A 57,671-nucleotide genomic window follows, 5' to 3' on the forward strand; every position below is an offset into this window, starting at 1 on the left:
TGGTAAAAAAGAACGACACCCCATTGGTGCTTTAAAATCACCTAAAATTTCTACTGTTTTATCATAATTTAATATATCTGGGTACATTCTTTTTGTAGAACACTCTAACGCTAATTTTTTAATATCATAATTAGGGTCATCTTGACTAAAATTCACCCCTTTTTTAATGGAAAAAACGAGTTTAGGAAAGATGGCTGTAATACGATCTTTTCCGAGTCCTTTTATTCGTGTTTTTAATATAGCTTGTTGAATTTTTCTACTATATTCATCTATACCTAGACCAAAACCAAGCGTGACAAATGGCGTTTGTCCATTTGAAGTATAAAGTGTATTTATTTCATATTCTAAACTTTCAATTGCGTCATTAATATCTTGTGTAATTTGATAATCAACATAAGCATCAATATGTGTATCCTCAACAAATTGTTGCGCTAATTTTCGATGTTTTGCTTCATTATATTTTACGTAGTCACTTAATAATTCATCTACTCTATCAATGGTACAACCCCCATACTGACTACTAGAAACGTTAGCGATAATTTGAACTAGCTGAGCTGAAGCTGTTTGAATTGATTTTGGAGATGTTACAGATGCATTGCCAATTCGAAAGCCATGTTTCAACATGTTTTTAGCATCAATCAAACAACAGTTAGTGAGTGGTTGAAAAGGGTGATAATCTAAATCATGGAAATGTATATCACCACTTTTATGTGCCTCTGCTATATGTTTAGGCAATAAGTAATCTAAAGCATATGATTTGGATACAACACCTGCTGTTAAATCTCTCATCGTAGAAAAAGTAGCACTATCTTTATTCGCATTTTCGTTAATAACTGTAGGATCTTTTGTAATGAGTTTCGTCAAATCTTGTTCTAATTTATTCATTTTACCCCTTCTTTTCTATATATTGTATATAAAAATAATTTAAACCACAATATATAGTGTTTCAATATTAAGAAAGGCTGTTAACAAATATGTCATAAACTTGTTACGATTTAAGAAACATTAATTTTCATTCTAAAATTTTTGCTTTTGAGAAATGTAAACGTCCTATTTTATGCTTTTAGCAAAATGCGTATATAATGCATGCGCTTGTGCTTCATCTTCTAACCCATAAACATTCATACGACCATCTTTAAATAAAGTAATATCGGTGTCGTTATAAGCAAGTAATTTAGCAAAACTACTTGCTTTTTTAATTTTTGCAGGGAGATAATGCGCATATTCAAACATTTTTTCATCGAAACGAAGCAAAAATGTATCGCCACATTGAGACTCTACGTTTGTACGCTGAGGTCGATTAAGTAAATCATATTGCTGATGTACGCAAATACTACAATTGTCATTTTTAAGTTGGTTGATATTCACTGTATGATACTGAATTGAAAAAGTATCTATCGTTATTAATTTTTGAGAGAATCCAGCTACTGTTAGCCAACGTAATAATTCTGAGACTTCCATGCTAGCTACTTGATATATGACTGTAGGCAACACACCATTAATAGAACAACTTTCTGCAGATTCAGGTATTTTATCGAGCACACATTTTAAACATGGGCCTTTATAATCAATGCCATAAATGGTGCCTTGGCTTCCAATTGCAGCCCCATAAATCCAAGGTATCGAAAATTTATGGCATGCTTCGTTAATTAAATACCTAATTTTAAAATGATCCATGCCATCCATGACGATAGCAGGATTAAATTTTCTCAAAATGTGTTCAATGTTGGTGCAAGTTATTTCTTGGTATAATGCGTTGATTTTAATATTAGAATTTATATCTAATAAATGCTTTTTTAATGCTTCTACTTTAGGTACCATCATTTGTGCATCATTTTCAGTATAAGTGGCTTGCCTATGTAAATTTGATATTTCTACAATATCCATATCAATTATTGTAAGTTCGCCAACTCCCATACGTGATAATATTTCTGCACAATGACTTCCTAACGCTCCGGCTCCTACGATCATCACATGTGTTTGTTCTAGTTTACGCTGACCATTTCTTCCAAAATTTTTATAACGTATTTGACGAGAATACCTTTCCATCATAAAAATCCGATTCCTTCTGTTGGACTTGAAGCTTGAGCTGTATACTTAACTGGTATTCTTCCTGCCTGATAACTCATTCTTCCTGCTTGAATGCCCAACTTCATAGCTTCTGCCATCTTCCCTGGATCTTTCGCACTTGAAATTGCTGTGTTTAATAGAATGGCATCTGCACCTAATTCCATAGCATGACATGCGTCTTTTGGTGATCCTACACCTGCATCGACTATTACAGGTACATTGGCACGTTCAATAATATAACGTAGATTTAAAGGATTATTTATTCCTCTTCCAGTACCAATAGGTGAAGCTAGTGGCATAATTGCATGCACACCTAATTCTTCTAGACGTTTGGCAAGTACAACATCATTTGAAATGTAAGGACACACTGTATAACCTTTTGCTAGCAAAACTTTGCATGCCTCATATGTTTCTAAAGGATCGGGTAGTAAGGTTTCCTGATCACCTATCACTTCTACTTTAATCATGTCACAAAGATTGGCGTGGTTAGCAATTTCTGCAATTCTTATCGCTTCCTCAGCTGATGTTGCTCCAGCAGTATTAGGAAAAGTAACAAAGTTCGATAAATCAACTTTTGCTAAAGGATTAGGTAATTTTTCATCATATAAGTTCATTCGACGCACTGCAAAAGTTAAAACCTCTGTTTCAGACGCATTTATAGCTTCCTTTTGAATGGCTTCTGTTTCAAATTTACCAGTTCCTAATAACAATCTTGAATTGAATTCAAATTTTCCTATTTTAAACATCTTATCCGCCTCCTACAAATTCTAGTAATTCTAAACAATCTTTATCATTAACGATATAATCTTGAAATTGGTTTTGTTTAATTAATTTTTTATTATGTTCAACAATCACTCTCTTTTCGTCTAAACCGAGTGTTTGTAATATTTCTTGTATATTTAAAGGATTTTCAAATGTGAAATTATCACCATTAATAACGCAATGCATCATGATTCATTCCTTTCTCACTTATTGATAAGTAAATAATTAATCTTATGTTGCTTCATAGTTTAACCATGCTCTGTGTAAGGCTTGTACTGTTTTTATCGAGTGATTAAATATTGATATACCTGCGATACCTTGAAATCCCTTAGGTAAATGAGACATCGTTTTTAAATTAATACCACCTAATGCGACTACAGGAATATCACTTTTCAATGCATCATTGATCTCAATTAATGATTTGGGTGCTAACCCTTTTTTAGACTTTGTTTCAAATACGTGCCCATAAAGTACAAAATCCAAATTTAAATCCTCTGCATATTGAATCGCCTGGCGACTGTGCGTAGACATACTTATTTTTATGTTTGAACAATGTTGTTTTAAAGCACGGATTTGCTCATCATTTTCTCTAAAATGTATACGTGACAAGTCGCAAGATTGGAGTACATGATAATCACTGTGAATAATAATTTTATCTTTCGGAAAATGCCGTTGCTTTAGTTGGTTTATCCATTCTATCGTCTCAGAAGTACACATCGGTGATCTGACGATTAGGTAATCTATATAAGGTTCAATTTCGCAATAATTAATGCTATCTTGCTTGGTTAATTTATGATAACTGGTAATCGCAATAATCACTATAATCACTCCTAAAATAAAAAAAACGTTATTTTTCCAAATAGGAAAAATAACGTTAATGTGAACGGACAAATATGGTTTATAACGCCACTTTTCCTACGCCAGTACAAACTGGATCAGGTTCAAGGAATTCTAGCGTATCACGCTAGTCTCAGCCCTTTTATCATAAAGGCACTTCCAGTGGTTAAACTTAGCTCTATTTAATTAATGTGAATTTTACAATTAATTCATGTTTAATTTAACGTAAAAACTGTATTTTTTCAACCTTATATATTTTCAGCTTATTATTTTCTAGGAAATATCATGACCAATCATGCATGATTGTTGCTATATCATTATTTTAGTGAGAGATTTTTAATAATTCCTTTGTTATTTCTTTAGTCTCATCGTAAATTTTTTGGTATATTGCAAAATATTTCATATATTGCATATGACGTTCTGCACTAGGTTCAAATACTTTATCATATTGAATAAATTGTCGAACCATTTCAGCGACATCATTAAACCACCCTACACCTTTTGCTGCTATCATCGCTGCACCCATACTTGGTCCTTCTTCATGCTTTAATTTATATACTCTAGCGTTAAAGATATCTGCTTGTAACTGAAGCCAAAAATCACTTTTAGCCCCACCACCGATAGAAATCATTTCTTTAATTTTTTTATCATTTTTACGTAAATAATAGATAGATTCATATAATGCAAAAGTGATGCCTTCAATCACAGCACGAGCCATATCTTTATTATTATGCATATGACTTAAGCCAATAAAACTTCCTCTAATTTGACTATCACCATGGGGTGTACGTTCTCCCGATAAATATGGTGCATATATTAAACCACTACTCCCTAGAGAAGATTGTTTAGCTTCATCCAAAATTTGACTATAAGTTAAGCTTGGCGTAATGTTTTTTTGAAACCATTTTAAACTATCGCCTGCAGCTAATATGACACCCATTGCATAAGATTTTTGAGGGAGCACATGATTAAAGTGATGTATATTGTGACCATAAGTCCCTGTATTCTCAGAATCACACGTTAATATGACACCAGAAGTACCAATACTACATAGTGTATCTCCCTCACTAATAACGCCTGCTCCTAATGCGCCACAGGCATTGTCTCCGCCCCCAGCATATACTGCAACATTTTTATCTAAACCTAATTCCTCTGCAATTGAAGTATTAAGGTACCCTACAAAATCTTGTGATTCAATTAATTTTGGACAAAGTTGGTATACACCATAATAGTCACAAATATTTTTATTCCAACACTTATTTGCTATATCCATTAACAATGTGCTTGATCCGTCAGAATATTCCATATTTATCGTATCTGTGAATTTAAATCTCACATAATCTTTAGGCAGTAAAAAGACATTTGCTTTGGACCAAATCAACGGTTCATTTTCTTTAACCCATAACAACTTCGTTAACGTAAAGCCCTCTAAAACAGGGTTATCCATGACATATTCACCAAATTGTTGTTTTATTTGTTCACACTGAAATGTGGATCTTGTATCATTCCATAAAATGGCATTTCTTAGTGGTTGAAATTGATGGTCAAGTAACACTAAACTATGCATTTGACCAGAGAATGATATACCTTTAACCTTCATACCAGTAACTTTTCCGAATTCAATAAGTACTTTATACAATCTTTAGAGGCTTCATACCAATCTTCTGGATTTTGTTCACTAAAACCTGTTTGTTGATTAATAACATGAATTGGTTCACTAGTAACATCTAAAACGTCACCTTTTTTATTAATAGCAATGGCTTTAACAGAACTTGTACCGATATCTATGCCTAATACAATCTCTTTCACATATACCATCCTTTAATTTATAGTTATTTTTTATCTATTTATTTTCAATGTCATTCACGTTATATTTATAGCACAATATATTTAAAAATAAAAATTGTATTTATAAAGAAAATATTTTCAGTTCAATTGTCATACATCAAACAAGTAACAACAATGAATGATATAACATTTTATGTTGAGATATGTAATGATACTGTTTTCAATGTTTTAAAATGCATTAGCTATTTTTAAGTTCATACAAATTTATTACAACTAAAACAAAAAAGCACTGAGATATTTTTTCTCAGTGCATAAAAGTATAAGTAATGATAATGGATGTAACCTTTTAAATTTCTAAAATAGTAATTTAGAAGCGTAAATAACAACCACCACAGTAATTGAACTTAATAAAGTAGATAAAAAGACAAGCTCTGCTGCAAGTTCTGGGTGATTGTCATACTCTTGAGCAATCACAGAACTATTTACTGACGTCGGCATTGCTGAAGCGATAAACAAAGTTTGCGCAATAACGCCTTCAATACCCATGATTTTTATAATTATTAATGCGATGACTGGTCCAATCACTAAGCGTACAAATATAAAAACATATGATAATGACCACTTGAAAGTAAAGTTTATATTGGCAATTTGTGCGCCTAACATAATTAAAGCAATTGCAATCATCGCATCCGCTACATAGTTAGCTGGCGTCCAAATAAATTCTGGTATAGTGATATTAGTATAATTTAATATAATTGCAAACAGCAAAGCGTATAATACTGGCATTTTAAAATAACCTAACATCGCTTTCAATTTTCCAATTTGTGCAGATTGTATTGCGAAAATACCATATGAAAAAGTGAAAATATTTTGTAATGATAAAACGATGACTTGTACTGACATCGCTAATGGATCACCCTTGAACACTAGATCATTGACTGGCACACCATAGTTTCCAGAATTAAAAAATAATACACTATTGGTTAGCGTTGTAGCCTCGCCCTTACCTCTTTTGTTTACTAAAGTTAAAACTTTACCCACTATATATAAAAAAATGATGTATATTATGAAAAACACTACTATATACAATAATAAACGTAGTTCAAAATTTGTTTTATAAAATTTTACAAAAATAAATCCTGGAACAAACACATAGATATTTAATTTAGCTAAAGTCTTTAAATCTAGAGTGAACTTTTTCTGTAAGATAAATCCCAATGCTATCATTATAAAAATAGGTAATAACACACTCTGTAATATATAAACCATTTCACTCATCCTAGAACACTCCCTCGTAAGAAACTTTAACACTAGACATATTCATTTGTATTTAGCTGAATTTAGATATCTGATTTTTAAAACTATGTTGTTTGTATACTTTAAAAATATAAAAATTAGGAGTGAAATAAAAATTGATAAATTAGAAATCAATTTCTTATTTCAACTCCTATATCGTATCAATAAAAATTCTAAATTTTACTAAGATTACACTATTTTAATTTGCACATCATTTAATGGATTTACTTTATTATTTAAAAGGGATTTATAACAATAAAATAATATATCATTCGTCTTTTCGGTTGTCTTCATCGCTATTAGTAGTATTATTAATCTGCTTTTGTTCATCGCTATTATTTTCTTGCTTTCTTTTGTTTCGTTTTTTTTCTTCCAAAATTGACATAACTATAAAACCAACAACTAATAACGGTGTAAGTATACCAATCATCATCATCATTTAGCTCACCTCATTCGTTCATTTCAATTTAATGTCTAAATTAACCTTTACTATCAATTTACATGTTTTTGTTACCTTCCTCAATAGAACAACCTATTTTATTATATTTTAATTTAGTTTAATAATTATCTCTATTCATTTTCCACTTGATATAACACCAATTCGTGTTCGACATTCTACTTTTTGGTCGCTTATCTGTCAGAAATGTTATTTAGTTGCTCATATTACATCTTTAATAAAAGCTAAAAGACTTAACTATATTGCTAAATCATAACGATAATTACCAAATTAATTGCCATAATGAAATGCTGAACATATTTTCAATTATTTAATACTTCAATATTTTCACGAATTGTTCGAATTTATTACTATTTTAGTGCACCATAATAGAATATATTATAAACAGATGCAAAAATTATCCATTTTTTTAGTTTTAGAATTTTATTTTATTATAATTACGCAACATTAATTGACTTATTAATTTTAAAAAGAGTACTATTTAAATAAATGAAATTAAATTTAAGTATATCTACATTTCTTGAACGAATTTATTGTGTACGCTCTTAAGACCTTAATACTTAATCTGATTCTCATTTTACTATAAATCATTGCCTATTTTACTAGCTAGCATTTAAGGAAAGGAGGGGTTTAATGAATTATAACCAAATCATTTATGATGAAGGTGATAAATTAGAACATTTAAATACACCTAACTTTTCTAATATATATTTAGTCATTTCAGGTATGATTCATTTCCAAAAAGTAAAATCAAATTTTATATTTCATCGAGGAGATGTATTTGTAGTATATGATTTTGAAGAAAACCTCATTATTCATCGAGAAGGTATGCTTGCTTGTATTTCAGTAAATAATTTAAGTTATCATCGATTCACCTTAATAAATCAGGAAAACCTTCTAGAAAAATATAAATTAAATAAATTGATTACTGAAACCTATATTACAACTTTAAAAAATATTTTAGAAAACAATTCATTTAATGGAGACATCGGTGTTATTAAATTAATCAATTACCTCAATTCATCTCAAGCAAATATATATGGACAGTTGACTTACTCAAATAAATTAATTAAAAATGTTGTAGAATATATTAACCAACATTACAAACAACCATTAACGCTTAATTTAATTGCCAAAAATTTTTACGTAAATAGTAGTTATTTGTCTAGGGAATTTTCAAAAAAAATGAATATTTCGTTAATCAAATACATTAAAAAAGTTAAAATCTATAGTTTATCTAGAGAGTTATTAACAAATGGCAATAGTGAATCAATTTGGGTAGACTATGGGTTCCGTTCATACAATACTTATTTGAGAGATTTCAAAAATGTGATGCAAATGACACCTAAAGATTTTATAAAACAACATTATTCTAAAAGTACAAATACAAAGATAGAACCACATCAATTATATAACCAGCTCCAATTAATTTTGGATACGATTAAATCTGAATAAAATACAAAAAATCCAAGTTTACCTATCAAAGGCAAACTTGGATTACGAATTAATATTTATATTTATTATCCTCATCATCATCGGAATAATTTTCTTTGATTTTTTGTTGTTCGTTCTCTTTTTGATCTTCGGATAATACAAATGAGTTATTATGTTCATTTACTTGTGATCCATCTTTGATATAGGGATTTGCATCATCTTCTTCATCTCTACTATAAATTGCTTTTTGTGGCTTTCTCACAAGTAACATAATACCTGCTACTAACCACAATATTGCGGTAATCCAATTACCAATTAATGAAATAACACCAACAATGATTAACAGAATACCAGCAGCTTTTGCTTTTTTACCAATTAACACTGCACCGATGATTGCTACTATAAGTAGCACAATAGATAATATAAGACCTGCAGTTACCAATCCACTTAACATATTAATAACCGCTTCTCCATTTTCATATGTGATCGAACTATCGTCTTCCATCATTGCTTGTATCATTGCATTTTTATTGTCACCATTTCCAACTAATGGTAAGAATATCGCAAGTACAATTACACCTAGTAGTTGTATACCAATACCAATCCAGGCAAGTATACGTTCAGCTGTTCTTTTCATTATGTGTCACCCCTAATCAAAAATTTATGTTTTTTAGTTAAGATCTGTTTAGAATTATATCATTTAGTATACGCATCCTGTTGCTACAAGTCCATGTATAACACATTTAATTTCCTAGGTAATTATTTACTTTTTCTAAAAGCTTCATCTATTCGTTCCAATTGATTTACAAAATCTTCTATTTCTTCAAGTGAAAATTGGTCACCTAAGCGATTTTTTACTGATTCTGTCATTGCAGCAGTCGCTTGCTTTAAAAATGTTTCACCTTCTAAGCTTAATTGAACTAATTTTATTCTTTTATTATTTGAGTATGCTCTTTGAACATAGCCCATTTCTTCAAGTTTACCTATTCTTTTTGAAGCAGCTGTTTTAAATATATTTTGCAGCCCAGCCAACTCATTAATCGTAACTTGACCTTTTGTTTGAATAATTCTCATCGCTTCAATTTGTTCTCTTGAAAGTAAGTTTGTGAGAGACGATTCGTTCACCATTTCAATAATTTCTTTGTTTAAATACAACATCATTATTTGAAATTTGGTTATCGCTTTTTCAATCGATGCATCTACATCATTCATAATCTTATCCCCCTTTATAAATTACTTAAATTCGATAGAAAGTGGTAACTTATCACGCTTATTAAACCATAGTAGAACTAAATATTGTAAAATCATCATTACGACTATGATACCGATAAGTAAAGCTACAACAAATCCAAAGTCAAAGTGACCTGCATTAGTAAATATCGCTTCTCTGTATCCTTGAATAGCGTAAGACATTGGTGAAAATGGATGTATCCATCTATAGAACGTTGCAGAAAGTTCTATTGGGAACATACCTTCACTTGCACTTAATTGTAAGATTAAAAGAATCATTGATATAAATAGTCCTATTCTATCTAAGAATAATGTTAGGAACGATGTGATTGTAATTGCTGCAATAGCCCATAACAATCCTACTAATATAAATTTCCAAACATTACCAACTGACATGTTAAACACAAATAATACCCAACTGCTCATAAATAATGCAGACAACGCACCTTGAACGATATATAATGCAAATTTCCCTAAAGCTTGTCTCATTGAAGTTGTAGATTTATCAATCGTTTTTCTCAATGGATAAATAGCACTAAACGATAATGCGCCAACAAACAAACTTACACTTGCCATATAAGGAACAATCGTTGCACCATATTCATCAGCATTCGTCGGATTATTTTCTTTTACTTTTGTAACATCATTGAGTGCTTTTTCATTTTCGGATTCAAATGATACATTATTTTGTTGACTAACTGCATCATCAATTTTTGATTTTAACTCATCGTTATTTGCTTGAAGTTCTTTCAGTCCATCTGTTACCTGTTGATTTCCTGATAATAATTTTTGAGCTGGTTGACCTACCATTGGTGCCATTTGCTGAATACCATCTGTCACTTGTTGATTACCATCAATGAGTTCTGTTTCTGCATCAGACATTTGTCCTAATGCTTCTGATGTATCTTGATAACCTGATTGTGATTTTTTAGCACTAGCGAATAATTCACTCAAATAGTTAGATCTTATATTATCTTTTATAGATTCAGTCACTGTATTAATAGCTGAGTTTGCAGATTGACTACCAGTATAACTAGAACCAGGATTTACCTTAGTTTCAAGATTTATTTTTTTAGGGTTTTCATCTAAAATTGTCGTTGCATTTGATGAGGCATTTTTGGGAACAATAATAGTTCCTACACTTTCACCTCTATTCAATTGTTTATTCGCTTCTTTTTCAGAAACGACTTGAAAATCAAACTTATCATTATCTTTTAATTTATCTACTAAATCATCGCCAATAGTAATATTTTTATTATTAAGCGTTGCTTTTTCATCGTGGTTTACAACAGATATTTTTAGATTTTCTGTCTTATCGTATGGATCCCACATTGAACCAACGAACAAAGCCACGTATAGCAATGAAATAAGTGATATTGCAATCAAAGATACCACTAACATTTTATTTTTAAATATAAATTTAAATTCATTCAACATTTTTCCAACTACCTTCCTTTAATTGTACATCCCATGTACTATAAGTTAAAAAAAGACTAAAACAAAAATATTTGCCTTAGCTTAACACGCATGACCAACTATTTATAAGGGTGAAATTACTTCAGTACACCCCGTGTACCTTTTATATAATACGCTCCTTAAATTTAAATGTCAAACCAATTTCCCAAAAAAATTCATGGTGATTTAGAACAAAAATATATTCTGAAAATTCTGTATTTACTGTTAATTTTATCCTTTATTAATGCTATGATACTTACTATCACTTTAAATTAGGGAGGGAAATTATCATGTGGAGTGAACCTATTATTTCAGCAACTGCTTTATTTGCTTTAATTGCTTTGGGGGAAGTTATTTCAACATTGACAAAAGCACGCGTACCAATGCTTTTGACTGCAATGGTCAGTTTTTTATTACTTAAATGGGCAGGTATATTTCCTGAAAATATTCTTGATTCAGCTATTTTACCTTCACTAGGTGCGCTAGCTATAGCACCTGCCATTATGCATATGGGAACGATGATGCCTTTATCAACGTTAAAAACACAGTGGAAGGCAGTGATTATTTCACTTTTCGGCATTATAGGTTCAACGACTATGATTTTAATCATCGTATCTTTAGTTTATGATTTTCGTATCGCCGCTTCTGGTGTTGGTCCTATCTCAGGTGGTATTGTTGCATTGCTAATTACAATTGATAAGTTAAAGGATTTAGATTTAAGTTATTTAATTGTTTTACCAGCACTTGTGCAAGGTCTACAAGGTGTTATCGGGTTACCATTAAGTTCAGTAATCATGAAACGTTACGGTAAACACTTTTTGCAACAAGAATCTAAAAATTTACAAACTGATACCCGTGAAGAAGCATCAACGACTCGAACATCAACAACACATACTTTACATGATAAATATCCTATTTTACAAAATAATACTTTAAGACTATTTATTATGTTTGTATTAGCTAGTTTAGCTTTTTTAATTGGAGAAGTGACCCCAATTCATTTTACACTTATCAGTTTATTCTTTGGGATTGTCGGGCTAAAACTAGGATTATTTGAACAAGCAGAATTAGAAAAAAACAAGTCGTTCACTTTAATTCTTGTTATTATCATGCTGATTGTCATCGGTTCTATGGGAGATATCACACCACAAGATTTATGGCATCACCTACCAGCTATCTTACTTATTTTATTAATAGGTACAATAGGTATTTTAATCGGAGGAGCAGTTGCTGCAAAATTGATTGGTTGGCGTTATACAAAGGCACTTCCAGTTGCGTTAACTGCATTGTATGGTTTTCCTGGAGATTACATGCTATGTGAAGAAGTGAGTCGTAGTTTAACCAAAAACAAAAAAGAACATGATGCACTTTTCAAAGAATTACTTAGTCCTATGTTGATAGGTGGATTTACTTCCGTTACGGTAGCTTCCGTGATTTTAACAGGTATTATTATGAATTTTATTAATTAGGAGGAATTTTAAATGCTTATAAAAAATATAAACCTTATAGATGGTACTGGTAGCGCTATACAACAAAACGTTGATGTGATTATTCAAGATCATCGATTTAAGACTATTGGACAGAATTTAAACCATGAAAATCATGAAATCATCGAAGGTACCGATAAATATTTATTACCGGGCATGATAGATAGCCATGTTCATATCATGGAAGAAATGAGACCATTGACAGATAAATTAGCTACGCCATTTTCTTATACATTCTATCGCGCTATAGATCATCTTAAACGTACAGTAAATTGCGGTATCACTACCGTGCGTGATGCACTTGGTGCTGACCAAGGGATTAAAGAAGCTGTACAAAATGGTTTGATACTCGGACCACGCATGCAAATTAGTGTCAATGCATTAACGATTACTGGTGGCCATGGTGATAAATTAACGAAATCTGGTATAACTATGCCAAGTTTTATTGAAGATTATCCAGGTTTACCTACAGGAATTTGTGATGGCGTTGAAGAAGTACGTAAAAAAGTAAGAGAGATGTTACGTGCTGGTGCAGATGTAATCAAAGTTCATGCAACCGGAGGTGTAACAAGTCCAACAGATCATCCAGACTTCACACAATTTTCTATTGAAGAACTTAAAGTTATGGTTGAAGAAGCACAATTCAGAGGTAATAGAAAAGTTATGGCACATGCACAAGGCCTACAAGGTGTTAAAAATTGTATCGCAGCAGGTATTCATTCTATAGAGCATGGCATTTACCTAGATGATGAAGCAATAGAAAAAATGAAGGCACAAGGTACCTTTCTCGTACCGACTTTACTAGCACCTGTTTCAGTTATTGAATTTGCAGATGAACTTGGTATGTCTGAAGGTTCTGTTGAAAAGTCAAAAGAAGTTTTAGAGGCACATACAACAAGTTTTACTAAAGCTGTAAACGCAGGTGTAAAAATCGCCATGGGTACAGATGCTGGTGTCTTTAAACACGGTACCAACTTACGTGAATTAGAGTTAATGGTTGAACATGGTATGACACCAATGCAAGCTATAGTAGCATCAACTAAAACTGCAGCAGAATGTCTAGGTTATGACAATGAAATAGGCACAATTGAAACAGACAAAAAAGCTGACTTTATTATCGTAGATGATAATCCATTAGATCGTATTGGGATATTAAAAAACCCTGATAATATTAAAATTGTAGGTATTGATGGTGAAATTGTGAAAAGATAATGCTATCTACTATTTATAAAAACAAAGCCTCATTGTATATCTACAGAATGATTGAAGATATACAACGAGGTTTTAATTTTGAATTCACTTTGCTTTATCATTATTTATATTTATTAACCAGTGCTTTAGGTAAATGACAGTAATCATTTGGAAATCTTGATAATCTGTCTTGATGTGTTCCTGCGCTTTTAACATAATTAGTCAATGGTAATACCTCTGTGGCAATAAGGTGATGGTCTTCAATTGCATCTATGTATGCTTGTGCTTCTTTTAAATGTTTTACGTCTTCACTATATAATCCCGTTCTATATTTCAAACCAATATCTTGGCCCTGTTGGTTTACACTATAAGGGTCAATAATTTCAAAAAGATACCCCATTAAATCAGTAACAGACACTTTTTCAGGATCAAAAGTTGTTTTAATTACTTCTACATAGCCGTCGTATTCTCCATCAAGGGTATGCGTAATACCATTTGCCCTACCACCTTCTGTTTGAATGACACCTGGTAATGTCTTAACAAATGCCTGAACACCCCAGAGACAACCTCCTGCTAAATATACAGTTTCCATTCTATCCCCTCCTTATTTAACACATTATTTAATAAAAGTATAGACACCACAACCATATGATGCAAATGCTCATATATTTATGATTTATTTTTTGTTAATAGGGAAAATTTATATTAGAGAATAAGGAGGTATTATATGCCTAAAGTTAAAGAAAGATTATTAGAAGATATTGAAGAAAAGCCTTCAAGAACCGACAGTGATTTTAATTCTGAGAAAGAAATGCAACAAAATGCTTTTGAACGATTAGGCAAAGATGTAGTGATTATAGAAACACTTTCGATCATGAATATTGTCTTTGCAATCAGTACAATTAGTTTAGTAGTTGCACTTATCTTTACAAATAAAAATAAATAAATTTATATACATGCTCTTTTCATTGATAATAACAAACTTGAAAAGAGCATGTTTTTTATTAATAACCTAATATTCTTCAAAAAAATTTTGACAATATTTAGTTTTACAAAATTTTTAAATTGAATATTGTACCTTTTTTGTTACAATATAGTGAGGAGAATTTCGTCCTTTTATAAAAGCATATAACAAATATGCATTCATCATATCATTATGGATTGTAGCCGCACGATACTATTAAACTATTAATTTTATATAAAACTATTATAAACAGAAAAAAATTTAGAGGAGAATTGAATTATGGATTACAGAGTACTATTGTATTATAAATATACAAATATTGAAGACCCCGAAACATTTGCTACAGAACACTTAGATTTTTGTAAAGATTTAGAGCTTAAAGGACGTATCTTAGTATCAACTGAAGGTATTAATGGTACTGTTTCCGGAACAGTTGAAGCAACAGACAAATATATGAATGCATTACAATCAGATGAAAGATTCAAAGGAATTACTTTCAAAATTGATGAAGCAGATGGTCACGCATTTAAAAAAATGCACGTTCGTCCTAGAAAAGAAATTGTGGCATTAGATTTAGAACAAGATGTTAATCCTAAAGAACTTACTGGTAATTATTTATCACCTAAAGAGTTTAAAGAAGCATTATTTGACGACGACACAATTGTTATCGATGCGCGTAATGATTATGAGTATGATTTAGGACATTTCCGTGGTGCTATACGACCTAATATTACTCGCTTTAGAGATTTACCAGACTGGATTAAAGAAAATAAAGATCAATTTATGGACAAAAAAATCGTTACTTATTGTACTGGTGGTATTCGCTGTGAGAAATTCTCCGGTTATCTACTAAGAGAAGGTTTTGAAGACGTAAGCCAGCTTGAAGGTGGTATCGCCACTTACGGAAAAGATCCAGAAACAAAAGGTCAGTATTGGGACGGTAAAATGTATGTATTTGACGAACGTATCAGTGTAGACGTCAATCAAGTTGAAAAAACAGTTGTAGGTAAAGAATGGTTTGACGGTACGCCTTGTGAACGTTACATCAACTGTTCAAACCCTGAATGTAACCGTCAAATTTTAGTATCTGAAGAAAATGAAGCACGTTATTTAGGTGCATGTTGTCATGAATGTGCTGAACATGAAAGTAATCGTTATGTTAAAAAACATGACATTAGTGATGAAGAAAAGGCAAAACGCCTGGAAAATTTTAAACAACTTGTATAATACAAATATGCGTTGAAATTATGTGTAAATATTTAATAATTTTAATATGTATCAAGCTAACTAAAAAATGGCAATTTCTAATTTTATTTAGAAATTGCCATTTTTCTTTTATTAGGTGCACAACTTGCCAGAATTACGCGCACAAACTGTGTTATTTTCTACATTGTTCAGTATTTTCACAGTGACCATTGTCATCTTTTTATCCCGCATCTTATTTTAAAAATTGATAATAAAACACACTTTCTCCTATAACAAACGAGAATATAAAAAATACCAGCCTCTTTTTTATAAATGAATGACTGGTATTTTCAAATTTTTGTAGTAAATTTGCAATTATTTTCTTATCTATGTTTATTGTAATTTCATAAATCCATTTCCTAGGACATCTCGCACATCATGGATGACTAAAAAGGCGTTTTCATCATGACGGTTTACAATCTTTTTAATTCTAGCTAACTGATTTTGAGGGACGACGACGTAAAGTACATTCGTTTCTTTTTGTTGATATCCTCCTACACCATTTAACAGTGTAGAACCACGCCCCGTTTCTTCATTAATTTGTTTACTAATGTTCGCGTTAAAATCTGAAATAATAGTAATTGCTTTTTTAGGATTAAATCCTTCTATAACAAAAGACATACTTTTTTCAACGATAAATAGCATAACAATTGTATAAAGTACATTTTGAATAGGTAAGACAAGTAAGAAAGATAAAACAATCAATGAATCAAGAATAAATAATGCTTGTGACGTTTTAATTTCACTATATTTGTTTATGATTTTCGCAATAACTGAAGTACCACCCAACGTACTACGGGCAGATATAACAAAGCCTGTACCAATACCAATTAACACTCCAGAAAAAATAGTATTGATAAAATCTGACTCTAAATTCAAATTAAAAGATTCAGTAATTCCCAAGAAAAATGAACTCGCAACCACAGTAATCAACGTATAAAGTGCAGTTGTTTTACTTAAATATTTCCATCCTACACCAATTAATATGATATTAATAATAAGCGTCGTCAATGCTGGAGAAAGGCCTAAAGTATATTTCAGATTTAAGGAAACACCGACTGTGCCGCCTTCTCCTAAATTTGAAGCTAAAACGAATGAATTAACACCTATTGCAATTAAAAAAGTACCTATAAGACAAAAACAAATATTTTTTAGATGAATTTTATATTCCATTAAACTCACACCCTCTCTATAAATGATTTAAATTTTTGAACACCATTTCCTTAACTATACTTCGTTCATTTTCTTTCAATACAAAAAGAAACTTCTTAGCAATAGCTAAAAAGTTTCAGAATTACAATTTTAAACTATAATTTTTTTAATACAGAAGACATAATAATAAAAATACGCAAGTTTTTCAACGTAGGCGGGTTATGATTATTTATTGATATATAATATTTACTTCAATTTATCAAAAGATATTTTGTATTATGTCTTTATTTAATCATTACACATGTTTCTTTAAAAAATAAAAATCCCTAGATTCTATAAAAAGAACCTAGGGATTGATGATTCAATATTTTAAAATTGAATATTATTTTATTATGCAGTAACCCATTGTGAAGCACCTGCAGATTCATATAAATCCATTGCCGCTTGGTCTTGTACTGATTCTGGTGCTTCTGTTGGAGATACACCTTTATATTCAGCTGGTGCTACTGAATCCCAAGTACTTTGTAAGAATTGATATTTACCTGCTGCACCTGATGATGGGTTAACAGCTTTAAGGTCGCCACCTGATTCACGTTGCGCGATTTGTTTCAAGTGGTCATTTACATCTACAGATGAACCACTTGATGCTTCACTTGAAGAACTATCTGTTGATTGTTGTGATGAAGCTGATTCTTGTTGTGGTTGTTGTGTTTGCTCAGTTTGAGGTGCTTGTTCTTGTGCTGGTTGTTCTGATGAAGCTTGTTGTGGTTGTGTTTGTTCTTGAGTTTGTGGTGCTTGTTCTTGTTGTCCTGCATCACTTGTTGATTGTGCTGATGCTTCACTTGATCCGTTTGAACCTTCACCATAGCTCCATGACCAATTTGTGCCATCAGATTCAAAATTATAATTTGTACCGTTTTGACTGAAATTATAATTATATGAACCTTCATGTAATGCTTGTGCATTCAATTGTTGTGGATTATTTTGTGCTTGTTGCGCTAATTGTGCTTGATCGATACCTTGTTCAGACGCATCTGCTGAATTTCCTGCTGCGATTCCTGTTACGCCAAGTCCTACTGCTAATGTTGAAGCTAATACTGTTTTTTTCATTATTAATAAATCCTCCCAAGAGATTATACTTTTAAATTTATGCTTTAATTTGTGTTTTCGTTTTTTGCAAAATTACTTTTATCAAATTTGCTAGTTCCCACTGTAACATCCAAAAAGTACTTGTGGGTTACAGGGAAGTTAAAAAAACAGTTAGATTTTTTACGTCCTCATGACACAAAAGTTTATTATTACACTGTCCAAATAACGTTAGAATGCTATCACCATCGTCTTAAGGCTCATTATTTTTTCTATTTTATTGTAATGGTGTTGTAATAAAAACACTTTTTATTCAAGTATTGTAATATTTGATTTATCATTTAATAAGTAGACAATTTTTGTAAAATTTATATTTTTAATTGTTTATTTAAATAGTTTTTCGCTATCAATTTAATTCTTTCTATTCATTTTTTCTAAAATTATCTCTATTGTTTTTGAAAGTATATGTTTTTTCTCAATATAAAAAGGACTAATCCATGTTCTTCACGGATTAGTCCTTTAATTAAAGAATGAGCTTTAAATCTCATACTTTTTATGCGTATATATTAATGTTTTGAAATTAAACTTTTAATAACTTAAGCAGTTACCCACTGTGAAGCACCTTCAGATTCATATAAATCCATTGCTGCTTGGTCTTGTACTGATTCTGGTGCTTCTGTTGGTGATTGACCTTTATACTCATCTGGTGCTACTGAATCCCAAGTGCTTTGTAAGAATTGGTATTTACCTGCTGCACCTGATGATGGGTTAACAGCTTTAAGGTCGCCACCTGATTCACGTTGTGCAATTTGTTTCAAGTGATCGTTTACTTCTACTGATGAACCACTTGATGCTTCACTTGAAGAACTATCTGTTGATTGTTGTGATGAAGCTGTTTCTTGTTGTGGTTGTTGTGTTTGCTCAGTTTGAGGCGCTTGTTCTTGTGCTGGTTGTTCTGATGAAGCTTGTTGTGGTTGTGTTTGTTCTTGAGTTTGTGGTGCTTGTTCTTGTTGTCCTGCATCACTTGTTGATTGTGCTGATGCATCATTAGATCCGTTTGAACCTTCACCATAACTCCATGACCAATATGTGCCATCAGATTCAAAGTTATAATTTAAATTATCTTGATTAAAGTTATAGTTATAAGCACCTTCATGTATTGGCTCAGCATTCAATTGTTGTGGATTGTTTTGTGCTTGTTGCGCTAATTGTGCTTGATCGATACCTTGTTCAGACGCATCTGCTGAATTTCCTGCTGCAATTCCTGTTACGCCAAGTCCTACTGCTAATGTTGAAGCTAATACTGTTTTTTTCATTATTAATAAATCCTCCTAAGAGATTATACTTTTAAATATTTAAATTTGAGTTTTCTGTTTTGCAAAATTACTTTTATCAAATTTGCTAATCCCTACTGTAACATCTTAAAAAAGCTTGTGGGTTACAGTGAAGTTAAAAAATATCTAGAATTTTTACGCCCTAATTACATTAAATACTTACTTCAATTCCATTCAAAAAACCAGCACATCAACCATGAAATATAATATTGCTTTTACAAACATGTAATAATTATGTAATTAGTGCGAAAATAATATTCACTTATATCATTATAAATGGTTATATTTTATGACTTTTAAATATAAGAAAGATTGAATTTATATCTAACTACTGATAATATCTTAATTTGGTTTAATTTTAATAATTTTACTTTAAAATTTGCGAAAACCTATCAATATATAAAATGTTGGAGGAATTAAATGTTCGACAATATTCTTTATGAAGATAACCATTTATTAATGGTAGAGAAACCAATTAATGTTCCTGTACAAGAAGACAACTCAAGAGATCAAGACTTATTGTCCATTTTAAAAAATTACATAAAAGTTCAATACAATAAACCGGGTAATGTATACCTTGGACTCGTACATCGTCTTGATCGGCCCGTTGGAGGCACAATTGTTTTCGCTAAAACATCCAAAGCAGCCTCTAGGTTATCTAATGAACTTAGAAAACAAAAATTATATAGAACATACCTAGCAATTATCCATGGTATACCTTCAAAAAAAGAAGGTGAACTTCGCGACTATTTATGGAAAAATAGAAATAAAAATATTGTTTATGCAGTTGATGTGAAGAAAAAAGATGCTAAAGAGGCAATTTTGAATTATAAAGTTATCAAAACAATTAACAATAAAACCTTGGTTCAAATCCAATTGAAAACAGGTCGTTCACATCAAATTAGAGTACAATTCGCAAATCAAAACTTACCATTATATGGTGATCAAAAATATGGACAGAAATTTAATAAACCCGGACAACAAATTGCACTTTGGGCATCAAAACTCAGCGTCAAACACCCCACTAAAGATGAAATCATTTCTGTAACTTCGACTCCAAATAAAGGCATTTGGAATGACTTTATATAACATACTTCTTAAATAACCGTAATTTCATCCAATATATTAATATAAAAAAGCTATGAAAGAATCTCTACTAAATGATTCCTTCATAGCTTTTATTGGCGTTTTACACTTATATTTTAATTAAAATTATACTTCAGATTATGCAGTAACCCATTGTGAAGCGCCAACTTCGTTATAAAGTTTTACAGCTGCAGCATCTTGTACTGATTCTGGTGCTTCAGTTGGAGATACACCTTTATATTCAGCTGGTGCTACTGAGTCCCAAGTACTTTGTAAGAATTGGTATTTACCTGCTGCACCTGAAGATGGGTTAACAGCTTTTAAGTCGCCGCCTGATTCACGTTGAGCGATTGCTTGTAAATGTGAATTAACATTTACTGAAGAACCACTTGAAGCTTCATTTGAGCTTGATGATTGAGTTGAAGCTTTTGTAGTTGCTTCTTGTTGTGGTTGTTGTGTTTGTTCAGTTTGTGGAGCAGCTTGTTGAGCTGGTTGCTCAGTTTGAGTTTGTGCTTGTTGTGGTTGTTCAACTGTTGAAGCGTTAGCGCTTGAACCTTCACCATAACTCCAAGACCAAGTTTGTCCATTTGATTCAAAATTATAGTTTAAACCATTGTAATTAAAGTTATAACTATATGAACCTTCTTGTACTGGTGCTGCATTTAATTGTTCTGGGTTAGATTGAGCTAAGTTTGCTAATTCTGCTTTATCTACACCTTGTTCTGCTGCGTCAGCTGAGTTACCTGCTGCGAATCCTGTTACACCTAATCCTACTGCTAATGTTGAAGCTAATACTGTTTTTTTCATTTTTGATTAAATCCTCCTACAAGTTTGTTTTTATATTTTTAAGATTTATTTTTACTGTGATATTGAAACCAACTATTTTTTGTAAAATCCAATGCTGTTTCAACCAATTTCCAGTAAATACTATAACATCCATAAAAACCTTGTAGGTTACAGCGAAATTAAAAAACCCCCATGCATTTTACATAATAATTACATAAAATTGAATGAAAATTAAAAGATATTTTGTAAAAAAATCTATTGCTAAAGTGAATAAAGTACTTTTTAAACTTATTTTTTCTGTAACATAATTGTAATTAGTGTGACAATTATCCTAGTTAGTCAGTTTGCTATTTTATATATTTAAAAAACCGTTCAATGATTAAAATTGAACGGTCTCACCATTATATTCATTATGATAATGCTATTTTAATATGTGCTAAATGATGTTCTTCGTGCCAAGCTAATTTAGCAACTTTAGTTGCAACAGATATTTCTCCGCTTCCTCTTAATGTAAATGTACGATTCAAATCACTTTCTGTTAAATGATTGCCAATAGCTATAATACGTTCATTTATACCCTCTAACATTTTAAGGGAACTTTCTATAGGCAGTTGACTATCAGCAAGTTTTGCCCACTCATCTTGAATAAAAGGATCAACAACTGGATTCGTATCTGTTAGCGCTAATTTTAAGCGTTGAAACATATTTAATTGGGAATCTGCTATATGATGAACGAGTTGTCGCACAGTCCAACTTTTGTCTCGATATTGCTTGTTTAATGCTTCATCATTTAAATGAGCTACAGTTTGCCTCAGTCTATATGCATACGACTCAATTTCACTAAGCCATTTTTGGATATCTTCTAATGTTACTTTATTTGGCACTTCTAATTCACCAATTGGAAATCTAACATCCATATTAATCACCTTTTTTATTTATTAAATGTTTAATAGCATCTTTAATTTTTCCATTAGTAATGCTATTGCCTATTTATGACTATTTAAACTTTCATACTATTTATTGTAGAAGTTAGAATGCAGCTACTCATATTCATAACAAAAGTTTTCTCCCTAGTTATTACCATAAAATTTATAAAATTAATGATATGACAAATACATAATTAGTAAATTTTTATGAACTTTCCTAAATTATAATGATACAACTTAATAAAATTTGTAATATTATTGTGAAGAATTTAACAAGGGGAGTGGAAATTTATGAGTAAAGATTCATCTACCAAGTCTACATCTAATTTCAAGCCATTTTGGTTAATCACAAGTATGATTATCTTAATCACGATTTTGTTATTACCTACACCAGAAAGTTTACCACTTATGGCTAAAAGCGCATTAGCAATATTGCTATTTGCAGTCATATTATGGGTAACTGAAGCAGTGACTTATCCAGTTTCTGCGGTCATGATTGTTGGACTCATTATTCTATTAATAGGTTTCAGTCCGGTACAAAATTTATCTGAATCGCTAGGCTATCCTCAGTCAAATGGTGAAATATTGAAGGGAGATTCACTTTTCGGAACAGGTAATGCTTTAAAACTTGCTTTTAGTGGGTTTTCTACCAGTGCATTAGCTTTAGTTGCAGCTGCTCTTTTTTTTGCAACAGCTATGCAAATTACACAACTTCATAAAAGACTTGCACTAATTGTACTTTCCGTAGCAGGCAATAAGACAAATCGTATCGTTATTGGAACGATATTAGTGGCAATATTTTTAGCATTTTTCGTTCCCTCTGCTACTGCACGAGCAGGTGCTGTTATTCCTATATTATTAGGAATGATAACAGCATTCGGCGTTGCTAAACAAAGTAAATTAGCTGGACTTTTAGTTATCACAGCTGTACAAGCAGTTTCTATTTGGAATATTGGTATTAAAACTGCAGCTGCACAAAACATTGTCGCAATTAACTTTATCAATGACCAGTTAAATACTGATATATCGTGGGGACAGTGGTTCTTATATGCTGGGCCATGGTCCATGTTAATGTCAATTGCGCTTTATTTTATCATGCTTAAAGTCATGCCCCCAGAAGAAAAAGAACTTTCGGGAGGCAAATCATTAATTCAGCAACAGTTAAAAGCTATGGGACCTATAACTTCTAAAGAATGGCGTTTAATTAGCATATCCATCATTTTATTAATACTTTGGTCTACCGAAAAGATATTACATCCTATTGATTCATCTTCAATCATTTTATTAGCATTGGCTATTATGTTAACTCCTAAAATTGGTGTCATGTCCTGGAAAGAAGCTGAAAGTCGTATACCATGGGGAACAATTATTGTATTTGGCGTCGGCATATCTTTAGGAAATGTACTATTAAAAACTACAGCCGCCCAATGGTTGAGTGACCAAACCTTTGGTATCATGGGGTTAAATCACTATCCCCTTTTTGTAACCATTGCATTAATTGCACTTTTCAATATTTTAATACATTTAGGTTTTGCAAGTGCAACAAGTTTAGCATCAGCGTTAATTCCTGTATTTATTTCACTAACTACTACCTTGGATTTAGGCAATCAGTCTATTGGATTTGTACTCATACAGCAATTCGTTATCAGCTTTGGTTTCTTATTACCCGTAAGCTCACCACAATCAATGTTGGCCTATGGTACAGAAACATTTACTGTTAAAGATTTTTTAAAAACAGGGATCCCTATAACAGTTATTGGTTATTTACTTATGATTTTATTTAGCGCCACTTATTGGCATTGGCTCGGATTAATTTAATGTAAAAATTATCATTATCCATAAATTTGAAACAAATGAATCAAATAAATAGTGGTTTACTAACATTAATTACTTAAATTACGGTGATAGTAAAAAGGCTTATACTAGCGCTATTATTAATAGATATGACTTAAGTATTGTAGTCTGCAAATCCAGTAAATATAATTATTTAAAAATAGTACTGGATATATTAAAGATAGCTTTAAATAACATCAGGTATTTAACACTTTATTTTATAGTGATTGTGGTTTCCACATCTAAATCCTATAAAGAGTATCTAGACACTCACAATGTGAAAATTAATATGTCTAAAGTAGGTGGAGGTTTAGATAATCATCCGATAGAAGCTTTTTGAGTCACTTTAAAATCAGAATATTACTATAGAAATAAATTTACAACATATATAGAACTTGAATCAGGCATTATCATTTATATTGATTAATATATGAATAAAAGATATGTTCCAATATTTGATGACCTAACACCGAGTGAATTTCGGATGACCTAACACCGAGTGAATTTCGTATGGTATTAAAGCAATTAAATTTTATTTACTAATATTTTAAAATAATAGATTTAAAACCCAAAAAGTAACTGTCTAGGGTTTTAAATCTATTATTGAGTAATTATTAGTGACTTAACCAATTTGATCCATATCTTATATATTGAATGGGAGCGTCAATAGTAGCATTTAATTCTTCTGCAGCTTGACGTGGCCAAAATGGATTCTTAAGAAATTCACGTCCTATAAAAATTAAGTCTGCTCGATTATTTTTTAGTATTTCTTCAGCTTGTCTTCCTGTTGTAATTAATCCTACAGCCCCTGTTGGAATACCTACTATGTTTTTGATTTTATCAGCAGCCGGAACTTGATAATTAGGATAACTATCTACTTTAACTGGAGCAATACCTCCTGAACTGCAATCTATTAAATCTACACCTTGGTCTTTCATTAGTTTAGCGTATTCAATATATGTTTCATTAGTGTTTCCATCTTTATGATAATCTGTCGCTGAAATACGAACAAATAAAGGACCTTGCCATACCTCTTTAACTGTATCTATAATTTCTTTAACAATTCGATACCTTTTTTCAAAACTCCCTCCATAATCATCATTTCTATGATTCGATAGTGGAGATAAAAATTCATTTAATAAATATCCATGAGCACAATGAATTTCAAGAACATCAAAATTAGATTCTTTTGCACGACGCGCAGCCTCTTTATACTCTATAATAAGGTGATTGATTTCTTCTTTAGTCATCTCTAAAGGGGTTTTTTTCTCCTCATCGAATGGTATTGCAGATGGAGCTATCAAGTCCGCGCCTTCTTTTTTAGCAAGTCTTCCAGCATGTCCTATTTGAGCCCCAACTTTACTGCCAAAGCTTTGTATCTGTTCTACAAGTTCACTCAATCCTTTAACATGTTTATCATCCCATATTCCCAAATCTCCTGGACCAACTAAACCATTTGAATCAACAATTAGAGTTTCAAGGAATATAAGACCAGCTTGACCTAACGCCCTTGATGTATAATGTGTTAAATGAAAGTTTTTAACTTCGCCTTCTTCATCAGAACTATGCATACTCATTGGAGACATAACTATTCTATTTTTAAATTTGGTATCTTTAATCTTAAAAGATGAAAACAACTTATTTGTCAATATAATCTCCTCCTGTAACTATTTGATAAATACATTTTATGATATATAATTTGTTTATGTAAGTACGCACATATCTGTTATATAGTATCAAAAATTATACTATTTATTGGAGGGGTTTAGATTGAAAAAAACTAATTGTCCTAATCCTGATGCATGTCCTGTATCGACCACTGTTAATATAATTGGCGGTAAGTGGAAAGGTCTTATTATTTATCACTTAATTAAAACACGTCGTTTTAATGAACTACGACGTTTAATGCCTGATGTTACACAACGAATGTTAACGTTACAGCTTAGAGAACTGGAAAAAGATGGTATTATTAATCGAAAAGTTTATCATCAAGTTCCCCCAAAAGTTGAATACTCACTAACAGAATTAGGAGAAACTTTGAAACCTATCATAATGATGATGAGAAAGTGGGGAGAAGATTATGAAAAAAATATCAAACGATGATAAAAATATGAACAAGCAGGAGAATCTTTCATAAGTAATGATAATTAAAAAACAAAAGATAATAGACTAACTCATATATATTGAGTCTTTACAAAAATCTTAGAAAAATAGCGCGCAGATGATTTAATTCAAACTATCTGCGTAATTCTTTGTTATTCAATACTGCGGCGAATTGTTGGCTAGCTTTGTTAGGGACAGCTTCAGTTTGTCCTGTTCCTTCAAGTGTCTCGCCAAAATATAACGTATTCATATTTTATTTTTCATTAAAGTACGTTAAAAAAAGCTCTATCTCAACCCAAAATGATGTTAAAAATGATTCTATATTAAGAGATCCAATCTATATTCTTTGATTGTACAATAGAAGAACTACTTAATAATCGTTTTCGAATGATTTGGCTATCACAAAATCAAAAACCTTCTAATAAAACAATGTATCGTTCTAGTGTAAATCCTAAAATAGACGCCCTATCAGAAACTTTATTTCTTTTTATTAATGGTATTTAATAAAAGAAAAGTAGTAACTCAATGAACTAATTATAATTAAAGCAATATTGAAAAAAGGCAATTTCTATATGATTCCAATAGAAATTGCCTTTTTTCACTTGTCCAAGAACTTTATGTCTCAGTCTCTTTTCTACGAATAGTCAAGAGCTTATTTGATAAATTAAGCATACTAAATAAACCTTATATTTAAAGGTGATTATTTTAATGTGGGGACATTTGATAGTCATATTGTTGATTTTTGGTAACTAAGTAATGAATGGTTTTTAATAAACGATTCATACAAGCTACTATAGCAGCCTTATGAGATTTCTCATTGGGTTGCTTTCTTAATTTATACTCTTAGTCTATGAATTTTATAATATCGTTGCCCCAAATGATATTCATAATCACCCAAAATAATAGACTTCGTGCTTTTCCACGTTTGTTAATAGTGTATCTGTATTGAGTTCCTCCAAATTGATATCGTTTGATATCAATACCCAAAAAGCATCTACTTGTTTATTCGACTTGAGTTTCACAATATCCCCTAACTCTCCAAGTATCATAGATGTTGTTAATTCTCCAATACTAGGAATAGAATAAATTGAATCATTTCTTTATCCAATTACTTCATTTATTGAATAGAAGTCTTTAATCGTTGAATTAATAATTTTACTTTTTTCTACTAGAAAAGACTGTTCATCTACATTTGGATATCTTTCATGTGTGAGTTTAACTAATATTTTCACATAGCCTTACGCTTTTTTGTAGATAAACCTTTATCTACAGAATTAAAAACACTAGTAATAAGTGAAGACTTATCTTGATATTTTACAGTATTAGGGTAAGGAAAACGATTTGCGATGTTAAGTGCGATGATGCAATAACAGCTTTTTAACAGTTTTTCTAAACCGAGAAAAGTATGTTGTAACAATTCAACAATTTCTACTTTTAGACGATTTAGCATATTTCCCATTTCAAAGTGAAATCGAGCACGTTCACTTAATCCAAAGAAAATATTTGTGTTCTCATGTTAACATTTAAAGGAATTAAAACTAAGGCTAGGTGCTAATTTATGGACATCTGATTTATCCTCTTTTCGCGCCCTTAAAGTACTCGTCTTAAATTTTGCTTCCAATGGATTTGGTTCAATAAAGTTATTTTGTTTCACTTGGCAAAATCGAACATGGCTCTAGTATATATGCATGTCGATTCAAATACTAACAGTGATTGGCCAATTTGTTTTAAGTATTTAAGTAAATGATTATAACCATTTCTGTTATTTGGAATAATTATAATGGACAATAGTACAATTTCTTTTACTAATATCAACACCTAAAAGATTCATATAAACCTCCTTAATGATTTGGAGGAGCATAAACTTTACTTAACCTTTCTCATTTCACTTTCCTATACACGATTTCAAAAACCCAACATTAGACAATCGAATTTAAAAATCGAGAGTAAAGCTACTCAGGTTTTTACGGATTTAAAATCCAAGAATCCGTGCGATTTGCTTCTCTCTATAACTATAAAAATAGCTATGATATTAAAACGCGCTTTGATTAAGCCATTGACCGCCGTCCATTGTCATACAAGCACCATTAATGTAATTTGCCTCTTCAGAAAATAAAAACTTAGCTAATCCTGCAATTTCTTCTGGTTGCCCCATGCGTCCTAAAGGCACACTGTTCAATGTTTGTTGGCGTGCGTCTTCTGATAAACTAAGTTTTCCAGAGCCCCCTGTATTATCTATAGGGCCTGGAGCAATAGCATTTACGGTAATGCCATACTTTGAACCCCACTCTACAGCGAGCGTTCTTGTCATAGTTAACACACCCGCTTTTGCACTAGCAGAATGTACAACACCCGGCCCTGAACGCCATGCATATGTTGCCACCATATTGATAATACGTCCGTGATGCCCTTGTTCAATCCATTTTTTTCCAACAGCCTGTGTGCAATGCCAAGTTCCATTTAACACAATATCTACCACAGAATGCCAACCATTCGTCGATAGTTCTTCCGCAGCACATATAAAGTTGCCAGCTGCGTTATTCACCAAACCATCTATCTTTCCAAAAGTATTAATGGCTTCATCCACTGTATACTGCACGCGTTCAACATCACGAACATCCATATCAATACATAAAATCTGTCCTTCTCGGTGTTCGATTTCTTTTTTCGTTGCTTCTAAACGTTCTAACGATCTACCTGTTATAACAACATTCGCACCTTCTTCAGCAAAACGTTTCGCCATTGCTTTCCCCATACCACTACTTCCACCTGTGACCATTATCACTTTATCTTTCATTATAGAGTCTCCTTTATCAACCAAAATAGTAAGCGCTTACATTTTATTGATAAGTATAACAAAGTTTCACTGATTTTTCTTATAAAATGATAAAGATCTATGATTGATAAACATCATTTTATATCTATGTTTCATATGAAACATTTTAATGATTAAATAAGTGAAATGTTAAAAGTAAGTGCATAAATGAATATTAAGACCTCTAATTTTTATTTCTAATCTATTTATATTTTATTAAGGCATATTTGATTGAAATTTATAGAAATTATAATGTAATATTACTATGTAACAATTATTATCACTTACTTTTAATGATTTATACTTGAAATATAGGGTAAATTATTAAAAGTATGCTCACATATTCCAAATAGGAATGTGTTATATGATTAATATGTATTTTTACATGTGAGAGTCGCGTAATATAATAGTAAATAAAGACATAAGATGAGTGACAATGTATGACAAATTGTTACTGATGTTATTAAGAATGAAAGGTGAGGAACTATGGCTAAAACTGAGTCAAAAGACGTCATTCTTATTGGCGCCGGTGTATTAAGTACTACTTTTGGTTCTATGCTTAATGAGCTTGAACCAAATTGGAACATTAAACTGTACGAACGTTTAGATCGTCCTGGTGACGAAAGCTCAAACGAACGTCATAACGCAGGTACAGGACATGCTGCACTTTGTGAATTGAACTATACAGTTCAGCAACCTGATGGTTCAATTGATATTGAAAAAGCAAAAGAGATTAATGAACAATTTGAAATCTCTAAACAATTCTGGGGCTATTTAGTTAAAAATAACTATATCGAAAACCCTAGAGAATTCATTCATCCATTACCACACATTAGTTTTGTAAGAGGTAAAAATAACGTTAAATTTTTAAAAGACCGTTATGAAGCAATGAAAAACTTCCCTATGTTTGATAATATCGAATATACTGAAGACATTGAAGAAATGAAAAAATGGATTCCATTAATGATGCAAGGTCATAGCGCAAGCGATATTATGGCTGCCAGCAAAATTAATGAAGGTACTGACGTAAACTTTGGTGAATTAACTCGTAAAATGGCGAGAAACCTTGAAAAAAATCCAAAAGTAGAAGTTCAATACCATCATGAAGTACTTGATTTCAATAGACGTAACGATGGTAAATGGGAAGTTCAAATCCGTAACGCAAATACTGGCGAAACACAAACACAGTTAGCTGATTATGTATTTATCGGTGCTGGTGGTGCTGCTATCCCATTACTACAAAAAACAGGTATCCCTGAAAGTAAAAACTTAGGTGGATTCCCTATCACAGGTCAATTCTTAACATGTACAAATCCAAATGTGATTGAAGAACATGGTGCCAAAGTGTATGGTAAAGAACCACCAGGCACACCACCAATGACAGTGCCACATTTAGACACACGTTTCATTAATGGCCAAAAAACATTATTATTTGGACCGTTCGCAAGTATTGGTCCTAAATTCTTAAAATATGGTTCAAACTTAGATTTATTTAAATCTGTTAAACCAAGTAACATCACAACATTATTAGCAGCGGCAGCGAAAAACTTACCGCTACTTAAATATTCATTTGACCAAATTTTAATGACAAAAGAAGGTTGCATGAACCACTTACGTACTTTCTATCCAGAAGCACGCGATGAAGATTGGCAATTATATACTGCTGGTAAACGTGTTCAAGTGATTAAAGATACTGAAGAATATGGTAAAGGCTTCATCCAATTCGGAACAGAAGTTGTAAATTCTGAAGATCATTCTGTAATTGCATTACTTGGTGAATCACCAGGAGCATCAACATCTGTATCTGTTGCATTAGAAGTATTAGAGAAAAACTTCTCTGAATATAAAAATGATTGGGAACCTAAGATCAAAAAAATGATACCTTCTTATGGTAAATCATTAATTGAAGATGTTGATTTAATGAGAAAAACTCGTCAACAAACTTCAAAAGATCTTGAATTAAATTATTACGAATAAACTTTTGATTGCTTAAGTGTAAAAACTAAAATGAACTGAGATTAAGATAGTGTTAAACACTTATTTATGAACCTACAATAACAGTTTATTTTCAAAACACATCTTTCAAGATGTGTTTTGAAAAATTTTATCATTACTAAATGTTTATTGGTTCTTTAATCTTTGTTGTTCATTGGTATTTTTTAGAAATACTTTGTTATCATTGATTCACTTAAAGGAGCGAAATGTATGAAAAAATTATTAATTGTTGTGGCTGTAGGCGCATTAGCATTTGCAGGTCTTAAACGTTACCAACAACATGTAAACAAAGCACCAAATATTGAATATTAATAAATCATGTAAGCCATCATAGGTAAAAGTTACCTATGATGGCTTTTTTGTTATTGTTATATAAAAAATACAGTTATAAATTTTTTGACCATTTTCTGCATTATATATTCCCCTTGGCAAACCCACTCCTACACGTTTTCACAATCACAATTTTATATTTCCCTTTTGTAATATCTAACGATTTAATTCGACTCACCTATTAATTTTATTGTTAATCGATAGTTTATTTAAATTCACAAGTCATCTTATTTTTATCATAGTTAAACCCTTGGCATAATTCCACATATCATTTAGACTCCCGTTTGTATTAGTTCAGACTAACCGGGGTCTAAGATTATATTGAAACAGAAAACAGGAGTGGAACCTACTTATTACTTGTTCCACCCCTGTTTTTTAATGTGTTTTAATATTTAATCCTCTATAGCGATTGAGTGCACCACAGAATTCTTGTTTTCTCGGCAATGCTAAATTACCAGGATGTCCTTGATGCGGTGAAATGATATCTAATCCTTTTTCACTAATCAAATCAAAAATTTTATCAGCTGCTTGAGATATCGTATCTTGTTCATTCAACAAATTACTTTGATAATAATCTATCATGGTTGCTATGCAATTCGTTTGGCTAGCATCGACAAGTTGTTCTAATCCTGAAATATTAATTCGTTCTTTACCATATAAAATCGTATGCATACCTTTTACTTTAAAACGTCGACCTTTACCTTTATTTGAAAAACTAGATTTCAGTGGTATTCTTTGCGAAGTTTGTCCGAATTGGCTAAGTGACGCTTCATCTTTTGAGTGACTATCTTCGCTAGCAATTGCTTTAGCTTTACGAGTAACGTCTTTTAATACATATTCATCCATCATTAATACTTGATCAGCCACATCGAAGTAATCGCCAGAACCTCCTACAATTAGAATTGTTGAAACATGATAATCATGGTATAGAGATTTTACTTTCATAGCGAAAGGCGTGATGGGCTCTTTTTCAGGTGCGATTAATTTTTGCATTCTGCTATCTCTAATCATAAAATTTGTTGCAGACGTATCTTCATCTATTAATAATAACGAAGTTTGAGATTCTAAGGCTTCTATAACATTTGCTGCTTGTGATGTACTACCGCTCGCATTTTCAGTAGAAAATTGAGTAGTATCTTTTTTACCTGGTAAATTATTTATAAAAGGCTCAATATTTACTTTTTCTATACTTCTTCCATCTTCAGCTCGGATTTTCATCGCATCATCACACGTAATAATGAGTTCACGTCCATCACCTGGAATATGGTGATATACACCACGCTCTAAAGCTTCTAGTAGTGTTGATTTACCATGAAATCCACCACCAACAATGAGTGTAATGCCTTTAGGTATGCCCATACCGCTAACTGTCTTTCCACTAGGTAAATTCAATTGAATTTCAAATTCTTGTGGACTTTGGAATGTTACAGCGTCAGGTAAAGGTGTGTCAGACACACCACTTTTCCTAGGTAATATAGAATCATTCGCTACAAATGCAACTAAATTCTGTCGTGACAGTGCATCGCGTATAAATACTTGATCTATCATCGTAGTCACTTGATCATTTAATGCAACACGATTGATATGTTTATACAATAATGCTTTTTCTACTATTTCAGGTAGTAAATCTATGAAAATATGATGGGCAACTTTTCCTAAAATTTTTCTTCCTGCTGCTGGTAACCCTACTTCAAAACGAACTTCAATTTCGCTATGAGTAATGACTACAGAAGTGCGTTGTAATATTTCTTGGCCACAGTGATCTATAAAAATATCCGGTCTCTTTTTAGAGACTTGATCAGATTTAAGCACTTTGCTAATACTTTTGCTAAACGCCCTTGTTAAAAAATCAGATACAGCAATTTTTTTATTTTCTGTATCTAATAATTCATCGGGGATATTGGCAATATGACGCTGCATTTTTGCACGTACTTTAGATGGTGGTGCGTAAGGATCTGCTTGTATATGATCTATAATTAAATGGAATTTATCAAAAGCGTATTCGCCTTTAAGTCGTTTATATGCACCATATTTTTGTCCATCTAATGATTTTAATAACTTTCCGAATTCCAATGTATTTTTCAAAAGGAACACTCCTTCAACATAGGTTAATACTCTTTTATTTCATACCCAGACTACCGAAGCAGTGAAACTAACACTTGTAATAAATGTTAGTTTACTTTATAAAAGGAACACTTTATAAACTATATTCTCTCGTTTTTTTCCATTTCGCCATCTTGTGTATCGTCATTAATATTAATTTTCATGAAAAATCCCACAAAAAGTTAGCTTTTAATTACTACTTTTTGTGGGCATTTTTAAAATTTAGGAAGGGATTTCTGTACGTTTTGTACTGTGTTTTCTAATAATAGCTGCAATCAGTGCAGAAACAGCACCGAAAATCATAAATCCGATAAACATCCACATCGTTGTATCTAATTGAATACTTCCATGTAAATATAAAATTTCTCTTAATGAGTTCGCATAATGAGCAAATGGATTCCAATCGACAATATATTTTTGATAAAAATCAGGCAACATTTGTTTTGGCAGTGTTACTAATTGCATACTGAAAAACATTAATAAGAAAAAGATTGGGACAGATTTCAAACCTAACCAAGTCATCGTGCCTAGAATTAATCCGACAAATCCCATGATTGCTAATGCAATAAATGTAGCTGTTGTATTAGGCGCACTGAAATTAAAATCTAATACTATCTTCATAAAGTACACGTACGTGAAAGCTCCCACAAATGCCGTAACAATTGTCATAGCAATTTGCCCTAGTGATGCAATGATGCGGTGTTGTATCGCTATGTTATTACTTGTTCTAAATGCAAAGAATAATAATACTGAAATAATAATTGATCCCATCCAAACAGGCATAAACATTAAGAACGGACCATTTCCACCTGCTTGATGACTACTTATTTTATTTACTTTTTCATTATCTACTTTAACTGGATGCGTTAAACTTTGAATATCTGATGGTTTTAAATCAATGTTTTGCTTTTCTAAAATATCCAAGCTTTGTTTGGTAATTTGTTGGTTCATGTTATCACCCATGCCTTTTAAAACTTGAGAAGGCATTTGTGAAACTTGTGTCCCTGCACCATCATTGATAAATGTTTTAAAACTTGCTTTTTGAGGTGTTATTTGTTGATTCTCGCCAGATTGTGACATCTTTTCTTGCATCTTTTTGGCTTGTGCTGCTGGTATTTCTCCAGATTGAACTTTATCTTTCATTTCCTCTTTTTTAGCATCCATCACGATTTTTTGTGTTTTGCTTAGCGCATTTTTTGAAAAATCATTTTCTATAACAGCTGCTCCAAAATATTTTTGTTCTTTCATACCTTGTTTTAAATCTTTTTCATTATCAACTTGAATCCATTTAATCGTATTTGAATTACTATCTAGCAATTTATCTTCTAAATTTTCACCTATATTAATCTTGTTACCTTGCATATCAACACCTTTATCGTTGTTAACAATCGCAATTGGAATATCTTTGGGTTTAGGGTTAAATGCTGGATAAAAAGCGACTGAAAATATTACAAATATTAGAATAGCTGCAATCGGTGCAAGCCATAATAACTTATTTTTAAAAATATTCATTTAAGATTCCCTCCTATTTAATAAACAAAGTGTTGAATATTTATCACATTGTCCATTATAATTATTACTAAATGATATACAATACGCAATGATGTTCAAGACGTTCTTTAATGAACACTTTTGATATAAATGTCTATTAAATACAAAGGAGATTCAACATATGGCAGAAGACAGACGTGTTAGAAAAACACAAAATGCTATTAAACATGCTTTTATACAATTATTAAATGAAAAAGATCTAGATAAAATAACGATTAGTGATATTACACACAAAGCTGATATTAATCGCGGCACTTTTTATCTCCATTATGAAGATAAATACATGTTATTAAATAAAATGGAAAATGATTATATTGAAGAATTGTCTAATACATTAAGCGCGAAAGATAAATTTTATGTAGGTATGGATGTAGAAGCATTTGCTCGTATTTTTACTGAAGAAAAGTTAAAAAAAATTATCCTTCATATCGATACAAACTTTGAATTCTATAAAACCATATTTATGTTAGAAAGAAGAAGTCAGTTAGAAACAAAAATAAACCAAGTAATGTATGAAAATATGAAAAAACATTTAGTCACAAAAGATACGGTTGATGGTATTCCGCTAGACTATTTTCATAGTTATGTAGCAGGCGCATCTATTTCTTTCATTAAGTATTGGGTGAAAGATAATCGAAAAATTGATCCACAAACTTTAGTAGAAAGCCTATTTAAAATTGTTTTTTATGGTCCGCTGCGATTAATGGCAAAAGAACAATACAATATAAGTGAACAATAATAGATATAATCTTGCAACGTGGATAAGAATAACATTTGCAAAACAGTTTAATGTACACTACTGCAAAATGAGTTGAATGCCTATATTTCATAATATCGAACAAAGTGCAGCCGCTTAAGAATAAGAAATATATTCGATTCAACTCTTTTTTACATGTTTCGTTTTGGTCATAGTATATTACCACATGAATATTGAACCCTCTTCAAAACGTAGCTGCAATTTAATTCTTTTTTATCTAACACCTACAATTATTTACAACTTTTACTTGTTCCCCCTCTCTAAAATTCAACAAATTTATATCATTTTCTTATTTTTAACGATAGTCTCTTCCATAACATATTAGATAATGCTAATATGTTATATATTAAGTTTTACTAATATGAGGTGTTCAAAATGAATAGTAATGATTTTACATTACAGGCACGTTTTTTACATGGACTTTCTAATAAAGTTAGATTAACTATTTTAGAATTATTAAAGGTGTCCGAAATGACGGTTAACGAAATTGTTTCAAGCTCAAAAATGAGCCAATCCAGCATTTCTCAACACTTAGCCTGTTTAAAAGAATGTGGTTTAGTAACTGCTAGACAAGATGGTAAATATATATATTACCAAATTAAAAATCCATATATTTTAGAATTATTGAGCCTGGTTGATCATATCGTAGAAGAAACAAAAGATGATATTATCACTTGCAAATACCATAATAACTTAAGAATGGATGATGCTAATGAATAAATCGTCTGATGTTTGTTGCACTAACACTTGTCAAAATACGAACAATGAAAAAGTATCAAAAAATATAACAAACGAATCCGATACATTACAGAAATTTACTTTTCAAGTTAATGGTATCGATTGTAGTTCTTGTGCCACAACGATAGAAAAAGCACTCTTACCATTAGATGATGTTTATAATCCAAAAGTTAACTTCTCTACTGGCAAATTAACAGCAGAAGTGAGTACTACAGATACGACTAACCAAATTGTAAAAACAGTCGAAAAACAAGGCTATGGGATTCAAAACACTCAATCGCAATCAACACAAACCACTTTTATTATCAAAGGCATGGACTGCGGAAACTGTGCTAAAACCGTTGAAAAGCATGTGCTGAACCTTCCGTATGTTAAAGATGCACAAGTTAACTTTTCTACAGGTAAACTACAAGCTACTACGGAAGGACAAAATGAAAAGAATATAATAAAAGAAGTAGCGAAAATTGGTTATACTGCAATTTTACAAAATAATAAAACAGATAATGATCAGAAAATAAGATTGTTTATCAAACCCATCATTTCTGCTGCATTCATTTTACTTGGACTATTAATGTCAATAACATCACTACCAATTGAAATTGCTAATATTTTATATACAGTTGCCATATTGGTTAGCGGACTTAAACCATTTAAAAGTGCATTTTATTCACTAAAATCTAAAAGTTTGGATATGAACGTTTTAATGACTGTCGCAGTTATTGGTGCTATGCTGATAGGTGAATTTTTCGAAGGTGCTATTGTTATTTTCCTATTCACAATTGGTACTTTATTACAAACAATTTCGATAGATAAAACAAGAAATTCCATTCAATCACTCATGGAATTAACACCTAATACTGCCAACTTATATACCCAAAAAGGTATTATCTCTAAAGACTTACATGAGATTCACGTTGGCGATATTATTCTTGTGAAGCCTGGAGAACGCATACCATTAGACGGCACCATTACAGAAGGAACGTCTAGCTTAAATCAATCACCGATTACCGGAGAATCTATACCTGTTGATAAAAAGACGAATGATGATGTTTATGCTGGTTCTATTAATGAAAATGGTACATTAAAAATTAAAGTTACTACATTAGTAGAAGATACAACACTTTCAAAAATCATTGAGATGGTAGAAGCAGCACAAGAAAATAAAGCACCTGCCCAAGCATTTATAGACAAGTTTTCAGAAATTTACACACCTGTTGCTTTTGTATTAGCACTATTAGTAATGCTCATACCACCTATACTTACATTAGGCTCCTGGGGTGAATGGTTCTATAAAGGACTAGAGTTACTAGTTATCGCTTGTCCATGTGCGTTAGTCATTTCAACGCCTGTTGCTATAGTGACAGCGATCGGTAACGCGGCAAAAAATGGTGTACTTATTAAAGGCGGTAATTATTTAGAAGCATTAGGTTCTTTAAATGCAATAGCATTTGATAAAACAGGAACACTCACTGAAGGAAAACCTAAGGTAACAGCTGTTAAGCATATGGAAAGTGACGAACAAACACTATTACAGCTTGCACTTAGCTTGGAAGCTTATTCAACACACCCTATCAGTAAAGCTATTGTTGACTACACCTCTAAATTAAATATTTCACCAAAACATGTTAGTGATTTTGAAAATATAACTGGCAAAGGTATCAAAGGTATAATAGATAATCAAACCGTTTACGCCGGAAATCAAAGCTTGATTGAGTCTATCAATCCTAAAATCAAAACGCATGCATCAATGTTTAGTGATTATGAAAAGCAAGGTTACACCATCATTATCATATCCTCTAAGACGACTTTTTATGGTTTGATCACTATAGAAGATCCATTAAGAGAAAATATAAAAGCAACTATGCATCAGTTGCAAGAATACAACATTAAAAATACCGTTATGTTAACTGGTGATAATCAAGATACCGCAAACAAAATTGCAGCTCTTGCAGGCATTCGTGAAACTTATGCAAAATTAATGCCTAAAGATAAATTATCAGCAATTGAAGATTTACAAAAACGTGGTTATCGTGTTGGTATGGTTGGCGATGGTATCAATGATGCACCTGCACTTGCCCAAAGTGATGTAGGAATTGCTATGGGAGGCGTTGGTTCTGATACCGCAATGCAAACAGCAAATATTGTTTTAATGTCAGATAACTTACAACAACTTCCAAGATCTATCTCAATTAGTAAAAAAGCTAAAACAATTATTAAGCAAAACATTTACTTTTCAGTAATTATCAAATTGATTGCTTTTATATTGGTATTTCCTGGGTTATTAACTTTATGGTTAGCTGTTCTCAGCGACACTGGCGCTGCTATCCTAGTTATTTTAAATTCATTGAGATTATTAAAATTTAAAAAAGATTAGCAAAAAGCGAGCACTTAAACTGTGCTCGCTTTTTATAATTTTTATATTAATACAAACTTTTTTCCTACTAAAATATTATCTCAACGAATGGCGCGTCATTATAGTTTCATGGAATACGCATTTCTATGCAATCAATGAATACAGATAAAAATGCTGAGACTTTCTATCGTCTCAGCATTTTATCGTATATGATGCAATTACAAGTATTGTTTTGTTTGGCGATCAATATCTAATGCAGTTGTAAATTTCGGCTTTTCTTTTCTAAATAGATATTCACCATTACGTATCGAAGCAAGACAGTCAACGCGTCGACGTTGTGCTTCAAATACATTTGGTGCATCCAACACGATAAAGTTTGCTGGCTTGCCTTCTGATAAACCGTAAACTTCATCTAAATGCATTAATTTTGCACCGTTATAAGTAATTAAATCGAAATTACGTGGAAAATCTTCTTCTCGCATTAATTGTGTAGCATGCAAGCCATTGTCTAAGATGTTCATTAAATTACCTGATCCTGCTGGGTACCATAAATCAACAATTGAATCTTGACCAAAAGCCACATTAATATCATTATCTACAAACTCTTTGACACGTGTTAATCCTCTTCTTTTTGGATAACTATCTTGTCTGCCTTGTAAATATAAATTTTCAGTTGGGCAAGAGACAAAATTTAAACCTGATTGGCGAAATAACCCCATCATTCGAAATGCATAAGCATCATCAGCTGAACCAAATGAACAAGTATGTGAAGCTGTCGTAGCATTTCCATAACCTTGTTGCATCACTTCTGCATTTAATATTTCTAAGAAACGCGCTTGTACGTCATCTGTTTCATCACAGTGTACATCAATTAATTTATCATATTGGATAGCAAGTCTAACGATTTCTTTAATTGATTTCGCGCCTGCTTCTGGACTCCATTCATTGTGTGGAATACCACCGACACAATCTGCACCTAATTTTAAGGCTTCTTCAATTAAATCACGGCCTGTTTTACCTTGCGCTTCAAAAGCATACATACCATTTTGAGGAAATGCCACAACCTGAATCGTAATATTATCTTTCAATTCATCCCTTACTTCAAGTGCTGCTTTGATACCTGTTAAATCAGGATCTGTACAATCCGTTTGAGCACGAATATATTGTGTGCCGTAGCTCGCTACGTCGTTGACTGCTTGACGCATACGCGATTTCATTTCTTCTTTTGTAGTGCCTTTTTTATAATCATTCCATAAATCAATAGCCTCAAACAATGTTCCAGATGTGTTTTTAATTTGAGGATTTTGTCCTGTAAAATAATAATCTAGATGAAGATGAGCATCAACATATGGGGGCAAAACTAAGGCACCTTCTAAATCAATCACCTCATCCGCTTCACCTAGATTCTTGCCAAATGCTTTAAACTTACCGTTTTCAACTAAAATTTCTGAAACTTCATTATACTTATAAATTGATGCATTAATGAATTTTTTACGCATTCATAAAACCTCCTATACCCTTCTACCATAAGTCTTAATACGTTTTTAAGCAATGATTACCCAGTGAATAAGGTTGACATGAACTCCAATTTATTAGATTTAGCGGACTTTATGAAAAAAAATCTGCTGACACATGCCACAATCAAGTCGTGGTATCAGCAGATAAATTGAATGATTTAATTATAATTTACAGATTATATTTAGGACATATTATGCGCATCTTTACTGAACAAATTTTTGAAAAATGCAGTAAATTCATTGTCGTCTTTTTTAACTGCGGCATCTACTTGGGGCGCATGTGTACCTTTAATAAATTGGCGCTTATAGGCTACATATACTTTGCCTTCTTTATTCACATTAAACTTTAAATGATCCATTTTTTTAGGCACAACATCATATAAATCTTGCTTAACTTGGTATGTTTTCCCATTAATTTCGTGTTCTCCTTCACTTAACACTTTTCGGTATTCATATTTTTTGAATTGTTTCTTCATAAGCGCATTAGCAATTTTATGGCGTGCATTTTTAGCTTTCATACTTGGATATGGCTTCACATTGAGTATCGCTTCATTGAGACGTAAACCATTACGTTTACTTGTTAACGCTAAACTATATCCTTCATCGCTTGTTCCCGTTTTCAACCCATCTGCACCTTTTAATTCAAATCGTTGTCCTTTTAAAGAAAGATTTTTTGTTTTTAATTCTGTTCCAAATTGTTTATCCGTTGTTTTAGAACTATATTTTAAAATCTTAGGATGATCTTTTAATATATTTTGCATTAGAATGGTCATATCATCTGCAGTAGTTTGTGTTTTGCGCTCTTTTTGATATTGCTTTGGAGCATATTGCTGTAAAAGATGATTATCTGCACCTGTAGGATTCACAAAATGCGTATGGGCCATACCGAGTTTTTTCGCTTTATGGTTCATTTCATCTGTGAATTTTGATGTTGAACCACTCACCTTTTCACCCAAAATAAGTGTAGCTGCATTGCTTGATTCTAAAGTGATTTGTCTAAGAAATTGATTAATAGAATAAGACTTTCCTCTCTCTAAAGGTACACTAGCTAAATCAGGTAATACAGACATTTTTTCATAATCTGAAGTGATTTTTATTTTGTCTGTACCTTTTATCTCACCATTTTCTATCGCATCCAATGTCAAATACATCGTCATCATTTTTGTCAAAGAAGCTGGATCAGTTACTTTTTCCGCTTTATCTTGATATAAAATTTGACCTGTTTGAGCAGTCACGCTAACACTTTCTGGTTTATATTTAACACTTTGCTTAGAACTTAGTGATTTTTCTGTTTCAGCAGTTATTGTAGCTGTTGGTGCAATGGCAGTAAACGTGAGCAACCAACTTAGCATCATCACACTTAATTTCTTAAACAATGATGACCATTCCTCTCTAAAAATTTATATTAAATAATCAAGCACACTTCAAATTTAATCTTATTTTTGGGGATATAGGTTTAAGTACTCTTCTAATGTTTCATTACTTTTATATAATTTTTTTGCTGTATCTTTTCCAACATATCTGATATGCCACGGTTCATATTGATAACCCGTTATATGCGTTTTATTCTTAGGATATCTGATGATAAAACCATATTTGTAAGCATTATCTTTGAGCCACTGCCCTTCCTCAGTCTTACCAAAAGAGGTTTTAAAGTTAGTATCCGTATTCTCAGAAACAATGTCGTATGTCAGTCCAGTTTGATGTTCTGAATGGCCTGGCTTCGCACTGTATTTATTGGCTGATTCTTCTCCATCTCTTTGAACATATTGATCAAATAACTGTTCTTGACTTTGGTAACTTCTGAAACCACTGGCATTTGATAATTGAAATCCTTGATTATTACCATCATTTAAAAGTTGCTGTAATGCATCACGCGCTTCTTTATTTTCTCCAGGATTAAAATGTTCTGGTAACGAAATATCTTTGTTCACAATTAAAATATCATCAATATACGTTACACCATGCTTCACTTCTTTATGATGCTTATTTTCACTATTGTTACTTTGCTGTTTTTCATGATTTTCACTGTCTTTCTGCTCAGATTCATTGTCTTGAGCAGAACATCCAACTAAGACCAAACACAACATGATAATCAATAATTTAAATTTATTCATTGTTACTCCTTTTTAAAAAGTATAATCAAAACAAATGTTGATGGACAATAAAATAGTTTTAAAAACAATTGTAATTAACATTAATATAACACGCTGTATATAAGAGACAAGTATTTTATTGAATTTATTAATATTTCAAAACACAACTATCAACTTTCAAAATGGAAAACAACAAAATAAAAACAGTCACCCTGCTGTGGTTAAGCAATGACAACTGTTTTATCGTACATCTTGTATTTTATAAAATATGCTAGCAGATACACACCGATTACTAAATATAATAGAGAGAGCGATAAAAATTGTATTATTTAGTATACCCGATGTCTTGAAATAACTTTTTATAATTTTCTACAGCTTTATCATGACTAAGCTCTGATCTCGTCTGTACGCAATTAAATGGTTCATCTATTATTTTAGCCATATAATCAGCAAATGCTTTAATATTATCAGGCTCAACGAGATATCCATTTGTACCATGGTTTATAATCTCTGAAGGACCATATCTAACATCATAAGCAATAACTGGACAACCAACTTCGATACTCTCCATTACAGTTAAGCCAAATCCCTCAAATTTACTTGTTAACAGTGAAGCTTTTGATTGTTGAAATTCTCTCAAAGGATTATTCGTAAAATCGTTGATTTCTACTTTATCTTGAATACCAAATTGATCAATTAAATCCAACAGCACCCTTTTCTGTCCAGCTTCATCCATACCAAATATGGATAATTTCGTATCGTACCCATAATCCAAAAATTGTTTATACGCTTTAATTAAATGGTCTACTTGTTTTTGAACACCTAATCTACCTATAAAAATAAATCGGTCTAACTTATTTTCGTTTGCAAGTGATTTGTATGTTTTAATCGAATGTGGGATGACCGATAATTGTCTTTCATCTAATGTGACTTGGCTAATAATATCTTCTTTTTGCTTTTCAGTTAATATTAAATATTTTTCTACTTTTTCAGAATGATTTAACGCAAATTTATATGAACCTTTCATTTGCTGTCCATTCAAATGACTATTATGAAAAACTAAAATATTTTTAGTCGCATGTGTTTGATTTAACAATGGTTCATCTAAAAGTCTAGCATCATTAAATACCACATCACCATCACTGAAGCGATGGTCAAAATAATATTTAAATAAGGCTTTTTCACTACTGAAGGATAAATAAGGTCTATCATTTCTATAAAGTTGGATATAATCTAAACTTTCTTGTTCTGTATTAAAAAACTTTTTACAGTATATAACGCCTTGTGTATTAAAGTACACCTCACATAATTTTGAAAATGGTTTATGTGTGTAATAAATCTTTCTATGCAATTGACCAAATTTATTGTATTCCCAACGTTCTAATCGTTTTTTACTAATAGATGACATAAAATCTTCAAGTTGAACTACATTGCTATTGCCATAATATTTTCTGTACAATACGTAATCACCATTTTTATAATATCTCATAACATTGCCATCATTAAAACTTTTACTTTCCAATCCTTTGAGTTCACGGTTCATCGTTTGATATTTAGGTTGTTTTTTAAATTTAGTCTTCGGTATTTCTAATAGTTTGAAGCCACTTAACCAGTCGTATATATTTTCGAATTCTGTATGCTCTGTCACTTTTCCCTCGTTTATAAACTTTTCGTAAACAGATGGGTAATTGGCATTATAATTCGTTGTTACAATTTTACTTTTGATCCCCAATTCACTATCTAATAATTTTATTCGACTTAGCAATGCCTTAGTTCTACCTCCATGTACTGGTGGTAATGTGCTTGTTATTGTATAAATCATGATTTCCCCTCATTTTCATACCTATAGTGTAGTATTTATATCGTTTGCCTTAATAAATTTAAAAACTAATCATTTATATTGTACATTTCATTTATTATTTAGTATTTATTATAAACTAATATGTATTACACACCTAATATTATTTGCAATTGTAGCCACTTTTTTCTCGTATGAAACTTTTTAATTTATTTATCTAGTATAAAAAGATGTATTAAATTACTAAATTAATTTTATTTTTCGAATACATTCGTTACTATATGATTAAATATAAAAATATTTAGACAACGGAGTTGAGTATAATTGTTAACATTAAAGCATTTAATAGATATGAAACAACATGCTAATAAAATTTCAATGGTTACAGCTTATGACTACCCTAGTGCAAAACAAGCAGAAACTGCACAAATCGATACGCTTTTAGTTGGAGATTCTTTAGGTATGACGGTGTTAGGTTATGAAAGTACGGTTCAAGGAACGATGTCAGATATGATCCATCATGCAAAAGCAGTGCGTCGTGGTGCCCCTAATACCTTTATGATTGTCGATGTTCCTTTTGGTGCTGTTGGTATTAGTGAACACTCTGATTTAGAAAATGCTATAAATTTATACAAACAAACAAATGCAAATGCAATTAAAGTCGAAGGCGCACATTTAATTGATTTTATAAACAATTGCCAGAACATCGGTATACCAGTCGTTTCACATTTAGGACTTACTCCACAAAGTGTTGGTATCACTGGATACAAGATGCAAGCCAATACAAAAGAAACAGCACAACAACTCATAAACGATGCTTACGCTGTACAACAAGCTGGCGCGATCATGCTCGTTTTAGAAGCTGTTCCGAGTGATCTAGCTGCACAAATCACTAAAAATTTAGACATCCCAGTGATTGGTATAGGTGCAGGCAAAGATACTGATGGACAAGTATTGGTCTATCATGATGTACTAAATTATGAAATCCCGCATCAAGCCAAATTCGTAAAGCAATATGGAGATTTTTCCAGTGGCATAACCGCTTTAATGCAGTATCATAAAGAAGTCAAAAACGAAATATTTCCTGATGTTTCACACACGTATAAAAAACAAATTATGGATGAGGTATCAGAATGACAACATTAATTACATCTATCAAAGAAATGAGTAAAATAAGTACAAATTTAATAAAAAACAATCAGTCCCTCGGCTTTGTTCCAACGATGGGGGCATTACACGAAGGCCATTTGGAAATGATGTCACAATCAGTAAAGGAAAATGACGTTACAATCATCAGCATTTTTGTAAATCCATTACAATTTGGACCAAATGAAGATTTTGATGCCTACCCTAGAAATATAAACCAAGATAAAATTAAGGCAGCGTCTGTTGGTGTAGACTATATCTTTTATCCTACAGTAGAAGAAATGTACCCAGAAGAACCCACAATAACGTTAAATGCTGGTAGACTCGCCACTGTTTTAGAATGTGCACAACGTCCTGGCCATTTCAATGGTGTCATCACAGTTGTTAACAAATTATTTAATATTATTCGACCACATCATGCATATTGCGGCAAAAAAGATGCGCAGCAACTAGCTATCGTTGAAAAAATGGTCGTAGATTTTAATCACCCAATAGACATCATTGGTGTTAATACAGTACGTGAATCAGACGGTCTCGCTAAAAGTTCACGCAATGTTTATTTGACGCCTACAGAACGACAAGAAGCGCCAGCACTATATAAAAGTTTACAGTTAGCCAATGAACAATACCTTCAAGGAGAACGTAATTGTGCCAAATTAATAGACACAGCCAAAACTTATATTAAACAGCATACATCCGGTAATATAGAGACGGTAGCTATATACAGTTATCCAGAATTAGAAGCAATCACTCACATTAATGGAAAAATTTTCATTTCACTAGCTGTAAAATTCAGCAAAGCGCGTTTAATAGATAATATGATTATCGGAGATTAATTAACTGGATAATAAAACTAATCCTCGTATATCCACACAAAAACCTCTTAATTGCACGATCTTGTGAATTAAGAGGTTTTATATATTATAGTTTAATTAACACTTCTCCTATGTCGACTGCGCCGTCATGTGTTGTTTTAATCTCGTGTTCTCCTGAATTAGTTATGATAATAGGCGTAATGTCACTTTTCGCATGCGTTTTAATATAGTCTAAATCTACAGTCATAAGTGATTGACCTTTTACAATCGTGTCTCCAGAATCTACATGTACTGTAAAACCTTCTCCTTGCAATCCAACAGTCTCTAAACCAAAGTGAATCAACACTTCTACACCTGATTCAGATTTTAAGCCTATCGCATGTTTGGTAGGGAAGACTAACTCGACAGTGCCATCAAATGGTGCCACAACCTCTCCATTATCTGGATAAATCGCAAGACCATCACCCATTAATTTATCACTAAATACTTGGTCTGGCACTTCATTTAACGGTACTGTACGACCTTTAAATGGTGCATAAATCGTTTCACCTTCGACTGTAACTGATTCATTCATAGCTTCACTTTCAACCGTTGTCTCCTCTGGTTTTGTGATATTACCAGCGATAATTTGTGCCATATCATGTTTAATTTGGTCTGATTTCGGTCCAAAAATTTCCTGCATATTATTGCCTACTTCTAGTACGCCCGAAGCACCTAGCTGTTTCAAACCTTCAACATCTACTTGAGCTTTTTCATTAACTTCTACTCTCAAACGTGTAATACATGCATCAAGGTGTTTAATATTGTCTTTCCCACCCATCGCATCTAAAACTTTAAACGGTAGCTCACTCACTGATACAGAATTATTTTGCATTTCTTTATCTTCTCTACCAGGTGTTTTATAATTTAATTTTTTGATAATAAATCTAAATATAAAGTAATAAAGCACTGCATAAACTAAGCCTACTGGAATAACAAGCCACCAAGCTGTCTTATTAGGTAAGATGTTCAACAGTAAGAAATCAATAAATCCACCTGAGAAGGTATAGCCTAAATGTACATTCAATAAGTACATAATTAAGAAGCCAAATCCATCTAGCACTGCATGAATAAAGAACAAGAGCGGCGCTACAAATAAAAATGAAAATTCTAATGGTTCTGTAATACCCGTAAGGAATGATGTTAAGGCACCTGATAACATCAGACCGCCAACCACTTTACGATTTTCTTTCTTCGCTGAATGATAAATTGCTAGAGCAGCAGCAGGTAGTCCAAACATCATTACTGGGAACTCTCCACCCATGAATTTACCAGCTGTCAGTGGCACATTTTCAGTGATTTGCGCAATAAAAATTCGCTGATCACCATGAATAATTTGTCCAGCCGCATTTTTAAAACTTCCAAACTCAAACCAGAAAGGTGCATGAAAAATATGATGTAAACCAAATGGTATTAGCAAACGTTTAATAAAACCAAATAAAAATACTGCTATTCCTGTATTTGATTCTAAGAGACCTTCACTGAATGCATTTAAACCATATTGAATGGTTGGCCAAATCCATGCCATTGGAAATGCAAGAACGAAAGAACATGTTGCCATCATAATCGGCACAAAACGTTTACCAGCAAAAAAACCTAAATAACTTGGCAATGAAATATTATAGAATTTGTTATAACACCATGCAGCAAGTGCACCAATGATAATCCCACCAAACACACCTGTCTGTAATGTAGGAATACCTAATACATTTGCAAAACCACTAGCAGCATCACTGACATTATCTGCTGTAATACCTAAAAATGCTCCCATGGTTTTATTCATAATCATAAATCCTACAAATGCAGCAATCGCAGCTACACCATCTCCGCCAGCTAAACCAATCGCCACACCCAGGGCAAAAATCATAGGTAAATTATCGAAAATGACAACTCCTGCACCTTCCATCATTTGTGCAACATGTTGAAAAGCATCTGCTTTAATAAATGGGAGGTAAGATTGTAAAACTTCTCCTTGTAAAACTGTTCCAAAAGCCAACAATAAACCCGCCGCTGGTAAGATGGCCACAGGTAACATCAAAGCCTTACCAATACGTTGAAGTTGACCAAAAAATTTCTTCCACATTATACAGTATCCTCCATTTTCAAGAAACTATATAACGTTTATGTACAAAAACATAATTCATTATAAGTTCCTATATTTTGCGTCAAAACAAGGTTAAAGACACAAAAAAGGCATGAGTAAATAAACTGAGCTTTTTGCTCTGTCTAAGTACTCATGCCTGATCGAATCAGTTACACGTGCTTATTTATCGTTGAGTTAAGTGGCTGATATGTAACGTTAAATAAATAACTTCTGCTTCATATACTGTGACACCCAACTGTTTTTGCATCATTTTCATTATCTTGACAGCAACATTATAGCACAGCGGATAATGCGCTTTCAACATCTTTTCAAATTCGGTTTGCGACTTGATCGTTTCGCCTATACTCAGTCTTCTAATTAAAAATTGAATATGTCTAATAAATCTTTGATATTGTACAGATGTCGTATCTATAGATTGATGTAAATCATACTCCACAATTTGAATACATTTACTGATTAAATCATTAATTTTAGTCATTTCGCTCATTGTTAATTTTTCCATATTAGATGCAATATGTAGTGCTATAAAACCAACCTCATCTTCTGGAAATTGGAGTGACAATACCGAATTGAGTTTATAGATAACTGAAGCAGCTATTTTATAAGCTTCAGGGTATAGATGTCTCGTTTCGATTGCAAAAGGGTTATTAATGTATTGATTTTGCTTTAATCGTTTATATGCAAATATGATGTGGTCGGTTAACGCTACAATTAAACGATTATCATCAATTTCTAAATCTGTGCTAGTAATCATATTAATTGCTTCAATAATCGCTTGAATGACAGAATCATCAGCTTGTTCAATAAGTGCTTTATAATGTTCTTGTTGCTTTTTCTGTTCTAACGCATAAACTTTTTCTATCATTGTCTCATCATCAACAACCATCCCTGATTTCTTATTGAACCCGATGCCTTTGCCGATAAGGACCACTTCCCGTTTTTGATGCATACAAATAATAACATTATTGTTTAATGGTTTTGTAATTTGATATTGACCCATCATATACACCTTTCTTAGTTATTGCTTAAAATTATATAGTGTATTTTAACAAATTAAAACTAAGAAGTTGTATGGGCCTTCAAAATAATCATATTTTATAAAAAGACTTAGTGCGTCTCTATAGCGCGATACTGAAAGTTTCTTTAAATGTTGTACTTTCCTCTGTCTTTGTAATCAAACATTCAACAAATTAACTTTCTGCAAACACTAAATATTTATGATTTCAAATTTTCATAATACGTCTTAGAATGACTATTGATGCTAAGGTTTTCAATTTGTAATGTTGTGTGCTTGATATTGTATTTATTTTCCAATAATTTAGAAACATTATTTATTACTTCATACGATTCAATCTCTGATTGACTACTCAGTACAACATGAGCACTCAAGGAAAAATGTTCCGTGGTTATGCTCCACAAATGAAATTCATGAACATCATCAATCCCTTTTATACTTTTCATATCAGCAATCAATTTATCTGTATCGAACTTTTCAGGTACAGCTTCCATTAATACAAACCAAGCATTTCTAGCAATTTTCCATCCACCACGTAATATAATTAAAGAAATGACGATACTGATGAGTGGGTCTATCATCTGCCATCCTGTTATGTGAATTAACACAACGGCAATAATAACACCGATTGAGTTTAATAAATCTCCCATGAAATGCCATAATGCACTTTGAACATTAATATTGTCTTCCTGTTTTAAAGAACGTACAAGAACGATTGTCAAAACGATGTTAACGAATAAACCAATCGTGGCTATGATAACCATAACACCACTTTCAATCGGTTGCTGATAAATCATACGCTTAGCTGCTTCATACAGGATCCATAATGAAATAATCATTAACGCTAAACCATTTAAAAAAGCAGCTAATATTTCTAGCCTCAGATAGCCAAATGTAAAACGTGACGTAGGTTTTTTCGTTGCAAAATATATCGCAACCATAGACAAACTTAATGCAATAACATCACTTAACATATGAAACGAATCAGATAACAATGCTAAAGAATTTGAAAGTACGCCACCAACAAACTCTACTATGGTAAATATCAGTGTAATAAAGAAAGTTATCCACAGTGTTAACTTAGCGTTTTGTTGCTTTTTCCGATGATCAACATGATGAAAATATTCTCTTCTACTCAATAACTTTAGCCTCCTATTTACTTTAGCTACTCTAAATTATATCCCCGTTCCAAAATAATTTATACTATTAATTTTAATTAAAATATATTCATTATTGAATTGTGTTGGTTTTATATAACCAAACTTTCCATAAACAATAGCTATAGCGCAATTAAACCATTCATTTTACTTATCCATTGAACAAATGTAAGCTAATTATGATATGCAAAAGGGAGGCAAATATATGTTAAAAGACAAAATTACAATCATTTCAGGTGCAGCGAGTGGCATTGGGTTGGAAATTGCTAAGGTGTTTTTAAATGAAGGCGCAAAAGTTGTATTCACAGATATTAATCAAGATGCATTAAATCGTGCAGTTGAATCATTTAAAGCAAATGGTTTTGATTGTATGGGGGTTATTGCTGATGTGTCGAATGAAAAGGATGTAGAAGCATTAGTAGATAAAACTGTAAAACAGTATGGGCAAATTGATATTTTAATTAACAACGCAGGTTTGCAAAACGTGGCAAATATTGAAGATTTTCCAACTGATAAATTCAAACTAATGATAGATATTATGCTAGTTGGTACATTTATTATGACAAAGCATGTACTTCCAATAATGAAGAAACAACAGTATGGACGAATTTTAAATATGTCTTCTATCAACGGACTCGTTGGTTTTTCTGGCAAATCTGCCTATAACAGTGCCAAACATGGCATCATTGGTCTAACAAAAGTTACAGCTTTAGAGGCTGCCCAAGATGGTGTGACAGTCAACGCAATCTGTCCTGGATATATCGATACACCACTTGTTCGAGGTCAAATGAATGACCTTGCAAAAACAAGAAATGTGAGTGTTGAACAAGTATTAGAAGATGTGCTATTCCCACTCATTCCACAAAAACAACTTGTAAATATTCAAGAAGTTGCTGACTATGCTGTGTTCATCGCTAGTGATAAAGCTCAAAGTATCACTGGACAATCCATCGTAATTGATGGCGGCTATACTGCACAATAATTTTTAACAATAACAAAGACGATGACTTTACAAATTTTAAGTAAAGCAATCGTCTTTTTGTACTATAAATCAAAATGAGTTTTGCAACGGTATAACTATATATTAGAGCGTGCGCGCATATTACGCGCAGACAAACCGAAGACTTACCGCACGTGTTAAAGCTTGTTTTATCTATCGCACCACTGTCAATTTTTATATAAGTTCATGAATTGAACACTATTTTAACAAATCTAAGGTAACTTGCCTCATTTAATTGTCAAAATGAGTCCCCCCTATCATGTCATTATTTATAACCTTGTTCCCTATTATAATTGAATCATTAATTAAGACATTTTAATAATAATTCTACCAGCATCGCCATTTGCTAACTGATCAAAACCTTTATTAATCTGATCTAATGAAATGACGTCACTGATTAATGGATCAATATTAAGTCTGTTTTGACGATATAAGCTCACAAATCTTGGTATATCACGATCAGGAACACAACTTCCGACATATGAGCCTTTAACCGTTCTCTCTTCAGCAGCTAAAGTTACTTGTGGAAATGAAAATTCTGCTTTTGGATCAGGTAAGCCTGTGGTCACTGTTGAACCACCACGTTTTGTTATCGCATATGCTACTTGCATTGCAGGCACCACACCTGCTGTTTCAAACACGTATTCAGCGCCACCTGTTACATATGCTTTAACATCATCAATCACATTTTCATCACTTGAGTTAAACACTGCTGTTGCACCTAAAGTTTTAGCAATTTCAAATTTGTCCTCGTTAATGTCTAAAGCAATAATTTCATTAGCACCAGCCAGTCTTGCACCTATTATGGCATTTAGTCCAATGCCTCCAAGACCCACTACCGCTACGTTACTACCCGGCCTAATCTGAGCTGTATTTATAACAGCACCTATACCTGTAATGACAGCACAACCAAACACTGCTGCCCGTTCATAAGGAATTTCTGGATCTATTTTCACTATTGAATTTTCTGAGACAACAGCATATTCTGAAAATCCTGAAACACCTAAATGATGGTGTATGACATCTTTTTCTTTAGATAAGCGGAACCCACCTTCTATCATTTCACCCTTCTCATTGGAAGCTGCACCATTTTCACATAATGCAGGTCTTCCTTCACGACATGGTATACATTTACCGCAGCTAGGGATAAAAGTACAAACAACGTGGTCTCCAATTTCAAAATCACTAACGCCGTCACCTAATTCTATAATTTCACCTGCTGCTTCATGGCCAAGCGCCATAGGCATTGGTCTTGGACGGCTCCCATTAATCACTGACAAATCAGAATGACATAAACCCGCGGCATGAATTTTAATGAGCACTTCATTCTGTTTAGGGGCATCGAGGTTTAAAGTTTCTATTTTTAAAGGCTCCGTTTTTTCATAAGGCCCTTCAACACCCATTTCATATAATACTGCTGCTTTTGTTTTCATTGCTTCACACATCCTTTATTCATAATAACCATCCGTAGATTTTCTAAAAGATTCAAATTGGTTACCATCATGTCCAAACCAGATTTCCGCATTCTTTTCTTGAGCAAGGCGCTTAATATATTCCACAGAATTTGCCCATCCAACTGAATCATAAAGAATACCAGGTGGTTGTAATTTTGGTTCCATACTTTCTTGTGTGTAAATGGCATCAGAAGCTAAGATGAGTGTCCCTAACTCTTCAGTTTCAATTTCAAGACCAATCATTCCCCAGGCATGTCCACTACCAAAGTTGAGTACTTTCACACCATCTACAAGGTTTAGATGTGCTTGATCTCGCGCTATAGTTTGCCAAGTCAAATCACTTTTAATCCAAGCGTCGATATCACTCCAAATGTACGCACCTTCTTGTTGGTTACGCGCATAGCACTTCATCGCACCACTGAATTCATCGTCGTGAACAATAACAGTTGCGTTTGTAAAATATTCTAAACAACCAGCATGATCAAGATGTAAATGGGAAGCTACTACTATATCCACATCTTTAGGATCAACACCTAATTGTTCTAGTCTGTTTGGTAAGTGACATGATTCATCAGAAAAATAAGGGAAAGCTTTTTGCGTTGCATTAATCCATCGTCCTTCCTCTCCCATTGAATTCGGATTACAAGCAGTATCAAATAATATCTTAGCATCAGGATGATCTATAAAAACGGTATAAATCGGAAATTCATGTAGTTCATTTTCTTTATTTGGATTATCTAATGTCGCTTGGTTTGAATTTGCGATCATTAAATTTTTATCCATTTTCATTCGCCCATTATCCAACACATAAATTTTCATACGTTCTTTTTTTATATTCACCATACTAATCACCTCTTAGTATAATATTACACTAAAATGTAAGGGTTTTCCATAAATATACTAATACTTGCACTCAACACTTATATAAAAATGAATTATTATATTTTCACTTGAAATTCAATCAACTTTTAACACTTTTCTACGTATAAATACGATTTGTCCATATCACACAAAACTCACATCATACTTTGGCACTTTTTACATACCCAAAACACCAAATAATGCTAAACTTAAATTAAAAATTGCGAATGTTTTCACATAATAGGAGGAGACGATTTTTATGAAGAAGATTTTTATCGCAGGTGCTATCCCAGAAGCCGGGCTTAATCAACTAGAACAACATTTTGACGTAGATATGTACACTGGTCAAACCCTAATTTCCGAAGAATTATTAATAGAAAAAATTAAAGATGTTGATGCATTAATCACTTTATTATCTACTAACGTGAGCCGAAAAGTTATTGAAACTGCACCAAAATTAAAAATCATAGCTAACTACGGTGCTGGTTTTAATAATATTGATATTGAAGCTGCGCGTGAACACGATATCAATGTGACAAACACGCCCATTGCTTCAACCAATTCAACTGCAGAGTTAACAATGGGTATTTTACTTGCTGTAGCTCGACGTATTCCTGAAGGAGATCAACTTTGCCGCAATGAAGGATTTAACGGTTGGTCACCGTTATTCTTTAGAGGACGTGAAGTATCTGGTAAAACAATTGGCATTATAGGATTAGGTGAAATTGGTACTGCCGTTGCAAGACGTGCTAAAGGTTTTGATATGAATGTGCTTTATTCAGGTCCTAAACGTTATGAAGATAAAGAAGCTGAATTAAATGCAGAATATGTTACACAAGACGAACTTTTAAAACGTTCAGACTTTGTAACTTTAAACTGTGCATATAATGAAAAGTTAAAACACATGATTGACTATAATGCGATCAAAAAAATGAAACCAACTTCATATTTAATCAACGCATCAAGAGGACCAATTGTTTATGAAGAGGAATTAGTAAAAGCGCTAGAAGAAGGTATTATTGAAGGTGCAGCACTTGATGTGTTTGAGTTTGAACCGCAAATCACTGAAGCACTGAAATCAATGAAAAATGTAGTTATCACACCACATATTGGCAATGCGACATTCGAGGCAAGAGACATGATGGCTGACATTGCAGCATCTAACGTAGTGAAACAACTTAGCGGTGAACAACCAAACTATATTGTAAACTAACAGGAGTGAAAAATATGCCACAAACATCCAATCGTTTTTTTAATATAAATGAGTTACAACATTTTTCTGACGACGCAGCGAAAAAAACTATATTTTATGAAACATGACATTCAGCTGGTGCGGTTTGGTGTCTTAAACCAGGACAATCATTACCTTGTCACACACATAAAGATGCAGATGATGTTTGGATTGTACTACAAGGCGAAGGTACTTTTTTCACAAATGATAATGAACAAAAACCCATTAAAGCCGGAGATATATTCGTTTCATTCCCTGGAGATGCGCACGGCATGACCAACACTGGTGACGAAGACTTTGTCATGTTAGGTTTTGCTACACCAATGCCATTGGACTTCAACCCATATGAATGTGCACAATAAGCGCGATGTATTTTAATTAATATAAAATTAAAACCACCTGTTTTACGGGTGGTTTTCTTTTGGGCTATAAGTCGGCTTTAGTGGCTAGACTCTAAGGTGGAAATTGAATAATTTTAATATCCCATAAATTTTTCTTATATGCTTTAATCTAATTTGTTTGGTACATTCATTTTTATTCGACAATAAGCTTTACGCATAGAAAAACACTTTCGTATGATCCATTTAAAATGAATTCAACGAAAGTGCCTTTACTTTAGCCTTACTTCTTTGATAATCTTTCTACTAATACTTAAAATATCAAGAAGTCACGCACTATAAAACAAAGATTATGATATCACTTTTAATTCAAATGACTGCCATGGTTTTAATAAATTTAATAAGAAATGTTCTTCTTTTTTGACATGTCCGATAACATTTTTATAACCTTGATTTTCCATATCTTGTAATGCGATTTGCAGCTCCCCTTTGTAGTGACCGTATTGTTCATTACAAATCACAATATCACCCTTTTTAATTTGTACTGTATTATTTGGCGGGAATGGCTCATCTTTATAATGGACACGGCTCATCGTTGACCGTATAACATAATCTGAAATATCCCCCCGATTGAAATGAAATTCCTCTGTCACAATGGTTTCATCTATTTCAGTAATATCGTTATTTAAATAAACATCAAAGCTAGGCATTGCTAAATTTATTTCTGAAAGTGATTGTAGTTCAGATTCAGAAGCAAATGCGTTACCAATAATAAAATCATCTACTAAATTCGTCATTAATAAATGCTTAACTTGTACTGCTATAGGTAAATTTCTATGACTTTCTAGTGTAGGTAATCCTTCCATAATCATCCAAGGTCCAACTGTTGCCTCTTGTGAAGTAACAAAAGCTGCAGTGTGAACATTATTTCTTTTATAAGCTTCACTCGTGTTTACAAAATGTTGATATGATAAGCCAGTATAGGTTTGAGGATAAAAATTGTGACAACCTACAAGTTTGTCTAAATTAGGTTGATAACTTAACACTTCTTCAATAAATGTATCACTCACACTGATGTTTAGTTCTACATACATATGCTGTTTGTTATAACTCAGTTGTGCTATTTCTTGAGCTGAAAATCCTGTATCAACACGTATTCCTGATACACCTAGTGCTTTAAAAAAGGATAAATCATCACGCTTTAAATTCAATGCTTCAAAAACTTTATGGTTAATATCCGCAATCACAGTCATATCATTCTCTTTAGCAACTTTTACCACTGACTTAAATTTATTAAAAACCGCTTCTTCATCACTTTTAACTGAAAGTAAATTTGTGAAGATGCGCTTAAATCCGAATTTTGCACTCATTTCTATATAGTCACACATTTCTACTAAATCAGATTGTGTCGGATAAACTGAAATTCCTAAATTATGCATATATTTACTCCTTATTTGATTTATATATAATGCCACGCATTTGACGATGTTCAATCAATACACGAGATTTTTCAAAAAAGAGGATACTCGTAAATATTAATAAAAGTAATATTATGCCCCAGCCAAACAAGTTAATATTTTCAAACATGAATACAGGTACAACAACGATAAATGGGATAGCTATAAGCAACAACCATCTATTAAATTGAAACTTATTGACTATAAAATGGGCTATTTTATAAAAGCAAAATATGAGTAAAAATAATACTATTAAATAAATCAATCGCATCATATTAACACTTCTCTTCTAATTTTTGATATAACTCAATCATTTTTTCAATTAAATTTTTTTCGCTAATGGCGGTCATTAAATGATCTTGTGCATGTATCATCAATAACGAGGTTTGTACTTTGTCACCATTTATTTCAGACTGTATTAACTCTGTTTGTATATTATGTGCCTTGCTCATTTCCTCTTTCGACAGTGCCATCAATTC

General features: G+C 32.1%; 48 protein-coding genes, 4 pseudogenes and 1 riboswitch (2 of these 53 cut by a window edge). Of the genes and pseudogenes, 19 read left to right on the forward strand and 33 right to left on the reverse strand.

The genetic code is table 11. The features are described from left to right. From nrdD to KA926_RS06850, 8 genes and pseudogenes are all read right to left on the reverse strand, one after another. Positions 1-885, reverse strand: the beginning of a protein-coding gene (gene nrdD / locus KA926_RS06815; protein ID WP_210143969.1) for an anaerobic ribonucleoside-triphosphate reductase. Its footprint begins 966 nt before the window's first position; 885 of the gene's 1,851 nt are visible here — the first part of the coding sequence; it begins with the start codon at positions 883-885; its stop codon lies beyond the left edge, outside the window. Positions 886-1,050: 165 nt separating this feature from the next. Then, a complete protein-coding gene (locus tag KA926_RS06820) occupies positions 1,051-2,049 on the reverse strand; it encodes a HesA/MoeB/ThiF family protein (protein WP_210144079.1) in 999 nt (332 codons plus the stop codon). Then, positions 2,049-2,816: a thiazole synthase gene (locus KA926_RS06825; RefSeq protein ID WP_210143971.1), complete on the reverse strand. Its 768-nt coding sequence runs from the start codon at positions 2,814-2,816 to the stop codon at positions 2,049-2,051. The genes KA926_RS06820 and KA926_RS06825 overlap by 1 nt, the downstream gene beginning before the upstream one ends. A 1-nt stretch (position 2,817) precedes the next feature. Beyond that, positions 2,818-3,018 (reverse strand): sulfur carrier protein ThiS, encoded by a 201-nt coding sequence (gene thiS / locus KA926_RS06830; protein WP_019469161.1) that lies wholly within the window; start codon positions 3,016-3,018, stop codon positions 2,818-2,820. A 45-nt stretch (positions 3,019-3,063) separates the two neighbouring features. Then, complete coding sequence (locus tag KA926_RS06835) at positions 3,064-3,651, reverse strand: thiamine phosphate synthase (RefSeq protein ID WP_210143973.1); 588 nt, start codon at positions 3,649-3,651, stop codon at positions 3,064-3,066. Positions 3,652-3,726: 75 nt separating this feature from the next. Beyond that, positions 3,727-3,840, reverse strand: a riboswitch (TPP riboswitch). A 151-nt stretch (positions 3,841-3,991) separates the two neighbouring features. Further along, a pseudogene (xylB, locus tag KA926_RS06840) lies at positions 3,992-5,478 on the reverse strand (xylulokinase). Between the two features lie 333 nt (positions 5,479-5,811). Beyond that, on the reverse strand, positions 5,812-6,735 hold the full coding sequence (locus KA926_RS06845) for an AEC family transporter (RefSeq protein ID WP_210143974.1): 924 nt from the start codon (positions 6,733-6,735) through the stop codon (positions 5,812-5,814). A gap of 286 nt (positions 6,736-7,021) precedes the next feature. Continuing rightward, positions 7,022-7,192, reverse strand: coding sequence for a hypothetical protein (locus KA926_RS06850; RefSeq protein WP_157947983.1), 171 nt, complete (start codon positions 7,190-7,192; stop codon positions 7,022-7,024). A 651-nt stretch (positions 7,193-7,843) separates the two neighbouring features. On the opposite strand from KA926_RS06850, the gene KA926_RS06855 reads away from it, so the two are divergent. Continuing rightward, positions 7,844-8,665, forward strand: coding sequence for an AraC family transcriptional regulator (locus KA926_RS06855; protein ID WP_210143976.1), 822 nt, complete (start codon positions 7,844-7,846; stop codon positions 8,663-8,665). A 49-nt stretch (positions 8,666-8,714) separates the two neighbouring features. Here the strand turns inward: KA926_RS06855 and KA926_RS06860 are convergent, their stop codons facing one another. The 3 genes from KA926_RS06860 to KA926_RS06870 form a co-directional block, all read right to left on the reverse strand. Further along, positions 8,715-9,281 (reverse strand): DUF4064 domain-containing protein, encoded by a 567-nt coding sequence (locus tag KA926_RS06860; RefSeq protein WP_019469167.1) that lies wholly within the window; start codon positions 9,279-9,281, stop codon positions 8,715-8,717. A 122-nt stretch (positions 9,282-9,403) separates the two neighbouring features. Then, a complete protein-coding gene (locus KA926_RS06865) occupies positions 9,404-9,856 on the reverse strand; it encodes a MarR family winged helix-turn-helix transcriptional regulator (protein WP_210143978.1) in 453 nt (150 codons plus the stop codon). Positions 9,857-9,877: 21 nt separating this feature from the next. Then, a complete protein-coding gene (locus KA926_RS06870; protein ID WP_210143980.1) occupies positions 9,878-11,311 on the reverse strand; it encodes a YhgE/Pip domain-containing protein in 1,434 nt (477 codons plus the stop codon). 308 nt (positions 11,312-11,619) lie between these two features. Here KA926_RS06870 and KA926_RS06875 point away from each other — a divergent pair, with 308 nt between their 5' ends. After that, the gene (locus KA926_RS06875) at positions 11,620-12,798 is read left to right on the forward strand and encodes a hypothetical protein (RefSeq protein WP_210143981.1); all 1,179 of its coding nucleotides are present in this window, start codon (positions 11,620-11,622) and stop codon (positions 12,796-12,798) included. A 12-nt stretch (positions 12,799-12,810) separates the two neighbouring features. Continuing rightward, positions 12,811-14,028, forward strand: a complete 1,218-nt coding sequence (locus KA926_RS06880; RefSeq protein WP_210143983.1) for a metal-dependent hydrolase family protein — start codon at positions 12,811-12,813, stop codon at positions 14,026-14,028. Positions 14,029-14,128: 100 nt separating this feature from the next. Here KA926_RS06880 and KA926_RS06885 read toward each other — a convergent pair whose 3' ends face one another. Further along, complete coding sequence (locus tag KA926_RS06885) at positions 14,129-14,599, reverse strand: peptide-methionine (S)-S-oxide reductase (RefSeq protein WP_210143984.1); 471 nt, start codon at positions 14,597-14,599, stop codon at positions 14,129-14,131. A 135-nt stretch (positions 14,600-14,734) separates the two neighbouring features. On the opposite strand from KA926_RS06885, the gene KA926_RS06890 reads away from it, so the two are divergent. Both KA926_RS06890 and trhO read left to right on the forward strand, forming a co-directional pair. Next, positions 14,735-14,953 (forward strand): hypothetical protein, encoded by a 219-nt coding sequence (locus KA926_RS06890; RefSeq protein ID WP_040030347.1) that lies wholly within the window; start codon positions 14,735-14,737, stop codon positions 14,951-14,953. A gap of 297 nt (positions 14,954-15,250) precedes the next feature. After that, positions 15,251-16,198, forward strand: coding sequence for an oxygen-dependent tRNA uridine(34) hydroxylase TrhO (trhO, locus tag KA926_RS06895; protein WP_107383478.1), 948 nt, complete (start codon positions 15,251-15,253; stop codon positions 16,196-16,198). A gap of 351 nt (positions 16,199-16,549) precedes the next feature. Here trhO and KA926_RS06900 read toward each other — a convergent pair whose 3' ends face one another. The 3 genes from KA926_RS06900 to KA926_RS06910 all read right to left on the reverse strand — a co-directional run bounded on the left by KA926_RS06900 (position 16,550) and on the right by KA926_RS06910 (position 19,770). Beyond that, on the reverse strand, positions 16,550-17,389 hold the full coding sequence (locus KA926_RS06900) for a YitT family protein (protein WP_019469175.1): 840 nt from the start codon (positions 17,387-17,389) through the stop codon (positions 16,550-16,552). A gap of 369 nt (positions 17,390-17,758) precedes the next feature. Next, a complete protein-coding gene (locus tag KA926_RS06905; protein ID WP_210143985.1) occupies positions 17,759-18,478 on the reverse strand; it encodes a transglycosylase family protein in 720 nt (239 codons plus the stop codon). A 572-nt stretch (positions 18,479-19,050) separates the two neighbouring features. Then, the gene (locus KA926_RS06910) at positions 19,051-19,770 is read right to left on the reverse strand and encodes a transglycosylase family protein (RefSeq protein ID WP_210143987.1); all 720 of its coding nucleotides are present in this window, start codon (positions 19,768-19,770) and stop codon (positions 19,051-19,053) included. 438 nt (positions 19,771-20,208) lie between these two features. Between KA926_RS06910 and KA926_RS06915 the strand changes: the two genes are divergently transcribed. Beyond that, positions 20,209-20,877: an RluA family pseudouridine synthase gene (locus tag KA926_RS06915; protein WP_210143989.1), complete on the forward strand. Its 669-nt coding sequence runs from the start codon at positions 20,209-20,211 to the stop codon at positions 20,875-20,877. A gap of 135 nt (positions 20,878-21,012) precedes the next feature. Here KA926_RS06915 and KA926_RS06920 read toward each other — a convergent pair whose 3' ends face one another. Next, complete coding sequence (locus KA926_RS06920; protein ID WP_210143990.1) at positions 21,013-21,681, reverse strand: transglycosylase family protein; 669 nt, start codon at positions 21,679-21,681, stop codon at positions 21,013-21,015. Positions 21,682-22,070: 389 nt separating this feature from the next. After that, entirely contained in the window at positions 22,071-22,577 is a 507-nt protein-coding gene (locus KA926_RS06925) for a YfiT family bacillithiol transferase (protein WP_107383483.1), read from the reverse strand. 300 nt (positions 22,578-22,877) lie between these two features. Here KA926_RS06925 and KA926_RS06930 point away from each other — a divergent pair, with 300 nt between their 5' ends. Continuing rightward, positions 22,878-24,404, forward strand: coding sequence for an SLC13 family permease (locus tag KA926_RS06930; RefSeq protein ID WP_210143991.1), 1,527 nt, complete (start codon positions 22,878-22,880; stop codon positions 24,402-24,404). A 629-nt stretch (positions 24,405-25,033) separates the two neighbouring features. Here the strand turns inward: KA926_RS06930 and namA are convergent. After that, on the reverse strand, positions 25,034-26,068 hold the full coding sequence (namA, locus tag KA926_RS06935; protein ID WP_210143993.1) for an NADPH dehydrogenase NamA: 1,035 nt from the start codon (positions 26,066-26,068) through the stop codon (positions 25,034-25,036). A gap of 121 nt (positions 26,069-26,189) precedes the next feature. Here namA and KA926_RS06940 point away from each other — a divergent pair, with 121 nt between their 5' ends. Further along, on the forward strand, positions 26,190-26,522 hold the full coding sequence (locus KA926_RS06940) for a winged helix-turn-helix transcriptional regulator (protein ID WP_210143995.1): 333 nt from the start codon (positions 26,190-26,192) through the stop codon (positions 26,520-26,522). 294 nt (positions 26,523-26,816) lie between these two features. Continuing rightward, positions 26,817-27,008, forward strand: a pseudogene (locus KA926_RS13915) (transposase); the annotation flags it as partial. A gap of 219 nt (positions 27,009-27,227) precedes the next feature. On the opposite strand, the pseudogene KA926_RS06945 reads toward KA926_RS13915, so the two are convergent. Next, a pseudogene (locus KA926_RS06945) lies at positions 27,228-28,353 on the reverse strand (transposase). 201 nt (positions 28,354-28,554) lie between these two features. Continuing rightward, positions 28,555-29,319 (reverse strand): 2,4-dienoyl-CoA reductase, encoded by a 765-nt coding sequence (gene fadH / locus KA926_RS06950; protein ID WP_210143996.1) that lies wholly within the window; start codon positions 29,317-29,319, stop codon positions 28,555-28,557. 504 nt (positions 29,320-29,823) lie between these two features. On the opposite strand from fadH, the gene lqo reads away from it, so the two are divergent. Continuing rightward, on the forward strand, positions 29,824-31,314 hold the full coding sequence (lqo, locus tag KA926_RS06955) for an L-lactate dehydrogenase (quinone) (RefSeq protein ID WP_019469252.1): 1,491 nt from the start codon (positions 29,824-29,826) through the stop codon (positions 31,312-31,314). A gap of 228 nt (positions 31,315-31,542) precedes the next feature. Next, positions 31,543-31,644: an SE2200 family small protein gene (locus KA926_RS06960; protein WP_019469251.1), complete on the forward strand. Its 102-nt coding sequence runs from the start codon at positions 31,543-31,545 to the stop codon at positions 31,642-31,644. A 393-nt stretch (positions 31,645-32,037) separates the two neighbouring features. On the opposite strand, the gene KA926_RS06965 is transcribed toward KA926_RS06960, so the two are convergent. After that, positions 32,038-33,747 carry an ABC-ATPase domain-containing protein gene (locus KA926_RS06965; protein WP_210143998.1) on the reverse strand — a complete coding sequence of 570 codons (1,710 nt, stop codon included), beginning with the start codon at positions 33,745-33,747 and terminating at the stop codon, positions 32,038-32,040. A 240-nt stretch (positions 33,748-33,987) separates the two neighbouring features. Then, positions 33,988-35,277: a YhgE/Pip domain-containing protein gene (locus KA926_RS06970; protein WP_210144000.1), complete on the reverse strand. Its 1,290-nt coding sequence runs from the start codon at positions 35,275-35,277 to the stop codon at positions 33,988-33,990. A gap of 160 nt (positions 35,278-35,437) precedes the next feature. Here KA926_RS06970 and KA926_RS06975 point away from each other — a divergent pair, with 160 nt between their 5' ends. The 3 genes from KA926_RS06975 (at position 35,438) to KA926_RS06985 (ending at position 39,185) form a co-directional block, all read left to right on the forward strand. After that, on the forward strand, positions 35,438-36,055 hold the full coding sequence (locus KA926_RS06975) for a TetR/AcrR family transcriptional regulator (protein ID WP_210144001.1): 618 nt from the start codon (positions 35,438-35,440) through the stop codon (positions 36,053-36,055). Positions 36,056-36,448: 393 nt separating this feature from the next. Then, the gene (locus KA926_RS06980; RefSeq protein WP_040030586.1) at positions 36,449-36,793 is read left to right on the forward strand and encodes an ArsR/SmtB family transcription factor; all 345 of its coding nucleotides are present in this window, start codon (positions 36,449-36,451) and stop codon (positions 36,791-36,793) included. After that, positions 36,786-39,185: a heavy metal translocating P-type ATPase gene (locus KA926_RS06985; protein WP_210144003.1), complete on the forward strand. Its 2,400-nt coding sequence runs from the start codon at positions 36,786-36,788 to the stop codon at positions 39,183-39,185. Before KA926_RS06980 ends, KA926_RS06985 begins: the two co-directional genes overlap by 8 nt. A gap of 197 nt (positions 39,186-39,382) precedes the next feature. Here the strand turns inward: KA926_RS06985 and KA926_RS06990 are convergent, their stop codons facing one another. From KA926_RS06990 to KA926_RS07005, 4 genes are all read right to left on the reverse strand, one after another. Next, positions 39,383-40,663, reverse strand: a complete 1,281-nt coding sequence (locus KA926_RS06990; protein WP_210144005.1) for an amidohydrolase family protein — start codon at positions 40,661-40,663, stop codon at positions 39,383-39,385. 200 nt (positions 40,664-40,863) lie between these two features. Then, positions 40,864-42,057, reverse strand: a complete 1,194-nt coding sequence (pbp4, locus tag KA926_RS06995; protein ID WP_210144007.1) for a penicillin-binding protein PBP4 — start codon at positions 42,055-42,057, stop codon at positions 40,864-40,866. 60 nt (positions 42,058-42,117) lie between these two features. Beyond that, positions 42,118-42,798 (reverse strand): M15 family metallopeptidase, encoded by a 681-nt coding sequence (locus KA926_RS07000; protein ID WP_210144009.1) that lies wholly within the window; start codon positions 42,796-42,798, stop codon positions 42,118-42,120. A gap of 304 nt (positions 42,799-43,102) precedes the next feature. Next, positions 43,103-44,599 carry a glycosyltransferase gene (locus KA926_RS07005; protein ID WP_119535493.1) on the reverse strand — a complete coding sequence of 499 codons (1,497 nt, stop codon included), beginning with the start codon at positions 44,597-44,599 and terminating at the stop codon, positions 43,103-43,105. Between the two features lie 300 nt (positions 44,600-44,899). Here KA926_RS07005 and panB point away from each other — a divergent pair, with 300 nt between their 5' ends. Then, complete coding sequence (gene panB / locus KA926_RS07010; RefSeq protein WP_210144010.1) at positions 44,900-45,712, forward strand: 3-methyl-2-oxobutanoate hydroxymethyltransferase; 813 nt, start codon at positions 44,900-44,902, stop codon at positions 45,710-45,712. Then, entirely contained in the window at positions 45,709-46,557 is an 849-nt protein-coding gene (panC, locus tag KA926_RS07015) for a pantoate--beta-alanine ligase (protein ID WP_119535495.1), read from the forward strand. Before panB ends, panC begins: the two co-directional genes overlap by 4 nt. An 85-nt stretch (positions 46,558-46,642) precedes the next feature. On the opposite strand, the gene ptsG is transcribed toward panC, so the two are convergent. The 3 genes from ptsG to KA926_RS07030 all read right to left on the reverse strand — a co-directional run bounded on the left by ptsG (position 46,643) and on the right by KA926_RS07030 (position 50,833). Next, entirely contained in the window at positions 46,643-48,658 is a 2,016-nt protein-coding gene (gene ptsG / locus KA926_RS07020; protein ID WP_210144012.1) for a glucose-specific PTS transporter subunit IIBC, read from the reverse strand. A gap of 184 nt (positions 48,659-48,842) precedes the next feature. Beyond that, on the reverse strand, positions 48,843-49,679 hold the full coding sequence (gene glcT / locus KA926_RS07025; RefSeq protein WP_119535497.1) for a glucose PTS transporter transcription antiterminator GlcT: 837 nt from the start codon (positions 49,677-49,679) through the stop codon (positions 48,843-48,845). Between the two features lie 215 nt (positions 49,680-49,894). Then, on the reverse strand, positions 49,895-50,833 hold the full coding sequence (locus KA926_RS07030; RefSeq protein ID WP_119535498.1) for a cation diffusion facilitator family transporter: 939 nt from the start codon (positions 50,831-50,833) through the stop codon (positions 49,895-49,897). A gap of 223 nt (positions 50,834-51,056) precedes the next feature. Between KA926_RS07030 and KA926_RS07035 the strand changes: the two genes are divergently transcribed. Beyond that, the gene (locus tag KA926_RS07035; RefSeq protein WP_210144014.1) at positions 51,057-51,833 is read left to right on the forward strand and encodes a 3-hydroxybutyrate dehydrogenase; all 777 of its coding nucleotides are present in this window, start codon (positions 51,057-51,059) and stop codon (positions 51,831-51,833) included. Positions 51,834-52,156: 323 nt separating this feature from the next. Here the strand turns inward: KA926_RS07035 and KA926_RS07040 are convergent, their stop codons facing one another. Continuing rightward, positions 52,157-53,284, reverse strand: coding sequence for a zinc-dependent alcohol dehydrogenase family protein (locus KA926_RS07040; RefSeq protein ID WP_210144015.1), 1,128 nt, complete (start codon positions 53,282-53,284; stop codon positions 52,157-52,159). A gap of 15 nt (positions 53,285-53,299) precedes the next feature. After that, positions 53,300-54,148, reverse strand: coding sequence for an AhlS family quorum-quenching N-acyl homoserine lactonase (ahlS, locus tag KA926_RS07045; protein WP_019469224.1), 849 nt, complete (start codon positions 54,146-54,148; stop codon positions 53,300-53,302). Between the two features lie 277 nt (positions 54,149-54,425). Here ahlS and KA926_RS07050 point away from each other — a divergent pair, with 277 nt between their 5' ends. Together KA926_RS07050 and KA926_RS14055 are read left to right on the forward strand one after the other, a co-directional pair. Beyond that, positions 54,426-55,379, forward strand: coding sequence for an NAD(P)-dependent oxidoreductase (locus tag KA926_RS07050; RefSeq protein WP_210144017.1), 954 nt, complete (start codon positions 54,426-54,428; stop codon positions 55,377-55,379). 134 nt (positions 55,380-55,513) lie between these two features. Further along, positions 55,514-55,759, forward strand: a pseudogene (locus tag KA926_RS14055) (cupin domain-containing protein); the annotation flags it as partial. Positions 55,760-56,085: 326 nt separating this feature from the next. Here the strand turns inward: KA926_RS14055 and KA926_RS07060 are convergent. Beyond that, a complete protein-coding gene (locus tag KA926_RS07060) occupies positions 56,086-57,174 on the reverse strand; it encodes a DUF871 domain-containing protein (protein WP_119535502.1) in 1,089 nt (362 codons plus the stop codon). 293 nt (positions 57,175-57,467) lie between these two features. Further along, a protein-coding gene (locus KA926_RS07065; RefSeq protein WP_119535503.1) for a PTS lactose/cellobiose transporter subunit IIA crosses the window boundary here: on the reverse strand, positions 57,468-57,671 show its 3' portion. The gene runs 117 nt beyond the window's last position; only the last 204 of its 321 coding nucleotides appear in the window; the start codon falls outside the window, past its right edge; the stop codon is at positions 57,468-57,470.

It is taken from the genome of Staphylococcus sp. GDY8P94P, from assembly GCF_017892255.1.
GTDB classification, from domain to species: Bacteria; Bacillota; Bacilli; order Staphylococcales; family Staphylococcaceae; genus Staphylococcus; species Staphylococcus cohnii.

Coding starts and splice junctions, on each gene's coding strand:
- KA926_RS07005 (WP_119535493.1), bottom strand. CDS start 44,599: ATGATTTATACAATAACAAGCACATTACCACCAGTACATGGAGGTAGA.
- KA926_RS06875 (WP_210143981.1), top strand. CDS start 11,620: ATGTGGAGTGAACCTATTATTTCAGCAACTGCTTTATTTGCTTTAATT.
- KA926_RS06960 (WP_019469251.1), top strand. CDS start 31,543: ATGAAAAAATTATTAATTGTTGTGGCTGTAGGCGCATTAGCATTTGCA.
- lqo (WP_019469252.1), top strand. CDS start 29,824: ATGGCTAAAACTGAGTCAAAAGACGTCATTCTTATTGGCGCCGGTGTA.
- KA926_RS07000 (WP_210144009.1), bottom strand. CDS start 42,798: ATGAATAAATTTAAATTATTGATTATCATGTTGTGTTTGGTCTTAGTT.
- KA926_RS06890 (WP_040030347.1), top strand. CDS start 14,735: ATGCCTAAAGTTAAAGAAAGATTATTAGAAGATATTGAAGAAAAGCCT.
- KA926_RS06900 (WP_019469175.1), bottom strand. CDS start 17,389: ATGGAATATAAAATTCATCTAAAAAATATTTGTTTTTGTCTTATAGGT.
- KA926_RS07050 (WP_210144017.1), top strand. CDS start 54,426: ATGAAGAAGATTTTTATCGCAGGTGCTATCCCAGAAGCCGGGCTTAAT.
- KA926_RS06970 (WP_210144000.1), bottom strand. CDS start 35,277: ATGAATATTTTTAAAAATAAGTTATTATGGCTTGCACCGATTGCAGCT.
- KA926_RS06975 (WP_210144001.1), top strand. CDS start 35,438: ATGGCAGAAGACAGACGTGTTAGAAAAACACAAAATGCTATTAAACAT.
- KA926_RS06820 (WP_210144079.1), bottom strand. CDS start 2,049: ATGGAAAGGTATTCTCGTCAAATACGTTATAAAAATTTTGGAAGAAAT.
- KA926_RS06980 (WP_040030586.1), top strand. CDS start 36,449: ATGAATAGTAATGATTTTACATTACAGGCACGTTTTTTACATGGACTT.
- panC (WP_119535495.1), top strand. CDS start 45,709: ATGACAACATTAATTACATCTATCAAAGAAATGAGTAAAATAAGTACA.
- KA926_RS06990 (WP_210144005.1), bottom strand. CDS start 40,663: ATGCGTAAAAAATTCATTAATGCATCAATTTATAAGTATAATGAAGTT.
- glcT (WP_119535497.1), bottom strand. CDS start 49,679: ATGGGTCAATATCAAATTACAAAACCATTAAACAATAATGTTATTATT.
- fadH (WP_210143996.1), bottom strand. CDS start 29,319: ATGAAAGATAAAGTGATAATGGTCACAGGTGGAAGTAGTGGTATGGGG.
- KA926_RS06915 (WP_210143989.1), top strand. CDS start 20,209: ATGTTCGACAATATTCTTTATGAAGATAACCATTTATTAATGGTAGAG.
- KA926_RS06910 (WP_210143987.1), bottom strand. CDS start 19,770: ATGAAAAAAACAGTATTAGCTTCAACATTAGCAGTAGGACTTGGCGTA.
- ptsG (WP_210144012.1), bottom strand. CDS start 48,658: ATGTGGAAGAAATTTTTTGGTCAACTTCAACGTATTGGTAAGGCTTTG.
- KA926_RS06930 (WP_210143991.1), top strand. CDS start 22,878: ATGAGTAAAGATTCATCTACCAAGTCTACATCTAATTTCAAGCCATTT.
- KA926_RS06865 (WP_210143978.1), bottom strand. CDS start 9,856: ATGAATGATGTAGATGCATCGATTGAAAAAGCGATAACCAAATTTCAA.
- KA926_RS06855 (WP_210143976.1), top strand. CDS start 7,844: ATGAATTATAACCAAATCATTTATGATGAAGGTGATAAATTAGAACAT.
- ahlS (WP_019469224.1), bottom strand. CDS start 54,148: ATGGTGAATATAAAAAAAGAACGTATGAAAATTTATGTGTTGGATAAT.
- KA926_RS06925 (WP_107383483.1), bottom strand. CDS start 22,577: ATGGATGTTAGATTTCCAATTGGTGAATTAGAAGTGCCAAATAAAGTA.
- KA926_RS07035 (WP_210144014.1), top strand. CDS start 51,057: ATGTTAAAAGACAAAATTACAATCATTTCAGGTGCAGCGAGTGGCATT.
- KA926_RS06920 (WP_210143990.1), bottom strand. CDS start 21,681: ATGAAAAAAACAGTATTAGCTTCAACATTAGCAGTAGGATTAGGTGTA.
- KA926_RS06850 (WP_157947983.1), bottom strand. CDS start 7,192: ATGATGATGATGATTGGTATACTTACACCGTTATTAGTTGTTGGTTTT.
- KA926_RS06845 (WP_210143974.1), bottom strand. CDS start 6,735: ATGAGTGAAATGGTTTATATATTACAGAGTGTGTTATTACCTATTTTT.
- KA926_RS06860 (WP_019469167.1), bottom strand. CDS start 9,281: ATGAAAAGAACAGCTGAACGTATACTTGCCTGGATTGGTATTGGTATA.
- KA926_RS06870 (WP_210143980.1), bottom strand. CDS start 11,311: ATGTTGAATGAATTTAAATTTATATTTAAAAATAAAATGTTAGTGGTA.
- KA926_RS06985 (WP_210144003.1), top strand. CDS start 36,786: ATGAATAAATCGTCTGATGTTTGTTGCACTAACACTTGTCAAAATACG.
- KA926_RS06825 (WP_210143971.1), bottom strand. CDS start 2,816: ATGTTTAAAATAGGAAAATTTGAATTCAATTCAAGATTGTTATTAGGA.
- KA926_RS06880 (WP_210143983.1), top strand. CDS start 12,811: ATGCTTATAAAAAATATAAACCTTATAGATGGTACTGGTAGCGCTATA.
- trhO (WP_107383478.1), top strand. CDS start 15,251: ATGGATTACAGAGTACTATTGTATTATAAATATACAAATATTGAAGAC.
- KA926_RS06885 (WP_210143984.1), bottom strand. CDS start 14,599: ATGGAAACTGTATATTTAGCAGGAGGTTGTCTCTGGGGTGTTCAGGCA.
- KA926_RS07040 (WP_210144015.1), bottom strand. CDS start 53,284: ATGAAAACAAAAGCAGCAGTATTATATGAAATGGGTGTTGAAGGGCCT.
- thiS (WP_019469161.1), bottom strand. CDS start 3,018: ATGCATTGCGTTATTAATGGTGATAATTTCACATTTGAAAATCCTTTA.
- KA926_RS07060 (WP_119535502.1), bottom strand. CDS start 57,174: ATGCATAATTTAGGAATTTCAGTTTATCCGACACAATCTGATTTAGTA.
- KA926_RS06905 (WP_210143985.1), bottom strand. CDS start 18,478: ATGAAAAAAACAGTATTAGCTTCAACATTAGCAGTAGGACTTGGCGTA.